Origin of the sequence: Paraburkholderia elongata, from assembly GCF_013177735.1 — a bacterium.
Classification (GTDB): Bacteria; Pseudomonadota; Gammaproteobacteria; order Burkholderiales; family Burkholderiaceae; genus Paraburkholderia; species Paraburkholderia elongata.
Genome location: NZ_WOEZ01000210.1, coordinates 1 through 57,347, shown reverse-complemented (window position 1 = coordinate 57,347; position 57,347 = coordinate 1). Strand labels below are relative to the sequence as shown.

51 protein-coding genes, 1 tRNA gene and 1 pseudogene (1 of these 53 running past the window's edge) are annotated in these 57,347 nt (G+C 61.2%); 25 read left to right on the top strand and 28 right to left on the bottom strand.

The genetic code is table 11. The features are described 5' to 3' along the window. The 4 genes from GNZ13_RS37400 to GNZ13_RS37385 form a co-directional block, all read right to left on the bottom strand. A protein-coding gene (locus GNZ13_RS37400; protein ID WP_172174282.1) for an ATP-binding protein crosses the window boundary here: on the bottom strand, window positions 1-651 show its start. 777 nt of this gene lie to the left of the window's left edge; the window shows 651 of its 1,428 coding nt (coding positions 1-651); the start codon lies at window positions 649-651; its stop codon lies off the left edge, out of view. Window positions 652-782: 131 nt separating this feature from the next. Further along, complete coding sequence (locus GNZ13_RS37395) at window positions 783-1,331, bottom strand: A24 family peptidase (protein WP_172174279.1); 549 nt, start codon at window positions 1,329-1,331, stop codon at window positions 783-785. 77 nt (window positions 1,332-1,408) lie between these two features. Further along, complete coding sequence (locus GNZ13_RS37390) at window positions 1,409-1,600, bottom strand: Flp family type IVb pilin (RefSeq protein ID WP_172174276.1); 192 nt, start codon at window positions 1,598-1,600, stop codon at window positions 1,409-1,411. A 97-nt stretch (window positions 1,601-1,697) separates the two neighbouring features. Then, on the bottom strand, window positions 1,698-1,892 hold the full coding sequence (locus GNZ13_RS37385; RefSeq protein ID WP_172174273.1) for a Flp family type IVb pilin: 195 nt from the start codon (window positions 1,890-1,892) through the stop codon (window positions 1,698-1,700). A 1,480-nt stretch (window positions 1,893-3,372) separates the two neighbouring features. On the opposite strand from GNZ13_RS37385, the pseudogene GNZ13_RS37380 reads away from it, so the two are divergent. Further along, window positions 3,373-3,525, top strand: a pseudogene (locus GNZ13_RS37380) (type II secretion system F family protein); the annotation flags it as partial. A gap of 417 nt (window positions 3,526-3,942) precedes the next feature. Then, window positions 3,943-5,376: a sigma-54 dependent transcriptional regulator gene (locus GNZ13_RS37375; protein ID WP_172174270.1), complete on the top strand. Its 1,434-nt coding sequence runs from the start codon at window positions 3,943-3,945 to the stop codon at window positions 5,374-5,376. Window positions 5,377-5,703: 327 nt separating this feature from the next. Here the strand turns inward: GNZ13_RS37375 and GNZ13_RS37370 are convergent, their stop codons facing one another. From GNZ13_RS37370 to GNZ13_RS37305, 14 genes are all read right to left on the bottom strand, one after another. After that, entirely contained in the window at window positions 5,704-7,950 is a 2,247-nt protein-coding gene (locus tag GNZ13_RS37370; protein ID WP_172174267.1) for an ATP-dependent DNA helicase, read from the bottom strand. Beyond that, a complete protein-coding gene (locus GNZ13_RS37365; RefSeq protein ID WP_172174264.1) occupies window positions 7,947-8,384 on the bottom strand; it encodes a VPA1267 family protein in 438 nt (145 codons plus the stop codon). Before GNZ13_RS37365 ends, GNZ13_RS37370 begins: the two co-directional genes overlap by 4 nt. Beyond that, a complete protein-coding gene (locus tag GNZ13_RS37360; protein ID WP_172174261.1) occupies window positions 8,384-8,818 on the bottom strand; it encodes a hypothetical protein in 435 nt (144 codons plus the stop codon). The genes GNZ13_RS37365 and GNZ13_RS37360 overlap by 1 nt, the downstream gene beginning before the upstream one ends. After that, window positions 8,815-10,821, bottom strand: a complete 2,007-nt coding sequence (locus GNZ13_RS37355; RefSeq protein WP_172174258.1) for an integrase — start codon at window positions 10,819-10,821, stop codon at window positions 8,815-8,817. Before GNZ13_RS37355 ends, GNZ13_RS37360 begins: the two co-directional genes overlap by 4 nt. After that, entirely contained in the window at window positions 10,818-12,362 is a 1,545-nt protein-coding gene (locus tag GNZ13_RS37350) for a site-specific integrase (protein ID WP_172174255.1), read from the bottom strand. Before GNZ13_RS37350 ends, GNZ13_RS37355 begins: the two co-directional genes overlap by 4 nt. Then, a complete protein-coding gene (locus tag GNZ13_RS37345) occupies window positions 12,337-13,410 on the bottom strand; it encodes a tyrosine-type recombinase/integrase (protein ID WP_328807355.1) in 1,074 nt (357 codons plus the stop codon). The genes GNZ13_RS37350 and GNZ13_RS37345 overlap by 26 nt, the downstream gene beginning before the upstream one ends. Before the next feature lie 403 nt (window positions 13,411-13,813). After that, window positions 13,814-16,126: an ATP-dependent DNA helicase gene (locus GNZ13_RS37340; protein ID WP_172174249.1), complete on the bottom strand. Its 2,313-nt coding sequence runs from the start codon at window positions 16,124-16,126 to the stop codon at window positions 13,814-13,816. Then, complete coding sequence (locus GNZ13_RS37335; RefSeq protein WP_172174246.1) at window positions 16,123-16,560, bottom strand: VPA1267 family protein; 438 nt, start codon at window positions 16,558-16,560, stop codon at window positions 16,123-16,125. Before GNZ13_RS37335 ends, GNZ13_RS37340 begins: the two co-directional genes overlap by 4 nt. A gap of 2 nt (window positions 16,561-16,562) precedes the next feature. Next, window positions 16,563-17,030: a hypothetical protein gene (locus GNZ13_RS37330; RefSeq protein WP_172174243.1), complete on the bottom strand. Its 468-nt coding sequence runs from the start codon at window positions 17,028-17,030 to the stop codon at window positions 16,563-16,565. Next, window positions 17,027-19,075 carry an integrase gene (locus tag GNZ13_RS37325; protein ID WP_236002366.1) on the bottom strand — a complete coding sequence of 683 codons (2,049 nt, stop codon included), beginning with the start codon at window positions 19,073-19,075 and terminating at the stop codon, window positions 17,027-17,029. The genes GNZ13_RS37330 and GNZ13_RS37325 overlap by 4 nt, the downstream gene beginning before the upstream one ends. Beyond that, window positions 19,068-20,624, bottom strand: coding sequence for a site-specific integrase (locus tag GNZ13_RS37320; protein WP_236002365.1), 1,557 nt, complete (start codon window positions 20,622-20,624; stop codon window positions 19,068-19,070). Before GNZ13_RS37320 ends, GNZ13_RS37325 begins: the two co-directional genes overlap by 8 nt. Next, window positions 20,611-21,882, bottom strand: coding sequence for a tyrosine-type recombinase/integrase (locus GNZ13_RS37315; RefSeq protein ID WP_172174240.1), 1,272 nt, complete (start codon window positions 21,880-21,882; stop codon window positions 20,611-20,613). The genes GNZ13_RS37320 and GNZ13_RS37315 overlap by 14 nt, the downstream gene beginning before the upstream one ends. 128 nt (window positions 21,883-22,010) lie before the next feature. Beyond that, window positions 22,011-22,553, bottom strand: coding sequence for a single-stranded DNA-binding protein (locus tag GNZ13_RS37310; protein ID WP_172174237.1), 543 nt, complete (start codon window positions 22,551-22,553; stop codon window positions 22,011-22,013). A 123-nt stretch (window positions 22,554-22,676) separates the two neighbouring features. After that, window positions 22,677-23,864, bottom strand: a complete 1,188-nt coding sequence (locus GNZ13_RS37305) for an MFS transporter (RefSeq protein ID WP_172174234.1) — start codon at window positions 23,862-23,864, stop codon at window positions 22,677-22,679. Between the two features lie 370 nt (window positions 23,865-24,234). On the opposite strand from GNZ13_RS37305, the gene uvrA reads away from it, so the two are divergent. From uvrA to GNZ13_RS37290, 3 genes are all read left to right on the top strand, one after another. After that, complete coding sequence (gene uvrA / locus GNZ13_RS37300; RefSeq protein ID WP_172174231.1) at window positions 24,235-27,108, top strand: excinuclease ABC subunit UvrA; 2,874 nt, start codon at window positions 24,235-24,237, stop codon at window positions 27,106-27,108. A gap of 34 nt (window positions 27,109-27,142) precedes the next feature. Beyond that, a complete protein-coding gene (locus GNZ13_RS37295) occupies window positions 27,143-28,228 on the top strand; it encodes an AI-2E family transporter (protein WP_172174228.1) in 1,086 nt (361 codons plus the stop codon). Between the two features lie 229 nt (window positions 28,229-28,457). Beyond that, complete coding sequence (locus tag GNZ13_RS37290) at window positions 28,458-29,729, top strand: PepSY-associated TM helix domain-containing protein (protein ID WP_172174225.1); 1,272 nt, start codon at window positions 28,458-28,460, stop codon at window positions 29,727-29,729. Window positions 29,730-29,825: 96 nt separating this feature from the next. Here the strand turns inward: GNZ13_RS37290 and purU are convergent, their stop codons facing one another. The 5 genes from purU to GNZ13_RS37265 all read right to left on the bottom strand — a co-directional run bounded on the left by purU (window position 29,826) and on the right by GNZ13_RS37265 (window position 35,110). After that, entirely contained in the window at window positions 29,826-30,695 is an 870-nt protein-coding gene (gene purU / locus GNZ13_RS37285; protein ID WP_172174222.1) for a formyltetrahydrofolate deformylase, read from the bottom strand. A 110-nt stretch (window positions 30,696-30,805) separates the two neighbouring features. Then, window positions 30,806-31,663, bottom strand: coding sequence for an NUDIX hydrolase (locus GNZ13_RS37280; protein ID WP_172174220.1), 858 nt, complete (start codon window positions 31,661-31,663; stop codon window positions 30,806-30,808). 87 nt (window positions 31,664-31,750) lie between these two features. Next, complete coding sequence (locus GNZ13_RS37275) at window positions 31,751-32,365, bottom strand: LysE family translocator (RefSeq protein ID WP_172174218.1); 615 nt, start codon at window positions 32,363-32,365, stop codon at window positions 31,751-31,753. A 46-nt stretch (window positions 32,366-32,411) separates the two neighbouring features. Continuing rightward, window positions 32,412-32,978 (bottom strand): adenine phosphoribosyltransferase, encoded by a 567-nt coding sequence (locus tag GNZ13_RS37270; RefSeq protein ID WP_172174216.1) that lies wholly within the window; start codon window positions 32,976-32,978, stop codon window positions 32,412-32,414. Between the two features lie 128 nt (window positions 32,979-33,106). Then, complete coding sequence (locus GNZ13_RS37265) at window positions 33,107-35,110, bottom strand: monovalent cation:proton antiporter family protein (RefSeq protein ID WP_172174659.1); 2,004 nt, start codon at window positions 35,108-35,110, stop codon at window positions 33,107-33,109. A 161-nt stretch (window positions 35,111-35,271) separates the two neighbouring features. On the opposite strand from GNZ13_RS37265, the gene kdsD reads away from it, so the two are divergent. From kdsD to GNZ13_RS37210, 11 genes are all read left to right on the top strand, one after another. After that, window positions 35,272-36,255, top strand: coding sequence for an arabinose 5-phosphate isomerase KdsD (kdsD, locus tag GNZ13_RS37260; protein WP_172174214.1), 984 nt, complete (start codon window positions 35,272-35,274; stop codon window positions 36,253-36,255). Next, complete coding sequence (locus tag GNZ13_RS37255; protein ID WP_172174212.1) at window positions 36,255-36,815, top strand: KdsC family phosphatase; 561 nt, start codon at window positions 36,255-36,257, stop codon at window positions 36,813-36,815. The genes kdsD and GNZ13_RS37255 overlap by 1 nt, the downstream gene beginning before the upstream one ends. Beyond that, complete coding sequence (lptC, locus tag GNZ13_RS37250) at window positions 36,812-37,420, top strand: LPS export ABC transporter periplasmic protein LptC (RefSeq protein ID WP_172174210.1); 609 nt, start codon at window positions 36,812-36,814, stop codon at window positions 37,418-37,420. Before GNZ13_RS37255 ends, lptC begins: the two co-directional genes overlap by 4 nt. Window positions 37,421-37,440: 20 nt before the next feature. Next, complete coding sequence (gene lptA / locus GNZ13_RS37245; RefSeq protein WP_172174208.1) at window positions 37,441-38,112, top strand: lipopolysaccharide transport periplasmic protein LptA; 672 nt, start codon at window positions 37,441-37,443, stop codon at window positions 38,110-38,112. Further along, the gene (lptB, locus tag GNZ13_RS37240) at window positions 38,109-38,894 is read left to right on the top strand and encodes an LPS export ABC transporter ATP-binding protein (protein WP_172174206.1); all 786 of its coding nucleotides are present in this window, start codon (window positions 38,109-38,111) and stop codon (window positions 38,892-38,894) included. Before lptA ends, lptB begins: the two co-directional genes overlap by 4 nt. Window positions 38,895-39,078: 184 nt before the next feature. After that, window positions 39,079-40,596 carry an RNA polymerase factor sigma-54 gene (locus GNZ13_RS37235; protein WP_172174203.1) on the top strand — a complete coding sequence of 506 codons (1,518 nt, stop codon included), beginning with the start codon at window positions 39,079-39,081 and terminating at the stop codon, window positions 40,594-40,596. Window positions 40,597-40,766: 170 nt separating this feature from the next. After that, window positions 40,767-41,123: a ribosome hibernation-promoting factor, HPF/YfiA family gene (gene hpf / locus GNZ13_RS37230; protein ID WP_172174200.1), complete on the top strand. Its 357-nt coding sequence runs from the start codon at window positions 40,767-40,769 to the stop codon at window positions 41,121-41,123. Window positions 41,124-41,418: 295 nt separating this feature from the next. Next, entirely contained in the window at window positions 41,419-41,934 is a 516-nt protein-coding gene (locus GNZ13_RS37225) for a PTS sugar transporter subunit IIA (protein ID WP_074285509.1), read from the top strand. Between the two features lie 139 nt (window positions 41,935-42,073). Then, complete coding sequence (hprK, locus tag GNZ13_RS37220; RefSeq protein WP_012431656.1) at window positions 42,074-43,042, top strand: HPr(Ser) kinase/phosphatase; 969 nt, start codon at window positions 42,074-42,076, stop codon at window positions 43,040-43,042. Window positions 43,043-43,163: 121 nt separating this feature from the next. Further along, on the top strand, window positions 43,164-44,057 hold the full coding sequence (rapZ, locus tag GNZ13_RS37215; RefSeq protein WP_172174198.1) for an RNase adapter RapZ: 894 nt from the start codon (window positions 43,164-43,166) through the stop codon (window positions 44,055-44,057). Window positions 44,058-44,096: 39 nt separating this feature from the next. Beyond that, window positions 44,097-44,729 carry an LON peptidase substrate-binding domain-containing protein gene (locus GNZ13_RS37210; RefSeq protein ID WP_172174196.1) on the top strand — a complete coding sequence of 211 codons (633 nt, stop codon included), beginning with the start codon at window positions 44,097-44,099 and terminating at the stop codon, window positions 44,727-44,729. Window positions 44,730-44,756: 27 nt separating this feature from the next. On the opposite strand, the gene mutY is transcribed toward GNZ13_RS37210, so the two are convergent. Together mutY and mutM are read right to left on the bottom strand one after the other, a co-directional pair. Continuing rightward, window positions 44,757-45,872 (bottom strand): A/G-specific adenine glycosylase, encoded by a 1,116-nt coding sequence (gene mutY, locus GNZ13_RS37205; protein ID WP_172174194.1) that lies wholly within the window; start codon window positions 45,870-45,872, stop codon window positions 44,757-44,759. A 7-nt stretch (window positions 45,873-45,879) separates the two neighbouring features. After that, on the bottom strand, window positions 45,880-46,710 hold the full coding sequence (mutM, locus tag GNZ13_RS37200) for a bifunctional DNA-formamidopyrimidine glycosylase/DNA-(apurinic or apyrimidinic site) lyase (protein ID WP_172174192.1): 831 nt from the start codon (window positions 46,708-46,710) through the stop codon (window positions 45,880-45,882). A gap of 87 nt (window positions 46,711-46,797) precedes the next feature. On the opposite strand from mutM, the gene GNZ13_RS37195 reads away from it, so the two are divergent. The 8 genes from GNZ13_RS37195 (at window position 46,798) to hisC (ending at window position 54,106) form a co-directional block, all read left to right on the top strand. Further along, window positions 46,798-48,639, top strand: coding sequence for a tetratricopeptide repeat protein (locus GNZ13_RS37195; RefSeq protein WP_172174190.1), 1,842 nt, complete (start codon window positions 46,798-46,800; stop codon window positions 48,637-48,639). After that, on the top strand, window positions 48,639-49,271 hold the full coding sequence (lolB, locus tag GNZ13_RS37190) for a lipoprotein insertase outer membrane protein LolB (protein ID WP_172174188.1): 633 nt from the start codon (window positions 48,639-48,641) through the stop codon (window positions 49,269-49,271). The genes GNZ13_RS37195 and lolB overlap by 1 nt, the downstream gene beginning before the upstream one ends. 65 nt (window positions 49,272-49,336) lie before the next feature. Then, window positions 49,337-50,218 carry a 4-(cytidine 5'-diphospho)-2-C-methyl-D-erythritol kinase gene (ispE, locus tag GNZ13_RS37185; protein WP_172174186.1) on the top strand — a complete coding sequence of 294 codons (882 nt, stop codon included), beginning with the start codon at window positions 49,337-49,339 and terminating at the stop codon, window positions 50,216-50,218. Between the two features lie 50 nt (window positions 50,219-50,268). Further along, window positions 50,269-50,345, top strand: a tRNA-Gln gene (locus GNZ13_RS37180). 45 nt (window positions 50,346-50,390) lie between these two features. Then, the gene (locus tag GNZ13_RS37175; RefSeq protein WP_025597839.1) at window positions 50,391-51,347 is read left to right on the top strand and encodes a ribose-phosphate pyrophosphokinase; all 957 of its coding nucleotides are present in this window, start codon (window positions 50,391-50,393) and stop codon (window positions 51,345-51,347) included. Between the two features lie 164 nt (window positions 51,348-51,511). After that, window positions 51,512-52,141 carry a 50S ribosomal protein L25/general stress protein Ctc gene (locus tag GNZ13_RS37170; RefSeq protein ID WP_172174183.1) on the top strand — a complete coding sequence of 210 codons (630 nt, stop codon included), beginning with the start codon at window positions 51,512-51,514 and terminating at the stop codon, window positions 52,139-52,141. Window positions 52,142-52,283: 142 nt separating this feature from the next. Next, window positions 52,284-52,886: an aminoacyl-tRNA hydrolase gene (pth, locus tag GNZ13_RS37165; protein WP_172174180.1), complete on the top strand. Its 603-nt coding sequence runs from the start codon at window positions 52,284-52,286 to the stop codon at window positions 52,884-52,886. A 140-nt stretch (window positions 52,887-53,026) separates the two neighbouring features. Next, on the top strand, window positions 53,027-54,106 hold the full coding sequence (gene hisC / locus GNZ13_RS37160) for a histidinol-phosphate transaminase (protein WP_172174656.1): 1,080 nt from the start codon (window positions 53,027-53,029) through the stop codon (window positions 54,104-54,106). Between the two features lie 89 nt (window positions 54,107-54,195). On the opposite strand, the gene GNZ13_RS37155 is transcribed toward hisC, so the two are convergent. From GNZ13_RS37155 to rsmD, 3 genes are all read right to left on the bottom strand, one after another. Then, the gene (locus GNZ13_RS37155) at window positions 54,196-54,453 is read right to left on the bottom strand and encodes a YfhL family 4Fe-4S dicluster ferredoxin (RefSeq protein WP_054035799.1); all 258 of its coding nucleotides are present in this window, start codon (window positions 54,451-54,453) and stop codon (window positions 54,196-54,198) included. Window positions 54,454-54,516: 63 nt separating this feature from the next. Further along, window positions 54,517-55,032, bottom strand: coding sequence for a pantetheine-phosphate adenylyltransferase (gene coaD, locus GNZ13_RS37150; protein ID WP_172174177.1), 516 nt, complete (start codon window positions 55,030-55,032; stop codon window positions 54,517-54,519). A 111-nt stretch (window positions 55,033-55,143) separates the two neighbouring features. Next, window positions 55,144-55,758 (bottom strand): 16S rRNA (guanine(966)-N(2))-methyltransferase RsmD, encoded by a 615-nt coding sequence (rsmD, locus tag GNZ13_RS37145; RefSeq protein ID WP_172174174.1) that lies wholly within the window; start codon window positions 55,756-55,758, stop codon window positions 55,144-55,146. Window positions 55,759-55,998: 240 nt separating this feature from the next. Between rsmD and ftsY the strand changes: the two genes are divergently transcribed. Then, window positions 55,999-57,165, top strand: coding sequence for a signal recognition particle-docking protein FtsY (gene ftsY, locus GNZ13_RS37140; RefSeq protein ID WP_172174171.1), 1,167 nt, complete (start codon window positions 55,999-56,001; stop codon window positions 57,163-57,165). Window positions 57,166-57,347 lie beyond the last annotated feature (182 nt).

Here is a 57,347-nt window from a genome sequence, read left to right as displayed (position 1 = left end):
GATTGCGTACGGCACGGCCACGTGGCCCGGCAACAGCCGCCCCAATCGTTCGGCCAACGAAGTCTTCCCGCTGCCCGGTGGGCCGAAAAAGATCACCGGCTTGCCGCTGTTGACTGCGCCTCCGATGTCGTCGAGCAGCGTCCCCCTGACAGTCAAGCCAGCAAAGGCAGCCCGCATGCTGGCGCGGGTAGCCTGCATCTGCCGCACCGATTGGCGCTGCAGCATGGCTTCGTATGTGGCGAGCGCCACCGGCGCCGGGCCGACATAGCGGCAACGGGCCATGAACTCGCTTGCGCGCTGACGCCCGCTATCGGTCAACTGCAGGTCGACGTCGATATCGCTTGCGCCGCGCCGTACGATCTCCAGCACTCGTTCGCGCACCGCGAAGGCCACTACGCTGTCGAGCACGCTGGCGCCCAGCTTGAGGCGCTGCATCAGTTGAGACAGCGACACCTTACCCAGGAGGAAGGCAGTCTTGGCTACCAGTTCAAGCAGGAAATTTTGATCCAGACCGGTATCGGCGATCGTGCGTGGCGCACGCGCCAGCAGATGAGTTTCTGCGCCTCCCCCGTTGAGGCGAGCCCGGCTGGCATCCTGCAGGTGACTAATGTCGGCCGGCGCGCCCGGCGCCGTTTTCAACTTGTCGGTCATGTTATTTCCCCGGTTATCCCGTGCCGCGCACGAGCCCTGCTTCTCTTCTTGCTTCTTGCTTCTTGCTTGTCGTTCCTTTCCCCTTCTGCGACGGTGCTTCCGTTACGGGCGAACGCTTGCGTCCTTAGCCATCAGAGCGTGCCGCCTCTAGCCTGGAGAGACATCACACACAGCGTGCCGAGTGCAATCGCGACGCCGTATGGCAGCGATCCTACTGACGCGAACGTAGCGCCTTGGCCTCGCGCCTCCTTGTTGCCTAACCGGGCGGTGCCCGCCAACAGGATCGCCAACATGTTCGCGCCAGTCGCCTTCACTGCACGCTTGAGTACGATCGCCCCGATCGCCCACACGCCGCCCAGAACGCATGTCACCAGCACAATCTCCAGCGCCATGTTCGGTCCGACGAGCGCGCCGACAGCCGCCATCAGCTTCACGTCGCCCGCGCCCATCGCGCGCAGCAGGTACAGCGGCAAGAACAGGGCTCCCCCAGTGAACATTCCGAGCACCCACCGGACGCTACCTTCACCTGCCCCATGCAGATGCCACTGCGTCGCCAGCGCCAACGCGAGCCCTGTCAGCACAAGCCAGTTCGGAATGCGACGGCTGTGTAAATCCCAGCCTGCGGCCACCGCCACCAGTCCCAACAGGCACACACCGACCGGAAATTCGAAGGCGTTCATGGAGTTCCCCGTTTTCGTTTCGCCATGGCAAAACAAGAAGCTGACCCAAAGGAAAGAATGGCCAGCCCTCTCCCCAATTATTGAGGCACTGCGATAGTTCCAAACCAGGTACCAATGTTATTGAAAAACGCATTGAGATTCGTCCCGAGGGCTGTGGCGCCCCCGATAATGGCAACTGCCACCAGCGCGGCGAGCAGGCCATACTCGATCGCCGTCACGCCATCTTCTTCGCGCAAGACGCTGCGAATCAGGTCAAGAGTTTTTTGCATCTGAGCCCCCCGAAAAAAATCTTTCCTCAAGCACACTTCGCCGGTGCGACGCAAGGAGCTGCTCCGAAGGAGACCCGGGCAGCTCCTTTGCCGTCGGTTATGCCGCTGTGCCGGCAGCGGTACCCATTCTGGTGCCGAGATTGTCGAACAGGAGGTTGAGGTTCGTGCCGAGAAGTCCAGCTCCGGTAATAATGGCGACCGCCACCAACGCAGCCAGCAGTCCATATTCAATTGCCGTCACACCATCCTCTTCGCGCGCGAAGTCACGGATCAGGTCGAGAGTCTTTTGCATTTTGAAGCTCCTTGAACAAGAGATTTTTAGTACCCCAAAACATGCCCGCTGCGGGACCGAGCAATCATGAAAGGCTGCTGACCGCGCAGCCAGAATTGGCCTGGCTCACCGGTTCGGTACTGGAGCGCATCGTTTCTGTATCGTGTGCTCCAGCCGTTCCCTCTCCCCAACGCCATCACTGCGGAAACTTCGATAACCGTCGACGCCAGTGATCGCTGTTCCCCGCCGTCGGCACTACCGTCCTTGAAGGTTGGTTATGTGCCGAAGCTTTCCGGCGCCGCGGAATTGATACCCCCGTCAGCAGTTCTACGGCGCCTGAAACCGCGGCGCCCTGTACTGCTCAAGCAGCGCGCCACCGTTGCGAGACAATTAGCGAAAAGAATGCCAGCCCGTCGAAAGGCTTGATGGCATTGGATGTTTCACACAAGCAAAAGACCCGGACGCGCTGCGCCGTCCGGAATGTCTCAGTTTTGGTGAGCCTTTGGCGAAATCGGCCCAAATAGCCGCAAAAGATGCTTCACCGCCACTTACGAAAGATGGCTGGGACCGGGGGTATGTGTTGTAGCGATCAGCGCTAGGTCTGTGCGAATGGACCCTGCCCGCCCTGCCACCCTAACCGCTTGTTTTTCCGAAGAAAAACGGGCTAACTGGCCGCCAGAAAAGGTAAGGAGTCCGGGGTCTGCGATACGGCGACGGCCCGCCGAATAATCGTTTGCTCATCCGCTGAATGTTCGCTCGAACACAGAGCCGAACTATTTTGGTAAGGAGAAACACGGACGACGCGCAGTGCCGGCACTGATCCGGCTACCAAAGGAAACTGACACAACTTGTTACAACGCTGATACGTCAGGTACATCTTTGGTTCTCACGACGCCTGAAATTTTCAGGTGTGGTGAATGGCTCCTCGCGTGTCGTGTTGCCGCTCGCTCAAGTTCGAATGCAACAGCAGCGTCTGAGTGCACAGGGGCCGTAGCTTCGACCGTTTTGGTCGACGGAAACTGCAACCGACGTGGGTTTTTCTGTCTGAGCGCGTACAGCCCTCGATGAATGACTGTTTCTGTTTAAGGTCGATACCCCAAGTCGCCCCTGATCGGGCTGTCGCGTCCCTGCGAAGAATGACAATAAACCGGCTGGGCGCAAAAGACGCGGTGTTTGTTCGTTTCCCGACAAACGGCGTGACGCACTTTCTTTAGACTCCCGGAAAACGCAGTCGCTGGCGCAATCAAATATAGAAACGACCAAATACGGGGAATACTTCCTGGGCGGCAACACGCATTGGCTAAATCGGGAACACCTGACAATTTTTCCCCGAAACGTGCTCGGTCTGTTCGTGGCCGCTGCCATCCCGTCAGGATTGATTGAGGCAATATTCTGGCCGGTCAGCAGCCGATGGCATCGCGGACTCCCTAACAGGTATCTATAGAGATGAAACCAGACCAATGTTTTTACCCCGGCTGTTGCACTTGGTATTTGAAACCGCCAAGATTTTCCCGACGCGCTCGACCTGCTAACAGTCTGTGTCGAAGCGGGTCTCAGCCTCGACGCAGCGTTGATGAAAGTGGCGGGAGAAATCGAACTGCGCAGCCCGGTGGTCGCCAGCGAACTCCAACTGATGCTGCTCGAAATGCGCTCTCTGCATCTTTCCCGCCCTTCTCACCGTCCCGCCGGGGCAAGCGTTTATCTACATCTAAAGGATTCTCCTCCCTGCTATGAGCGGTAGCTAGCAGGTGGTCGAACGGATTGGACTGCCAAGGAAACACGAGACGGCATTGCGTGCGTCGGTCATCGGCCATGCGTTTCGAATCTTATTTACTAGGTATAAACGCGCATTTATCCGCCGGCGAGTCGGGACGTTATCCCTGTATAGAAGCTTTGCGTACCTCGTTGTAGCGGCAGCATCAAGATTCTTTTTTGCTGCGTCCGCAGCGAGTAGCATCGAAGTGCCGGACGTCGTTGCGCAGCCGATTTTCAGGCGGGCAATGAAATAAGCAAGAAGGAACGGGGGAATATCGTGCAAAAATCACCTGACCATGTCCGAACGAGCTCGTGCGTGACGGCCGGCTCAACGCAGTCCACGCCCCAACCCTGGCTCCAGCCGGACACCCAGCGCCGTGTGATCTGCGTTGCTCGCGCACATAACAACGCGCTCCTCGCGGAGATACGCTCGGCCGGCTGGGAAGTCGTCGTGGCGAAAACCGCCGCCGGCGCCGAGGCTGCGACGAAGAAATCAGGCGTCGCCGCAGGTCTCATCGATTTCGACGGTTTCACGCCGCGCGACTTTCCTACCCTCAAGGCATGTCTGAGCCAGACCGCGATCGGCTGGGTGGCAATCGCTGCCGAAAGCCAATCGGCAAGCAAGGCGGTGCGCGAACTGATTCGCAATTATTGTTTCGACTACATCACGCTGCCGCTACCGCCCGGGTGGATTTCGCATACGCTCGGGCACGCGCGAGGCATGGCGGCATTGGATTACGTCGATACGGCCGCCGATATCCCGCTCACGGATGACAGCGCGATGGTGGGCAGCTGCGAAGCCATGCAGCAGCTTTTCAGCACCATCCGCAAGGTCGCCAATACGAACGCGAGCGTGTTCATCTCCGGCCAATCAGGTACGGGCAAAGAGCTCACCGCCCTCGCGATTCACAGGTGCTCGCCGCGCCGCAAAGCGCCTTTCGTTGCGATCAATTGCGGCGCGATTCCGCATCATCTTATGCAGTCTGAACTGTTCGGCTACGAACGTGGCGCGTTCACAGGCGCGGACGCGCGCAGGATTGGCCGCATCGAATCGGCGAACGGGGGCACCCTGTTTCTCGATGAAATTGGCGACATGCCGCCCGAGGCCCAGGCGGGCCTGTTGCGCTTTCTGCAGGAAGGCAAAATTGAACGGCTCGGTGGCAACGAATCGATTCCCGTCGACATACGCATCATTTCAGCGACCCACGTCGACCTCGAAGCCGCGATATGCGCTGGACGCTTTCGCGCCGACCTGTTCCATCGCCTGTGCGTGCTGCGCGTCGACGAACCGCCGCTGAGCGCACGCGGCAAGGACATCGAAGTCCTCGCGCACTACGTCCTGCAGAAATACAAGACCGACAGCACCCACAAGATTCACGGCTTCACGCCATCGGCCATCGACGCCATGCACAACTACCACTGGCCGGGGAATGTGCGCGAGTTGATCAATCGCGTGCGCCATGCGCTAGTCATGGCCGAAGGCAGGCTGCTGACACCCCGTGATCTCGATCTCGAATCGCAGAGGGTAGGAGAAACGGCGACGCTCGACCGTATTCGAGAACAAGCCGAGCGCAGGGCAATCGAAACAGCTTTGCTACGCCACGACTACCGGCTGGGAGAAACGGCGACGGCCCTCGGCATCTCGCGCGTCACGCTGTACCGGATGATGAAGACATATGGAATGCGCGTTGCAACAGGCGCCACGGTAGACGACACGGATACTGAACTGGACGGGGAAACCTCCATCTGACTTGCGACGGCATGGTCGCAAGTTAGGTTTTCTCCGCGCCCGAATCCTGCTGGCGGGGCGCATCCGGCACATGTTGCGGGTCCGGGAAGGCCGTACACCGTAGACATATAAAGAACCCCCCCCCACAAAGGCGGGGCTGATGTTTACATTCTGCGGTTACAAGACCTTAAAACGGTTATCCCGACTAAAAAGTGTTGGTACCACCTACCATGTGAGTGAGTGCAAGGCGTTGAGCGGTGCTGGGATCGACAAGATGTGGGTTACCGACACTAAAGCCGCGCTACCCAGAGCAAACACACACTTGCGACACCGTTCTGTGGGTAGCCATCACAGCGCTTCCAAGGCCTCAGCAGCGGCTAATTTTAAGCAGCGCTTCAGGGCGAAGTCCAGCGCCACCTTTCGAGTCTCCGCCTTTGGAGGTGCAACTACAGCGTGCCGTGCAGCGTCGACATCCCCGACCAAGATAACCTGTACCTGCGCACGTGTGATGGCCGTATACAACAACGTTCGGTCCAGGAGCTTCGAGTCGGTCACCGGGATGATGACGCGGGACCACTGCGAGCCTTGAGCCTTGTGAACGGTCACGGCGTAACCCAATTCAATGTCGTCGAGCATGTCCCGCGTCAGTGCACGACCGACGCCGTCGTCCCACTCAACCCAAGCCAGCACTTGCTCCGGATCGCCGGCCGAGTTCTCAGTTAGCGGCTCGACTTCGACGACTCTACCCAGCGACCCATTTTGCAGTCCCTCGTCCCAGAGGTTCCGCGTGCACAGCACGACATCACCAAGATTGAAGCCACAACGCTCGGGCACCTCAACTTCATCATTCCAGCACATGACCGCCGGTTGGCCGTTGGTGAATCGCTCCTGACACAGTCGATTGAGACTCTTGGTGCCCGCGGGTCCATTGCGCAAGGGGCTCAGCACCTGAGTGGCGTCCGTATCCAAGGCGTACAGATCAACGACCAACTCAGCTATGAGGTGCTGCTCGCACGGAATGAAGGCCACGGGGGCGGTCGCGTTAGCCGCTACGGCGGGCCAGTGGCCGGCACGAACCGCCGACGCCACGGCTGCGATCTCGTCGCCGAAGCGCTTTCCGGTCTTAAGTTCCGCCACAGGAACGCCCTCAACCTGCCTGACGCAGTGCAGAACCAGGCCAGGCCCAACGGGCATCAATTGGTGGTGGTCGCCAACGAGCACGAGACGCACGTGAACCGGCAACGCCTCGCAGAGGCGACTCATGGAGATAATGTCGACCATGCTCGCTTCGTCGATAACGAGCACCGTCGGCCCGTCGAACATCGCGTCGTCTATGGCCTTGAGGAAGCTGGCGATGGTTACGGCGGAACGACCGGTCGCCTCCTTCATCCTCCGGGCTGCCCGCCCAGCGAGGGCAACCTGATAGACCCTCACGCCTGCCTCGTCGAAGAGCCGATAGAGCGCCTTCAGCACCGTGGTCTTCCCAACGCCGGCACCGCCGGTGATGCAGACAAAGGCGTGCGTGGCTGCCAGGCGGATAGAGCTTTGCTGTTCTGGATTCAGCTCGATACCGTCTTGCGCATGGACCCTGGCAATGACGCGGTCGATATCCAGCGGCGTGAGCAATTGCTGGTCTTCGCTCGTCAGGCGCGCTTGAATGGCGATGGCCACCTGACGCTCCATGACCAGGGCACCGAGCGGTTGCAGGCCGTGACCCGTCTGCACAATGCTACCGTTGCTCAACCCTTCGGACACTGCGGCGGCCAGCAGGTCTCGCCAGCGCACGCCTGCGGGCGGCCGCCCGAGGAGAGCGACCACGTGGTCCATAAGGTCCGCCGTGAGCATGACCGTGTGTCCGTTGGCGAACATGCGGTAGCACGCTTCTTCGACTGCGCCGCGCAAACGTCGCTGGTCATCTGCACCAACATCGAATTGCTCTCTAGCTACCCGGTCGACATCCTTCCACCTGCCAGTAAAGGAGAGAAGGCGGTAAGGGTCCTCCTCAAGGCGAGCTTGCGCCTCACCGCCGAAGAACGCCAGCACTTTGCGGCCAATGCCCACGTCGAAGCCCTGCGCTTGCAACCACTGGAGGGTCCGGGACTCGCCGTGCCTAGCCCATGCTTCGATCATGCGCCGTGCCGCATCGTCCGTCAGCACAGCATCGAACGCGGCGGGATCTCCTGCGTCAAGAAGGCAGTATAGTCGCTCCCCGAACCGCTCCCATAGGCGACGAGCCTTGACCGAGCCGAAACCTTCGAACGCGGGGTTATCTGCAATGAAGCTGACGATGTGTTCGCCGGAGGGTCGGGCGAGGTGAGCGACCTCCGCCTCGACCTGCTGTTCGATCAACACGAAGCCATCAACAACCGAGCGTCGCTGGGCCAGTGGCCCCGTCACGCGCCACCACTGACCTCGTTCGACGCAGGTGGCGCCGAGCGCGGCACGAGTGGCTTTCACGACCACGTAGGCGCTCGCGTTCAACACGGCACCCGTCTCGTCGATAGGGGTGCCAGTGAAGATGGCGCCGCCGAATCCTCGGGGGTTCTGGGAGCGCACTCCCGTGACGCGGAGCGTGACGGTTGCTACGTCAGTCACCTGGGCAGCCTCCCGGTCTCGGCCAAGACCTGCTGCAACACGGCGTAGCGCGCAAGCAGGCGCTTGAGCTCGGAGTTCTCGGCACGCAAGCTGGCGTTCTCCCGTTCAAGCCTGGAGATACGTTCGGCGTCCCTGACCTGGCGCTCGGGGTCCGCCTGGCGTACACGGGGGACGGACGGGTCCGTCTCGCTATCGAGGGCGAGCGATGGAAGCACGCCGCGCTGCCGCAACGACGTTTCAAGGGTCTTGAGGGCATCCCGGATGCGAGGGTTTTGTGCGAGAGCCGATTTGGCGAAGCCGCACTCCGCAGCAATCTCTGTTCGTGACAGGACTCCGCGCACCGCCATGTTGCGGAAGTCCTCGTCCGTTTTCGAGGCAACCCAGGCCGCAAACTTGCGGACGTTCTCCTCGGCGATCTGCTGTCCGCTCGCCATCACTTCACCCCTTTGGTTCTGTCGCGCTCGGGCTTGGGCAGCGGGGCATTCAGCATCATCACCGTCACCCCCTTGCGCTCGGCGTTGTGCGCCCAGGTCACGAATTGCTCCAGGAGCAGTTGGTTCTGTTCTTCAAGACGCTCGATTTTGGCCTTGTAGCGTTCGACCTGCTCAAGCGCGGCCCGCACGCGTTCATCCCGAGGCTGACCGCGTTCGCCCTTCCAGGTGCCTCGCAAAGCCTCTTTCCTCAACGAGAACGCGTTGGCTATTTCGGGATATTCCGCGAACGTGAACCGCGAGTATGTGATACCGGTGATCTTCTGGATCGCCTCGATCAAGAGATCCCAGGTCAACTTGCCTTTCCACCCGTCCAGAGTGTCGAGCACAAGCTTGATCCGCTCGTCGGTCAGATCGGGGGCGCGGGTCTTCTTCATGGCAGCAGCTTTTGCCCCTCGGCTTTGAGGAACTTGATGGGTTGCGTGGAGTCGGCGGTAATCAGCGCAGCGTTCTCCAGGTTGAGCCGAATCCGAGATCCTGGTTGTACCGAAGGGTCGTCCACGATGGACAGCAGGGCGTTCACGCGCTCGAGCGTCCTGGATTGATGTTCCACCCACACGTCGGCGCCATACTCCTCGTCGTTCAGCGCTTCCCGTGCCTCCTTCAGAAGGAACTCGGTTTCTTCCCTCAGCAGGCGCAAGTTGGCTTCCTTGTGTGCATCGCCCTTGACGCATTCCTGCTCCTCGCAGTTTATGCAGTCCCGGTACATCTGGCATGGCTCGCTAGCGAAGTTGTGCATGCACCAGCCATATTGCGTTGTGTGGGCGGCGACGATACCAAACCCCTTGAACTCGCTACGCGTTATCAGATCCCGCGTCGCCGCAGGAACGAGGTTGGCGGTAAAGCCAGCCTTCAGGGCCTGGCTGATGGGCGCCTGAACCTCGTCCGAGCTCATGTGGTCATAGGCTCTGTTCTGACGAACGTCCTTACGGCCGGAGAAGATGGCGATCTCTGCGCTGCTAAGACCGCCCAACTGGGCGAGCATGTTCAGGTAATGCCGAAGATTATGGCTCTGGAGCTCGATGGGCGAACCGTTGTCCTCCGTGTAGTTGAAGCGCTCAAAGATCGAAGACCGGCCTTCCCGTGCCCCTAGCTGATTCGTGATGGAGGTGTAGTCGACGCAAGTGAACATGCAAAGGTACGTAGCCCTCTGCGCGTGCATCTCGTTTGTCCGGGTGATGGCCATGGCGTCTTTGCACAGAAGCTCGGGAGCGCCCGGAACGAACGGAAAGGTCTCGGGGAGCATCGCAAGTACCGCGCGCTCAACGTCGTCGAACCGGTAACCGATCTTTCGCCCGGCAAGCTGCACTTTCTCAAGTTTGCTCGTCTCCCTGGCCCACATGGTCGCCGAGCCCGCTGCATTCTCATCGCCCCACAGGATCAGCGCCACTTCTGCAAGCGTAAGCACGTCACGCTCACGCAGGTGTGCTGCGCCCTCGTGAAGGTAAAGCGCGTTCGGATTGTCGGTGTACCAGGCTGCTATCTTTTGGGCGGACGCTGTCACTTTCACTAGGTTGGCGATAGCCTGCCTTGCCACGGGGACCATCTGGGTGGGAAGCCATTTTGTCGTGTCCTCCGCAAGCTTGGACCCCGCCCAGCGGAGGCCAAGCTTTCCGTCGAATCTCCCGTCGCCTTCAACCAGACAGTTGCGCATCAGTCTGAGCACCTCGTTGATTCGCTCCGGCGCGCAGAGCATCACCGCCATGTAGCTCGACACCAGCACGTCCGACGGTTGAACGGCCTCCTGGAAGACGCCGGCGAGCGCGCGGAGCACTGCTGCGGAGGGCAATTTATCCTGGCGCGCGTCGAGAGCCTCTTTGGAGATTCGCGAGCCGAGCTCCCGAGGTTTTTTCATCCCATGGACCCATGCCCGTCGAAGCGAGATGAAGCCTTTCGAATTCATGAATTCCGCAATCAGTTCCAGTTGGCCGGCAATCCGGTAAGCCACCGGGGCTGAAACCTGCTTTCTGGCTAACTCGACCGCAGTGTCTAGCACCTCAACGTTGACCGCCGTCGGCCGCGACGCCTTGTTCCATTCGCGCAGGGCCGCCTCGAGGCAGCGAAACGCGGAAAGTCGCACGGCTTGCGAAACCACGGGGCGCTTGTCGTGCAGATAGACAAGTGCAGCTTTCGCGAAGTCGAGGAACGGCTGAGGCATGCACGGCTCAGAAGCGGCTTCGCTGGCAGCCTCCAGTGAGCTGAAGACCGCTCGGTGGATCTTATTCTGACCCTTCAGGCGCCCGATATCCCAGACGTTCAGATCGAACTGTCCGCGAGCACCCAGCACCTCGGATTGCTTGCAGAGTTCGATGAAGGCTTCCAGGTTCGCCTGCGGCTCCAGCTCTCCGCGGGGGGTGAAGTGAAGGACGGGGGCGTTCATGCAGTCACCCCCGATCTGCGCTGTTCATTGGCCTGGCCGCATTCCGCAATGACCTCTTGCACCGCCCGGATGGCGTCATCGTTGATTGCCGCCAGTCGCTCGTCGCTTTCCCAGCGTTTGCGTTCATCTTGCAGTCGCCGGAGCACCTTTTCATGGGGTGCATCAAGCCAGGGCTCGAACTTGAAACATGTGTAGCAAGCGGTCGGACGGTCGAACCCGCATCCTTGACCCTTGCAGCCGCAACTCCCGACAGGCGTCTTGGAGACCCGGAAGTCAATGATGCGGCTCCCCGGAGCGCCCTTGTGCGTTGAGTGTTCCTCGTCCTCAACCAGGCGCCCCCTGAAGGCTTGTGCCAAGGGTGCCAGTTGAGAGTCCATCGCTTTATGGATGTTTTCAACGATTTTGGGCGAGGCCTCAAAGTAGACATCTACATGCTGAAGATCCACGTGACCCAGGCGGTCGGCGATGACAGCTTTGCTGGCGCCTTCCTCCGCAAGTCGCGTCCCGAACGTGTAACGAAATCGGCTTGGCGTCACCGGAATGGGCTTGAATGCGAGGCGCTCGGTTGGGGGGGCAAGCGAATCCATAAACTCTCTAAAAATCCGGGAGAGGTGATCTCTGATGCAGTGACCAAAGAACAAATCCTCCTCGGATCGCGTCCTCGCCCTTGGACCTTGGCTCATCACCACGGTCTCTGGAAATAGCGGCGCGTCGTCATCATGGCCTTGCGACCTCAATTCCTCAATGTACTCGAGCACAAGCCGGCCGGTCTGGGGACTGAGATCAAACTCTTTGAAAGAAACGCGAGAGTGCACCTCCCGCGTTTTGGCTTGTGGAAGACTGAGCACAAAGGAGCCATCGCGCGCCGTCAGGTCCAACACCTTGAGGGAGGCATATTGGGAAATTCGCCCGCCGCACGCAAACAGCAACCGCGTCAGGACAGCGATCCATCGCGGCACTTCGCCCGCACCGTACGCCGCATCGACTGCCTTGTAGAGCGTCGAGTATTCCGCTTCGCTGAATGGACCCTCCTCAGGGTCGCGGGTGCGTACGGCAGCCCCTTTTTCATTGCCCGGTTTCCGCCGCTCACGCAGGTACTGTGTGCAATCCGGCTCGACGCCGCTGAGACCGAGGGCTTCCCACTTCTGAAGCAGCACATTCAAGGTGCCCACGCGCCATTTTTCATGATCCTTGAGTCGAGCAGCGTAGTTCGAAACTTCTTCAGCCGTAACGGAGACTAGCGGCGTGGATTTCACCCGAAGGGCAAGGAAGTGCACGAACACATTGAACAGGTTGGTGACGTGGGATGCCGAATTGCGCTTCGCGAACACCAACAGCGAATGCTTAAGCGAATCACAAGGAAACACTGCGGACACTGTCAGTTTGCGAAAGTCCAAATGTAAGCGGAACGGTCCATCAGTCCAATGCCAGATGTCTTCGTTCGGTCGAAACGCGATACCGCTTCTCGTGAATGCAGTCTCAGGCAGGCGGAGCACGAGTCCTGGCGACGTGTCCTTACTTGTCGCGATCGAGCTTGTCATCGAGTCGTTCCTGAAGTTTCAAAGAAATCTCACGTCCCTTTTTGGCGGTATGTCTACGTGTGTAGATAGCCGCCATTTTCGAGTTGTCGCTCCAGCCTTGCTGGCTGTTACGGGCCTTCTCTTCGACTGCGTCAGTAAGGCCCATCGTTTCAGCCTGCTCCGAGAAACGCTCGTTCCATGTATGTCGCATCACATGGCTCGTCAGCGTTACCGGCAATCCAGGGCAGGCCTCACGCAATTGCGCGAAGATCTTGTCGATGCTCGCCTGGGATAGCGGCGCCCCTTCGTCAGAAACGATGACCTGCGGAATAGCGCGCGCTGCCTTGATTTTTCGGCGCACCTTGTTGATATAGCTCCACAGCTTCCTCATGATGGCGGGCGTGAGCTCAATCTCCCGGTCATATGTCTTCGTGTTCGGTTGAATACGGCGTGGATCTTCCACCGCATCGGCCCGCCGGATGATGAGCAGCTTCGGTTGGCTCGGATGCAGGTCTCCGATCTGCAAGCCAAGCAGTTCGCCACGTCGCATCCCAGTGGCCAGCAGGAGGACAACAATGAGCCAGTTACGTTGGCGAACGAAGCCTCGGTCCCAAGGGTTGTCTGGCGAATCAGGATGCACCACGCTGACGAGCCGATCTTCTTCCTCTTGGCTCAGACCTACGCGTGAGTTAAGTTTGGCGCGTCTCGACACCGGGGGAACGTGTTCCCGAAACGCGGTCAGCGCCTGCTCACTCTCCGCCTTGAGTTCCCGTTTTGCCTCTTTTGGAAGGGTGGAACCGACGTAGTCAGATATGAAGGCGAGGAAGTCGGCTATGTATCGGAGCCGGGACGCTTGAGTTCCAACATCCACCGGCTGACGTTCGCTGACACCGCTCTTCCGACGCAGGCCCATTCGTGCAATGTGAATGACGTTGGACTTGCTTTCATCCTGCGCATCCGCATCGAGGTCTTGAACTCGATACTGGGCTGCTGACGCCAACCGGTTAAGTTCCGCGACACTGAGAAATCGCCCCTCTGCCAACCGGTCGAGCAGATTGACCTTGGCCACGTCCAGCTCCCGGTAAAGGAGAGCAAGACTGCAACAGACGAAGTGGACCGTGTTTGCGGCTCGGCCCCGCTTGCGGAACTTGTCCAGGTAGACAGTCACCTCATGAACTGGAAGTCCATAAGGAACCTGTAGAACGGAGTAGCGCTCTCCATTCCGAAAGCGGATTCGCTTCGCGACGTATTGCGTCATCAACTCACCATTTTTTCTAAGTAGTGGTTCAGTTATTCATCCAGTAAAACACAAAAAAAATGTGTGGGTAAAGAAAAAAGCCCGCTCTCCATGGGAGGGCGGGCTTCTACCAACAAAAAACTGTTTTAGTCAGAATTAAAAAGGTTATGGGCAGTAAAAAATGTAAATAGCGCTCGATGTGAGTGAGTGAAAGGGCTTCTGCGCACCCACTCTCTCATAACGTCAATACATGTGCCGTCTTCGACCCGTTATTTACATTTTCTCGGCGCGACGAGGGAGCAGCCTGGAGCTGGCTGAGCAACTGGCCCGTGAGGCCGACCTGCCGGAAGTGAACCTTCGGCATTGCTTCAACAGCTGCCCGAGCTGCGTCAACGTCGCCAACCAGGATGACCTGGGTTTGCGCGCGCGTGATGGCGGTATATAGAAGCGTCCGGTCAAGTAACCGGTTGCCAGTGACCGGTACAATCACCTTGGGCCACTGCGACCCCTGCGCCTTATGAACGGTAATCGCGAAGCCAAGCTCGAGGTCATCGAGCATTTCTTCGAAGACCGGTCGCCGCTCACCATCATCCCAAAGAATCCATCCAATGGCGAACCCAACCTCCTTACCGGCCTCGTCGGTCAGCATTCGGGGCGAGTCTTCAATCTGTACAAGTCGGCCGAGCGACCCATTCTGCAAGCCAAGCGACCACATATTCCGGGTGCAAAGCACGAGGTCGTTTTGGTGGAACCCGGTGCGAACGGCGGACTCGTGTTCGTCACTCCAGACGGTCAGCGGTCGCGACCTTGCGGTCAGCGCAGCCTGACACGCCGCATTGAGCCCACGTGTGCCGTCCGGTCCGTTTCTCCGCGCGCAGAGAATCTGTGTGTTATCCGGGTCTGCCTGATAGAGCTTCAGCACCGTCGCAGCGATGCTGCCCGGTCCATCGTGGCTCAGGTTCGTACAGGCCAACATCGATATCGGCGCCGTTGGGTCCGTGGGGAGAGAAGGCCACACGCCGTTTCGAATGGACTGCGCAGCCTGCGCAATTGCATTGCCGTAGCGCTTGACGACCTTCAGTTCCGAGGAGGAGATTTGCGGCAAACCGACAAGCGCGTGCAGAACGAGTCCCGGACCGACAGGCATCAACTGGGCCGGGTCACCGACGAGCAGCAGGCGTGCGTGCGCGGGCAATTCTCTGCACAACCGATGCATCGTCACGATGTCCAGCATGCTTGCTTCGTCGACTACGACAACCAAAGGGCCATCGAGTGCCTCGCGGCCCACATTCCTCAGGAAGCTCGCGATAGTCGAAGCCGGGCGGCCCGTGGCCTCCTGCATCCTCTTCGCTGCACGCCCCGCAAGGGCCATCTGGTATATGCGAATTCCGGCGCGTTCGTAGGCAGCATACACGGCCTTTAGAACCGTCGTCTTACCGACTCCAGCCCCGCCGGTCATGAGTGCGAAGGCGTTGTTCGTGGCAACATGTACCGCTTCGCGTTGCTCTTCGTTGAGCGCCAGACCTTCAGCCATTTCGTAGCGCTGGAGGATGCGCTCGAGTACAACGTCAGTGAGGATGGATTGGCCCGCCGGGTCCAGGAGCCGCTGCGCGATGGCCTGTGCCACGGCAGTTTCCATGACCAGCGGCCCGGTGGGGTGAATCACATCGTCGTGTCCGAGAACGTAGCTGCCGTTCCAGTGGCCCTGGTCGAGCGCAGCGTCAATCAGCGTTCGCCATCGGAACTGTGGAGTCTGCGGGCCGAACACGCCAACCAGCCGGTCGGCAAGCATGGCCCGTGTAGCGCAGGTATGACCCGAGTCGAACAGTCGGTACAGGGCTTCCTCAATGGCACCACGCAATCGCCTGTGGTCATCCACGCGTATCGAGAACTTCGACCGGGCCAACCCGTCGACCGCTTTCCACGTGGCACAGAATGAGATGAGGCGATAGGGGTCTTCTTCGATACGCACGGACGCGTCCGCACCAAAGAACTTAAGGATTTTCCGTCCAATTGTCGTGTGGAAACCATGCCGCTGTAGCCACTGGAGCGTCCGCGTGTTCCCCTGCAATGCCCAGGCCGCAACTGCCTGCTGCGCCGATTCCTCGGTAAGCACCTTCGTCAGGGTGGCGACGTCGCCGTCGTCCAGCAACGCGTACAGTCTGTTGCCAAACGTCTCCCACAGTTTGCGCGCTTTGCCGTATCCGATGCCCCTGAAGTCGTCGCTCTCAGCCATCAGCGTCACGATGTGCTCACCAGACGGGAGCAGGAAATCCAGCTCAGTGGGCTCGATTTGCCGCTCAGCAACTTCGAAGCCGTTTAGCAGGTTCGTGCGCTGCCGGCAGGGTCCCTCAACACGCCACCATTGCCCCACCTGTACCCGGTTTTCACCGAGCAGCGCACCGGGTGCGCGAACCACGTAATATGCGCGGGCTTCCAGCACATTTCCATGTTCGTCAATCGAGCTACCCGCGAAGATGCAACCACCCGTTCCGCGTGGATTCTGGCTGCGGATGGACGTGACGCGCAAGGTCAGCGCTGTATTCACCGGAGAAGCCTCCCAGTCGTGGCAAGGGCTTCATCGAGAAGGGCATACTGTTCGAGCTTGCGCTTGAGCTCCTCATTTTCGGCACGCAAGGCGGCATTATCGAGTTCGAGCCGGTTCAGGCGCTCGGCGTTGACGGACGCACGCTGCCGACCGGTTTCACGCAACGGCAACTCGCCCCCGGATTCGTCAGATTTTGGTGCGAGAGGCGGCAGCACACCGGCATCCCGCAATGCATCCTCCTTCGCCTTCAGGGCGTCCTTGATACGCGGATTCTGGCTCAGGGCAGATTGGGCAAAGCCGCATTCCTTGGCGATTTCTTTGCGGGACAGGACGCCGCGACTGGCCATCGCTCGGAATTCGCTTTCCGTTTTGCTGGCGAGCCAGGCGACGAATGCGCTGAAGTTCTGCTCGGCAATTTGTTGTCCATTGGCCATGGTCAGCTTCTCTGCGGGTCACGAGGTTTCTTCTTCGAGCCCGGCCGGTCGCTCTGTTCACGGTCGACGGAGGGGAGCGGCTGGTTCAGAAATTCCTTGCTCAGGTTGCGGGTCTGGGCGTTATACGCCCAGCGGGCGAACTGCTCGAGCAGGTTGTTGTTCTCGGCCTCGAGCCGCTGGTTCTCGCCTTCCAGACGAGCTATGCGACCCAAAGCCGCCTGCAATTCCGGCGATGCGGCGTCGCCCGGCTGTTCGCCCCTCTGTCCCGAGAGTGCCTGCTTCCGGACTGCAAAGGCCAGCCGGATTCTCTCGTGGCGGTGAAGCGCCTGCCGGGTGTATCTCAGTCCCTCGCGCTTCTCGACGGCGTCGATGAGCCCATCCCAGCTGAGCTTGTCGCTCCAGCCATCAAGCACGCGCACAATGCTGGCAACGACCTCGTCATCAAGGTTCTTCTCTCTCGACCGTGTCATGCCGTAGCCTCTTCGGACATCGGCGGCACCCGCGAGGATTCGACCTTTACCGGGGCGAGCAGCAGCACGCGTGCTTCAGCCGCATGGTCCAGCCGAGACGGAATGTCCGCCGGCATCAACTGGATGATGGCGCCGCGCGGCACCGCCGGGTCATCCAGGATTTCGAGAAGGGCAGTTACCCGGGCCAGTTGGACCCGGTGGTGCTCAACCCATTCGCTCGCCCCGAATTCTCCCTCGGTCTCGGCCCGCTCTGCCATCGCGAGCAGTCGCGTCGCCTCCGCGTGCGCCTGCCGGATGCGTTTCTCCTTTTCCTCCAAGCCCTTCACGCAAACCTGCTCACCACAGTTCAGGCAGTCCCGGTGCATCTGGCAGGGAGACATTACATAGTCATGAATGCAATATCCGAAGTCCGTGGTATGGGCTGTCGGGACCTTCAGCCGGGCAAACTCGTCCCGGGTAATGAGTGCCGCCCTTGGGCCGGCGGCCAACGGGCCGAACATCCGCGTATCGTCGCCAACCGCCGTCCGGATGCGCGCGACGATGGCGTCCGGCGTCTCGTGGTCGTAGAACCTGTTCTGCCTCACATCCTTGCGACCGGACCATTTGGCGATATCAAGCTGACTCATGCCGCCTGCCTGCGCAAGCGTGTTCAGGTAATGACGGAACTGATGCGTATGCACCCGAATCGGACTTCCGTCCGGCTCGTAAAGTCCACATCGGTCGAAGATGGACTGAACGCCTGTCTCCGAACGCGCCCCGAGCCTGTTATGGATGTGCGGGTGGCCGATTGGCTCAATGACGCACCTGATGCGAGGCTTGGATACTGCAAGTGCGTTACGCTGAATCACAAACATGGCATCACTATATTTGAGGCCGGTTGCCCCGTGAACAGTCGGGAAGCCGCGCGGAAGGTCTTTCAATACGGCAGATTCCACGTCTGCGAAACGCACGTATGCCTTGTTCCCACGCTTTTCCTTCGGAACCTTATTGGTCTTGCACCATGCTCCAGCCGCGTTCCGGTCTACCGGGTCTGCAAAGATGACCTCGGTGACTTCGCTCATGCTGAGCCATTCCTGTTTGCGCAAGTGCTCCGTTTCCGTGGTCAGATAGAGCTTCTTGGGGTTCTTTTCGTACCATTTGGCGACTTGGCGTGCTTCGTCGGTGACGGTTCGAATTTTCTTGATTGCCTCCTCAACGACGCTCGTCATCGATGGAATAATCCATTTCACCATAGGCTCGGCGCCCTTGGCTGGCCACCATCTAAGGCCATATGCATCATCGGAGTCGCTTTGCTTTTTCCGGACTTCGCAATCAACTGGCAGCAGGAGAACTTCATTGATACGGTCAGGAGCGGAACAGAGAATCGCGGTTGCCGAAGATACCAGCACGTCGGCCGGCTCGGTCGCGAGCCCGAACACCTTCGGCAGCGCGTCGAGCACAGTGTGACTTGGCATTTTCTCCGCTCGGCGCTCATCGGCCTCCTTTCCAACCCGAACCGAATCACTGGGTCGTTTGAGTGGGTTACGCCAGCGTGTCGGCACAGCCAGTAACCCGTTGTCGCAAAGGAAATCGGCAACCATCTCTAGTTGACCCGCCGTTCGGTATGCGGTGGCACCACCGAGGCGCTCATTGAGCAATTGAGCCGCACGGTTCAGGACATGCGAGTTTGTGTGCACCGGGTCCGAGGCCCCGGCCTCCAACAGCGCGGCTTCCAGCGCGCGCAGAGCCGTCATGCGCCCAGCAACGTTCAGCGTCGGTTTCATGGCGTGCTGGTATCGCATATAGGATTTCGCAAACGACCTGAACGGCTCGCTCATCATGACGCGCGGTCTCTGATTGCTGGTCTCGAGATTACTGAATACGAGCCTCTCCGCGCTATGCTTACCCTTGCGCTGTAATGTGTCAGATACATCCCAACTGTCTTCTTCGAAGACCAATGACTGACCGAACACGCTGAGTTTTGTCCTGCACAGGTCGATGAAGCCAGCCATATTTGCGTCTGCATCAAGCTCGGCCTGGGGAACGAAGGTGACGATATCAGCCATGGGCGGCACTCCTTTCATAACGTGCCGTCTCGCAGAGCTGGATAACCTCGGCGACCGCCAGTATTGCGCGGTCGTTAATGGACGCAATGCGAGCGTCGCCCGTGACCATCAATCGCTCCCTCTCGGCAATCAGATGGTCGAGAACCAGTTCGTGCGGCCCGTCCATCCATGGCTCGAAACTGTTGCAGGTGTAACAGGCAATGGGCTTGAGAAACCCGCAGAAGCCATGCTTACCACAGCTCGATATCGCGGCGAAGTCGCCGGTGATGCCCGGCGCCCGGATTTGGCTTGTCGGGTCGGCTCTTCGCGAAGCCTCTGAAGGACCATCAATGAGTTTGCCTGCAAACGCTTGCGCGAGCGGCGCGAGCTGCATGGCGACTGCCCTGTCGATGCGCTCCACGATGGCCGGCGTCGAGTTGACATAGACACCCACGTTCTGCGTATCGGAATGGTCCAGCAGTTCGGCTATCACCAGCTCGCCATGGCCTTCCTCCGCCGCTCGGGTGCCTACCGTCGAGCGGAACCGCTTTGGCCCAATGTGTATGAAGTCGCCGGTGCGCTCCGAGATGACCTCGAGCCTCCTCATCACCGCATTAATCTTGTTCCCTATTTGCGCAGATGTCTGGTGGAATGCATACCCGGCAATTGCAGCGTCCACCTGTTCGCCAGGGAACAGCGGCGCGTCCAACGGGTCATCAAGCAGTCCGGTGAAACGTTTCTTGACCTCGGCAGCGTATCTGGCGACCAGCGTCCCAATCTCGGGGGTCAGCACGCGGTCCTTGAATTCTCCGCGCGCATCGCTGTCGCGCCCCTTTGCCCTAGGCATCCGTATTGAATATGTTGAGGAGCCGCCCTTTTCATGGACGATGACAACGTCGCGGACCTTCAACGCCGCGTACTGCGTCGGCCGCTGACCGAGCATCATCAGCAGCCAGCACAGCACATAATCCGCGAGGCTCACCTCGTGCTGCGCGTAGCCACTGTTCAACGCCATCTGCAGCGCTTCGAGCTCCAGTGCGGTGAATGGGCCGTCGTAAGGGTCCATCGTGGCGGTAGATACGCCTTTAACATTGCCCTTCAGCCGAAGCTGGTTCAACAGTACGCCGGCATCTTCTGTGATGCCGGCGTAACCCAACCGCCGCCAGCGCTTGAGGAATCCGGACACCGTACCCAGATACCATTCCCTGTCCGGTCCGACGTGCGACTTGTAGTTGAGCAGGTCCACGCTTGTAATTTCGCTGACTTGCGTCTTGCTCCTGTCGGACACAAACTCGAACAGATGGCGAGCCCGATAGAACAAATTCCTCAAATGCGGCAAGGATTCGTTTTGCGCGTACCAAACCAGCGTTGACCGAAACGCCGCCTCGAAGTGATTACCGAGCTCGGGCAACGTTTCAAATTGCAGTTTGGCGCTGAAGGTAGGCTCCCGTATGTCCCACTCATCTTGGTGAGGGTCAAACACTGCGCCGCCGCGAGTGTTGACGATGGCCGGAAGAGTGCCGACATAGGGCGCAACGACCGGCAAATCAACGCTGTTATTGGTTGTCATCGCGTGGTTTCACCATCTTGTTTTGCAGTTGAAGCGAGGCGTCGCGCGCCTTGCGCTCGACTTCCCGCCGGGTGTAGGTCTCCGCTGAACCAGACGTCTCTGACCAGCCCATCAATTGTGACCGGGTCTTCTTTTCGGTTTCCTCGTCCATGCCCGCTTCGTCGGCAACCTTCGAGAAGTTGAAGTTGTACGTGTGCCTGAACAGGTGCGGGAAGACATTGGGCAGGTCGGGGTGCTTTTCACTAAGCACGCTGAATATGTCGTCAAATCCACGAAGGGAGAGCGGCGCTCCGCCGTTGGCTACGAACAGGAACGGATGTTTCCGTGAATTGCGGTGGCGGCGCCGCTCCTCGATGATGTATTGGCGTGTCCGCGTGGCCAAATCGTCGCTGATGGGCAGGATACGGTCTGCAGTCTTCGTGTTGGGTTGGTAAGTTCGCGGGTCAACTGGGTCATCAGCGCGTCTGGCAATGAACACCTCGTTCGCCCTGAAGTTCACATCATCCACCTTCACGCCAAGCAGTTCGCCGCGCCGGACACCGAGTCCCATGAGCCACCGGACGATGAGTTCATTGCGCACGCGGCCGTGCCCACTCTTCCACGGATTCTCAGACGAGTTGACGTCAATGATTTGCCAGAGACGTTCCTGTGCGGCCTCATCGAGCGCCACGCGGCTGCTCGCCTTGTTGCGGCCCTTGCCAGTCGGTATACGGGCCGTCAACCCGGAGACCACAATTTCCTTCACGCCGAGGAGCGCTGCGCGATTCGCATGCTGCGCACTCAGACTCAGGAGACGCCTGTCGGCCAGCCATCCGATGAACTGGCGGATATAGCGGACCCGAACGCCGGCGGAATCGCCGGCGACCTCAGGAGGTGCTTCCTTCGCACGAGCCCGATAGGACTCAAGAGAAACCACCGCTCGCCCGGCGCGGGTCAAGTCCGCATCAACCTGCGACTCGATATCTGCCATCGGAAGGCGGCATAGCTGCACCAACGCGTCGAGCTCACCCAGCTCGAGCAATCGCCCCTCCAACATGCGCTGGGTGAGGTCGATTTTATGCTGCTTGCAAAAGAGCAAGAAGACCTTCAACGCACGCAGCACCTGCTCGATGGTCGCGCTCGCCCGGTTGCGCGCCCGGAACTCGGTCATGGTGAAGACCGTCGTGTCGAACAACGGCACACCCGTGTGGTCCACCAGCAGCGCGAAACGCTCACCTGATTCGAAAACAACGTTTCTGACAGTGTAACGTTCGGTCATTTATTTACATTTTCGAAAGTGCCCGGTTCGCAGGACAATACCAAGGCGTATAAAAAATGTAAATAAGAAAAAAGCCCGTAACCACAAGGGTTACGGGCCTGCTAATTACATTTCTTAAAAAGTGCCCGTCAGAAAGGAATATCGTCGTCCATCTCATCAAACCCACCGCCAGCCGGCGCGCTCGGACGGCTCGAACCACCACCGCCGCCACCGCTGCCGCCACGCGAAGCGCCGCCGCCCGAGACCGCGCGGCCACCACCGCCACCACCGCCGCTACGCTCCGACGGTTCACCGCGGCTGTAACCGCCTTCGTCGCCACCACCGCCCATCGAGCCGCCACGGCCACCCAGCATTTGCATCTGTTCGGCGACGATTTCGGTCGAGTAACGGTCGGTGCCGTCCTGAGCCTGCCACTTGCGGGTACGGATGCGCCCTTCCAGGTACACCGACGAGCCCTTCTTCAGATATTCCGACACGATTTCAGCAAGCCGGCCGAAGAACGACACGCGGTGCCATTCGGTTGCTTCCTTCATTTCGCCGGACGCTTTGTCCTTGTACCGATCCGTCGTCGCAAGGCGGATGTTCGCCACTGCGTCGCCGCTCGGAAGATAACGGACTTCCGGATCGGCTCCGAGATTGCCGACGAGAATAACCTTGTTCACGGATGCCATGAGTTTCTCCTGTTGATTCCGTTGCGAGCGGCGCGGCAACGCACGATTCACGTCTCAGGCCAGCGGGCCGGAGACTGGAACTGCGCCTCAGCCCGCCGCCAGGTGAGTTCTGAGTGAGCCTTTTTACGCCTTGCGCGGCGGCTGTTTCATCTGTGCGGCGATTATAAGCCAGCAAAAGACCAGGGCCGAACAGGTAAAGAATACGGCGCTTTGGCCATCTACTTTCAGCAGCCAGCCGCCGACCACGCCGCCCAGTGCAAGACCGATCGACTGTGTGGTGTTGTACACGCCGGCCGCCGCGCCCTTGCGGGTGCCCGGCGCCAGTTTCGACACCAGCGAAGGCTGCGACGCTTCAAGAATATTGAAGCCGAGAAAGTAGACAAAAAGGATCGCCGCCACACTCAGAATCGTATGCGGTGCGACGCCCAACAACAACTGTCCGATCAGGATAAGACCGATCGCCGACAGCAGCACGATTTTCATTTTTCCGCGTTTTTCCGCGGCGATGATCGCCGGGACCATCATCACGAACGAGAGGCCCATCACCGGCAAATACACCTTCCAGTGCGACGCGACCGGCAGGCCGCCGGCTTCGAGAATGCGCGGCACGACGAGGAACAACGCGGTTTGCGTGGCATGCAGCACGAGCACGCCGAAGTTCAGGCGCAGCAGTTCGACGTTATGCAGCACCTCGGCGAACGGCGCGCGCACGTGCACAGGCTTGGGCGCATCCGGCACGACCCACAGCACCAGGCCGATCGCCAGAATCGAGAAGATGCCGACCAGCGTGAACAGGCCGCTCATGCCGACCCACTGGAACACGATCGGCGCACCGACGATCGCCACCGCGAACGAAACGCCGATACTGGCGCCCACCATCGCCATCGCCTTGGTGCGATGCTCTTCGGAGGTCAGGTCGGCGATAAACGCGATCACCGCGGACGACACCGCGCCCATGCCCTGAATCACCCGGCCGACGATGATCCACGTCATGTCGTGCGCACCCGCCGCGACGAAGCTGCCGAGCGCGAAGATCAGGAGGCCGGTCGCAATGACCGGTTTGCGGCCGATTTTGTCGGAGACCCAGCCGTAGAAGATGTACAGCATGGACTGCGTCACGCCGTACGCACCGAGCGCGATACCCACCAGCAGCACGTTGTCGCCGCCGGGGATGGTTTTCGCGTAGATCGAGAACACCGGCATGATCATGAACAGACCGAGCATGCGCAGCGCGAAGATGGCGGCAAGCGACACGGTCGCGCGCATTTCAGGCGCGCTCATGCGTGAGGATGTAGCAGTCGGATTGGACATCGAGAGCGTTCTTTGAATGAGCGGGGCGGCCTACCGCCGGGCGGCACACCGCGGGCGGGCCCTCCCAGCAGGACGGCCACAACCAGGCGGCTTACCACGGGACGGCCGGACGGCGGCAAGCATGCGGCGCGGCATTCGGGCCGGCGGCCTTGCTACACGCTTGTCTGGAGCCTCGCGGCGCCTTGTACTCGCGGAAAATGGCCCCAGTTAAACCTCTTTCTCGCGGCGCTGGACCGCTGCCTTACAGCTTGCCTTGGTGCCCCTTCGGGCTGTCAGGAAGCCGTAACGGCGGTCTTGAAAAGTCGTTATAGTAGCAGGTTTAGCCTCTTCCTCTTTCCGCCAGGTCACGGGCCAAGTCTTGGAATAACGCGTGGAACAAATCCGTATCCGTGGGGCTCGCACCCACAACCTGAAGAACGTCAATCTCGACCTCCCACGTCACAAGCTCGTCGTGATTACGGGCCTATCCGGCTCGGGTAAATCGTCGCTTGCGTTCGACACGCTCTACGCGGAAGGACAGCGGCGCTACGTCGAAAGTCTCTCCGCTTACGCCCGCCAATTCCTGCAATTGATGGAGAAACCGGACGTCGATCTGATCGAAGGCCTGTCGCCGGCGATCTCGATCGAACAGAAAGCGACTTCGCACAATCCGCGCTCCACGGTCGGCACCGTCACCGAAATTCACGACTATCTGCGGCTGCTGTTCGCACGGGTCGGCACGCCGTACTGTCCGGACCACGAAATTCCGCTGCAAGCGCAAAGCGTCTCGCAGATGGTCGACGCGGCGCTCGCCCTGCCGGAAGAGACCAAACTGATGATCCTCGCGCCGGTGGTGGCGAACCGCAAAGGCGAGCACGTCGAGCTGTTCGAGGAGATGCAGGCGCAGGGCTTCATCCGTTTTCGCGTCCGCTCGGGCGGTGGCACGGCCAACGAAGGCGTCGCGAAGATCTATGAAGTCGACTCGCTGCCGAAGCTCAAGAAAAACGACAAGCATACGATCGACGTCGTCGTCGACCGTCTGAAAGTGCGCGGCGATATGAAGCAGCGCCTCGCTGAATCGTTCGAAACGGCACTGCGTCTCGCCGACGGCCGCGCGATCGCGCTGGAAATGGATACGGACAAAGAGCACCTGTTCAGCTCGAAGTTCGCCTGCCCGATCTGCTCGTATTCGCTGCAGGAACTGGAGCCGCGCCTCTTCTCGTTCAACAACCCGATGGGCGCATGCCCGGAGTGCGACGGACTCGGCCAGATCACTTTCTTCGATCCGAAGCGGGTCGTCGCGCATCCGTCGCTGTCGCTGGCGGCAGGCGCGGTGAAGGGCTGGGACCGGCGTAACCAGTTCTACTTCCAGATGCTGCAAAGTCTCGCGGCGTTCTACGAGTTCGACATCGACACAGCCGTCGAAGACCTGCCGGAGAAAGTCCGCAAGATTCTGCTGTTCGGTTCGGGCAAGCAGGAGATTCCGTTCTCGTACATCAACGAACGCGGCCGCACGTCCGTGCGCGAGCATGTGTTCGAAGGGATCATCCCGAACCTGGAGCGGCGTTACCGCGAGACCGATTCGGTCGCGGTGCGCGAAGAGCTCGCCAAGTATCAGAACAACCAGCCCTGCCCGGCCTGCGCCGGCACGAGGCTGCGTCGGGAAGCCCGTTTCGTGCGGATCGGCTCCAATAGCGACGCGCGCGGCATCTTCGAAATCAGCGGCTGGCCGTTGCGCGACGCGCTCGGCTACTTTCAGACGCTGCGGCTCGAAGGCTCGAAGCGCGAGATCGCCGACAAGGTCGTCAAGGAGATCGTCGCGCGGCTGATGTTCCTGAATAACGTCGGGCTCGACTACCTGTCGCTCGAACGCAGCGCGGAAACGCTGTCGGGCGGTGAAGCGCAGCGGATTCGCCTCGCCTCGCAGATCGGTTCCGGTTTGACCGGCGTGATGTACGTGCTGGACGAGCCGTCGATCGGTCTGCATCAGCGCGACAACGACCGGCTGATCGCCACGCTCAAGCATTTGCGCGACCTGGGCAACTCGGTGATCGTCGTCGAACACGATGAAGACATGATCCGCATGGCCGACTATGTGGTCGACATGGGTCCCGGCGCGGGCGAACACGGCGGCATGGTGATCGCCGAAGGCACGCCCAAGCAGGTGGAGGCGAACGCGGCGTCGATGACCGGGCAGTATATGTCCGGTGCCCGCAACATCGAATTCCCGGACGAGCGCAAGGAACCGGACGAACGCCGTCTGCGCATCGTCGAAGCATACGGCAACAATCTGCAGCACGTCTCGCTCGATCTGCCGGTCGGTCTGCTGACCTGCGTGACCGGCGTGTCCGGTTCGGGCAAGTCCACGCTGATCAACGACACGCTGTATCACGCGGTCGCGCACCACCTGTATGGCTCGTCCACCGAGCCGGCGCCGTACGAATCGATCGAAGGGCTGGAGCATTTCGACAAGGTCATCAACGTCGACCAGTCGCCGATCGGCCGCACGCCGCGCTCGAATCCAGCCACGTACACAGGTCTGTTCACGCCGATCCGCGAACTGTTCGCGGGTGTGCCGGCGGCGAAGGAACGCGGCTACGAAGCGGGCCGCTTCTCGTTCAACGTGAAGGGTGGCCGCTGCGAGTCCTGCCAGGGCGACGGCGTGCTGAAGGTGGAGATGCACTTCTTGCCGGACGTGTACGTTCCCTGCGACGTCTGCCACGGCAAGCGCTACAACCGCGAAACGCTCGACGTGCAGTACAAAGGCAAGAACATCAGCGAAGTGCTCGACATGACGGTGGAGAGCGCCTACGAGTTCTTCAAACCGGTTCCGGTCGTGGCGCGCAAGCTGAAAACCTTGCTGGACGTGGGTCTGGGCTATATCCGCCTGGGCCAGTCGGCCACCACCCTGTCGGGCGGCGAAGCGCAGCGCGTCAAACTATCTTTGGAACTGAGCAAGCGCGACACCGGTCGCACGCTATACATCCTGGACGAGCCGACCACCGGTCTGCACTTTCACGACATCGCATTGCTGCTGGAAGTTATTCATCGTTTGCGGGACCAGGGTAATACCGTCGTGATCATCGAGCATAATCTCGATGTAATAAAGACCGCCGACTGGGTCATCGATCTCGGCCCAGAAGGCGGAGCCGGAGGAGGTCAAATCGTTGCGCAAGGCACGCCGGAGCAGGTCGCCAAGTCGAAGGCAAGTTTTACCGGTAAGTATCTGGCGCCGCTGCTGAACCGCACGGCCAGTAGAACGTAACGCTGCACAACACGGGTTGGAGACGGAATAAGCCATGGCCAAGCGGAATCAGGCGAGCGACGACGGGCAAGTGCAGGACCTACGCCCACGCCCGGTCAGGCTAACTAGCGACATGAGCCTGCCGAAGCTCTCGGCGGTCGAAATCGGCAGTTACGTGCTGATGCTGATCGGAATGTGGGCGGTCATCGGACTGAACCTGCTCGGCGCCTTGCTGGCCGGGCTGCTGGTGTTTCAACTCGTGCACACCATTGCGCCGCGCATCGAACGGCATATGTCGAGTCAGCGCGCGCGCTGGCTCGCGGTGGTGATCCTCTCGGTGGTGATAGTCGGCGCGCTGACGGCGCTGACGCTCGGCATCATCGAACATTTCGAGAACGACGTGCCGAGCGTGCAGAAACTGCTCGACCAGGCGATGCAACTGATCGACCAGGCGCGCGGCCGGATTCCGCAATTCGTCGCCAACTATCTGCCGGTCGATACCGAGCAGATGAAGACCAAGGCGGCCGAACTGATGCAGAAGAACGCGAACATGCTGCAGCAAAGCGGCAAGACCGCGGCGCGCGGCTTTACGCACATCCTGATCGGCATGATCATCGGCGCGATCATCGCGGTCGGGGCGCAGAAGCATATGCAACGGCTACCGCTGTCCACGGCGTTCGTCACGCGCGTGACCCGTTTCGCCGACGCCTTCCGCCGCATCGTATTCGCTCAGGTGAAGATTTCCGCGATCAATGCGGTCTTCACTGGCATCTTCCTGCTGGTGATCCTGCCGATCTTTCACGACACGCTGCCGCTCTCCAAAACACTGGTGCTGGTGACGTTTATCGTCGGCTTGCTGCCGGTGATCGGCAATCTGATCTCGAACACGATCATCGTCGCGGTGGCCCTCTCGGTAAGCTTTCCGGCGGCGGTCATGTCGTTGGTATTCCTGATCCTGATTCACAAGCTGGAATACTTCCTGAACGCGCGCATCGTCGGTAGTCAGATCGAGGCGCGCGCCTGGGAACTGCTGATCGCGATGCTCGTGATGGAAGCCGCGTTCGGTCTCCCCGGCGTGGTCGCGGCGCCGATCTTCTATGCGTACATCAAGCGGGAATTGATTTATCTGCGGCTGGTGTGAGCGTCAACCAGACTGCGATACGGGCTTGGCGAACGCAGGCAAAAAGCGGCACATGGGTGCCGCTTTTTTTCATCAGCCGTCGTCAGGCGGTCAGATCTGCGCCGCGCCCCCCGCTTACTGAACACTTGCAGTGGGCGGCCCGGCTCGCATAAGATGCGAATAATTCCCATTTGCAATACGACACCGTGACTCGCTGTTTCCCCTCGTTTTCCATTTTGCCGGCTCGCTTATGAGGCGGCAGCTCGTCCGCCTGCACCGCTGGTTCGGTGTCGCCATTGCGCTGTTTCTGTTCGTCGCCGGCTTGACCGGCGCGATCATCGCGTGGGATCACGAACTCGATGCGGCGCTGAACCCGTCGTTCTTCAAAGCGCGCAGCGCGGGCCCAGCGCTATCGGGACTCGAGTTGGCACGTCGCGTCGAAGCGGCTGATCCGCGCCTGCAGGTGACGTATCTGCCGCTCGCCGCTGAACCCGGCCGCACGTTGCAGATGATGGTGCTGCCGCGCACCAACCCCGCCACGCAGCAGCCCTACCCGCTCGACTTCAACCAGATCGCCGTCGATCCCGCCACCGGCGACATCCAGGGACGGCGCGAATGGGGCGCCGTTTCGCTTGCGCGGCTCAGTCTGATTCCGTTCATCTACAAGCTGCACTACACGCTGCAATTGCCATTCGCCAGCGGTGTCGATATCGGCACGTGGCTGATGGGCATTGTCGGGATCGTGTGGCTGTTCGATAGCGTGATCGCGCTATGGCTGTCGTTTCCGAGCTTCGAGGCATGGCGCAAGTCGTTCGCGTTTCGCCTCGGGCGCGGCGGCTATGCGCTCACCTTCGATCTGCACCGCTCGGGCGGCGTATGGATCTGGGGCTTGCTGGTGATCGTCGCGGTGACGTCGGTGTCGATGAATCTCTCAGCGCCGGTCGTTCGGCCAATCGTGTCGATGTTCTCGACGCTCACGCCGAATCCGGTCGACAGCCCCGAAATCCTGCGCGCGCCACAGCCCGGCGACCCGGTGCTAAGTCGCGAGCGCGTCGTGCAGCTAGCCGAGCAAGCCGGTAAGGCGCAGAACCTGAAGGTGCCCCCGGGTGGTATCTACTATGCGGAACACCTGCACGCCTACGGCGTCGGCTTCTACGCAACCGGCAACGATCACGGCGATATGGGCCTCGGCAATCCGTGGATGTATTGGGACGCGGCCACCGGCAAGCAGCTCGGCGCGCAGATTCCCGGCAAGGGCACGGCGGGCGACATCTTCATGCAGGTGCAATTCCCGCTGCACTCGGGACGCATCCTCGGTCTCGGCGGGCGGATTCTGATTAGCGCGGTGGGGATTGCGGTCGCCGTGCTGAGCGCAACGGGACTGCTGATCTGGCTGAAGAAACTGAATGCGCGCCGCCGTTCGGCACAAACCGCACGGCTCGCACAGGACGCGCGGGATGCGCGGGATGCGCGGGATGCGCGGGATGCGCGGGATGCGGGCAGGTCCGCGACGCGGCCTTGATCCGGCGAGAGCGCATCGGACTCAGTCGGTGCACGCTTGCAGCAGGGTCATGCGGCCATGGTTTGGCCACCCCCACTGCAAGCGTATCAACTACGTTTAACGAAACACCACAGTCTTGCTGCCGTTCAACACGACGCGATGCTCGACGTGCCACTTCACCGCACGCGCGAGCGTCACGCATTCCACGTCACGGCCGATCGCCGTCAGTTGCTCCGGCGTCATGCTGTGATCGACCCGCTCCACTTCCTGCTCGATGATCGGACCTTCGTCGAGATCCGTCGTCACGTAGTGCGCGGTTGCGCCGATCAGCTTCACGCCGCGGTCGAATGCCTGGTAGTACGGCTTCGCGCCTTTGAAGCTCGGCAGGAACGAATGGTGAATATTGATCGCGCGGCCGGCAAGGGATTCGCACAACTGCGGCGACAGAATCTGCATGTAGCGCGCGAGCACCACCAGATCGGCTTGATGCTCGCCGATCACTTCGAGCACGCGTGCTTCCTGCGCGGCCTTCGCCTCCGGCGTGCCGCCCAGCAGCGGGAAATGATGGAACGGAATGTCGTAGCTGGCCGCGAGCTGATAGAACTCCTTGTGGTTCGAGATGATCGCAGGAATCTCGATGCCCAGTTGACCGGTGCGATAGCGGAACAGCAGGTCGTTCAGGCAATGGCCGATCTTCGACACCATGATGACGACGCGCGGCTTCACCGACGCATCGTGCAATTCCCAGCGCATGCCGAACTGCTCGGCAAGCGTCGCGAATGATGTACGCAACAGGTTCAGGCCCGGATCGCCGCCCACTTGCTGGAAATGCACGCGCATGAAGAACTCGCCGGTGCGGCTGTCGCCGAACTGTGCGGAGTCGAGAATATTGCTGCCACGCTCGAACAGAAAGCCCGAAACCGCGTGGACGATGCCGGGCCGGTCGGCGCACGACAGTTTGAGGATAAAGCTGTGATCGGTCGACATGACCTGGGTGACTCCCTTCTTCAGTGCGTGGTTTGTTCGGTGTGTCCTGCTCGATGCGGCGTGCTACGGCGTGGCTCGGGCTATTCGTCGCGCCGGCGCCCGGCTAGCGCTTATACGAGCGCCGGCGGCGCGAACAATGTCTCGATGCCCGGACACGCGTCTTCGTCGATCCAGCGGCGGCGCAGCAGGCAATCCAGCGTGGCGAGACTCGCATCCACGGTCATCGCGCCTTCTTCGATCCAGCGCGCCACTTCGTCGATGCGCGCGAGCCGGTGTTCGCCCACTTCCCCGTCCTGGTTGCGCGGTGCGAAATCCGCCGGCAGCGCAAGGTCGTAGATAAAAATCTGTTCGGCCTGGGTGCCTTCCGGCAACGATTGCAGCACATGCGCGGTGCGGCCGGCCGTAGCGCGCGCGGCGATCTCCTCGGGAATACCGGCTTCTTCCCAGCACTCCTTGATGATCGTCGCCTCGATGCCGAAGCCCCAACCGACCCCGCCTGCCACGACATTGTCGAGCATGCCCGGGTCGGTCGCCTTGGTGTCGCTGCGGCGCGCGATCCACAACTGCGGGGCGCCATCCGCGTATTCTACGACGCCGTTCAGATGCACCGCGTAGGTCATCGTGCCGAAGAAGCGCGACGCCGCGCGTTCGATGTACGCGAGCGGCGGCGCATCGAACGCATTGCGTATCGCGTAAGTCTCGTTGCGCCAGCCGGGAATACGGCCCTCGGCGGCAAGCGCACCGATCACGGAACCGAGCGCCGCGCTGCGCAGATCGACGGTGTTGAACACAGGCGCGAGCGTCACGCGCATGTGTTCAACACCGTCGATTTCAAACACATCGGGCCAGCGCGCGAGCAAGGGCACATCGGCCGAGCGAATCCAGCCGACCTGCTCGGCGTCGATCCAGAACGGCAGATGCGCGTCACCATCGAAGCGGCGCGCGGCGGTGATGCAAGGCAAAGTCATTCAAAACTCCAAACTGTTCTTCTGGCGCATCCGGTTGTCGGCAGTTGCGCAGTCGCTTAGGCGGTCTCGGTCCCGGTCTCGCTCACGTCAATCACGCAAGGCGACGCGAATCCCGATCGCGATGAAGGTCGCGCCCGCGAGCCGATCGAGCCACACGCCCACGCGCGGCCGGCGCTTCAACCAACCGCCGATCATTCCCGCGCACACGCCGAACAGTGAAAACACCACCACGGTCTGCAACATGAACAACACGCCAAGTTCGAGCATCTGCACCGTGACGCTCTGCGTGCCGTGCGGCTGCACGAACTGCGGCAGGAACACCACGAAGAACAGCGTCACCTTCGGATTCAGCAAATTGCCGAGCACGCTCTGGCGAAAGACCGCCATCAACGGTTGCGGCTCGCGCTCGTGCGCGGTGGCGAGGCCCTGGCTGCGCAGCGCCTTGATGCCGATCCAGACCAGATACGCGGCGCCGGCCAGCTTGATCACTTCAAACGCAACCGGCGACGAACGCAGCAACGCGGCCACGCCAAGCGCGGCCAAAGTGGTGTGAAATGTGATGCCGGCCGCAAAGCCGAGCGCGGCGACGAGGCCCGCCGCACGGCCTTGCGAGATGCCACGCGCGAGTACTTGCAGATTGTCGGGACCGGGCGCCATCGTGATGGCGATCGAGGTTGCGAGGAACAACAGGAAGTTGGGCATCTTTTCTTACCGTCCTTGTGTGCAGGAAGAAATTCGCATCCAGCGATCAATGGCCGCCGAATTCAGTCACCGTATAGAGCGGTAGGCCCGCTTCGCGCAGCAGGGCCGAGCCGCCGAGTTCAGGCAGATCGATAATCGCGGCACCTTCGACCACCACCGCGCCGAGCCGCTCGAGCAGAATCTTGCCGGCCATCATTGTGCCGCCGGTGGCGATCAGATCGTCGATGATCACGACGCGGTCGCCCGGCTTGCAGGCGTCCTCGTGAATCTCGACCGTCGCGGTGCCGTATTCGAGCTCGTACGATTGCGCGACCCGCTTGTACGGAAGCTTGCCCTGCTTGCGGATCGGAATGAAGCCGAGGTTCAGCTCGTAAGCCAGAATCGGCCCGATGATGAAGCCACGCGCATCCAGCCCGGCGACGTAGTCGAGTTTCGCGTCGATATAGCGCTGGACGAACAGGTCGATCAGCACGCGCAGCAACTTCGGCTCCTGCAGCAGCGGCGTGATGTCGCGAAACTGCACGCCCGGCTGCGGCCAGTCGGGCACCGTGCGGATGTGGCTTTTGATGTAATTGGCCGCATCGAGCGGCGCGCTCGCGAGCGCGTTGGACATGACGTCTCCGGATGGACCTCGACAGGTCCGATGAAATGCTAAATCAGGTGCGGCCGGCTAGGTGCGGCCGGCTCAGACGCGGCCGGCAACGCCGACCCGCCGAGATCATGCCACGCCGACCTTACGCGCTAGGCCGCAGCGGCGCCCGCGCGGCGATGCTTAGAGAGCAGCTCTTCGGCTTCGGCCAATTGTTCGGGCAGACCGCGCAACACCACGATGTCGCTCGCGCGCAGCTTGGTGGACGGGTCCGGCTCGACGCCGCGAATGCCGTGCCTTCGAATGGCCGTCACCTCGACGCCCAGCTCGAACAGGCCCAGTTCCGCCAGCGTTCGGCCCACCGCGTCCGAGTTTTCGTCGACCGGCACCGATTGTAGCCGCACCTGTTCGTGGCCGTCGTCGTCTTCAACGTCGTCCGCGCCGTGGAAATAGCCACGCAATAGCGCATAGCGCTCGTCACGCATTTCCTCGACTCGCCGCACCACGCGCCGCATCGGCACGCCCATCAGCACCAGCGTATGCGAAGCCAGCATCAGGCTGCCTTCGACGATTTCAGGAATCACCTCGGTCGCGCCGGCGGCAAGCAGCTTTTCCAGATCGGCGTCGTCGACGGTACGAACGATCACCGGCAGCGTGGGTTCCAGTTCGTGAATATTGTGTAGCACGCGCAATGCCGAGGGCGTGTTCGCGTAGGTAATCGCGATCGCTGCGGCGCGATGGATACCGGCGGCAAGCAGCGATTCGCGCCGCCCCGCATCGCCGAACACCACAGACTCACCCGCCGCAGCCGCGGCCTGCACGCGATCCGGGTCCAGGTCCAAAGCGACGTACGACAAACCCTCGTGCTCCAGCATACGCGCCAGATTCTGCCCGGCCCGGCCGTAACCGCAAATGATGACGTGACCGCTTTGCTTCAGGCTTTGCGTCGCAATGCGCGTCATCTGCAAGGACTGCATCATCCATTCAGTCGACGACAGCCGCAGCACGATACGGTCCGCATTCTGGATCAGGAACGGCGCGGCCAGCATCGAGAGCAGCATCGCCGCGAGAATCGCCTGCAACAGGGTAGCGTCGACGAGATGCTTGTCGAGAATCAGGTTCAGCAGCACGAAGCCGAACTCACCGGCTTGCGCGAGGCCAATACCGGTGCGCATCGCGACACCCGGCGACGCGCCGAACAGGCGCGAGAGCCCGGTCACCATCACCGCCTTCAGCAGGATCGGACCGACCAGAAAGCCGAGCACGATGAACGGATGCTCCCAGATCACGCGCGGATTCAGCAGCATGCCGGTCGTGACGAAGAAGAGGCCCAGCAGCACGTCGCGAAACGGCTTGATGTCCTCTTCCACCTGATGCCGGTAAGGTGTTTCGGCGATCAACATGCCGGCGATGAACGCGCCGAGCGCGAGCGACAGGCCGAACTTGTCCGTGATGAACGCCGCGCCGAGCGTCACCAGCAGCAGATTAAGGATGAACAGTTCCTGCGAGCGGCGCCGCGCCACCACGTTGAACCAGCGCGTCATGAAGCGCTGACCCACTATTAACAATAGGGCCAACGCCACGATAATCTTGATGGCCGCCACCCCGAGCGCGCTGACGATATTTTTCGAATCGCCGCCCAGCGCCGCAATGACGATCAACAGCGGCACCACCGCCAGATCCTGGAACAGCAGCACGCCGAAGATATTGCGGCCATGCTCCGTTTCGATCTCGAGCCGCTCCGCCAGCATCTTGCTGACGATCGCCGTCGACGACATCGCCAGCGCGCCGCCCAGCGCCACGCTCGCCTGCCACGTGATATGCACCCAGCGCTCCAGCACGAAGCCGAGCGTGACCGCGATGGCAATCGTGCCGATCACCTGCAACAGGCCGAGGCCGAATACCAGCGTGCGCATCGAGCGCAGTTTGGACAGCGAAAACTCCAGCCCGATGGAAAACATCAGGAACACAACGCCGAATTCGGCCAGGTTCTGCGCGCCCGCCGAATCGGGAATCAGACCGAACGCGTGCGGCCCGACGACGATGCCGACCGTCAGATAGCCCAGCATCGGTGGAAGATTCAGAAAGCGAAAGATCACCACTCCGGCCACTGATGCCAGCAGCAGGAATAGCGTCATTTCGAGCGGGGAAATCATCGGCAAAAACGCATCGGTAAAGCGTCCTCGTTCGTCAGCGGAACCGCACACGCTAAACACCGTGCGACAAGGTTGTGGGGCCGTTAAAAACAGCAATAGAGGCAGCGGCTTGGCACAGCAGGCCCGGCGCGGCGAACAAGCGCCTTTGCTATACTCCGCGAATGATAGCGAAAATCAATGGCGACCGGGCACTCGCGCTCGCTCGTGACGTGCTCGACATCGAAGCGGACGCCGTGCGCGCGCTTCGCGATCAACTCGACGATGGCTTCGTCGGGGCGGTCGACTTCATCCTGGGTTGCCGCGGACGCGTTGTCGTTTCCGGCATCGGCAAATCCGGCCACGTGGCCCGCAAGCTCGCGGCCACGCTCGCCAGCACCGGCACACCGGCGTTCTTCGTTCACCCGGCGGAAGCCAGCCATGGTGACCTCGGCATGGTGACGGCAGACGACGTGTTCCTCGCGCTGTCCAATTCCGGCGAAACTGAAGAACTCGTGGCGATCCTGCCGCTCATCAAGCGGATCGGCGCGAAGCTGATTGCGATGACGGGCCGCCCGTCGTCGAGTCTCGCACAACTGGCCGACGTGCATCTGAATTCCGGCGTGTCGAAAGAAGCCTGCCCGATGAATCTTGCGCCGACCGCCAGCACCACCGCCGCGCTCGCGCTTGGCGATGCGCTCGCGGTCGCGGTGCTGGACGCGCGCGGCTTCGGCGCGGACGACTTTGCCCGCTCGCATCCGGGCGGCGCGCTCGGCCGGCGCCTGCTCACTTATGTTCGCGACGTGATGCGTACCGGCGACCAGGTGCCGAAGGTGACGCCTGACGCGACCGTGCGCGACGCGCTGTTCCAGTTGACGGCCAAGCGCATGGGCATGACGGCGATCGTCGATCACAACGATCATGTGACCGGCATCTTCACCGACGGCGACTTGCGCCGCGTGCTCGAACGCGACGGCGATTTCCGCAATTTGCCGATCGCCTCAGTCATGACCGCCGGCCCGCGCACCATCGGTCCGGATCAACTTGCCGTCGAAGCCGTGGAACTGATGGAGCGCCACCGCATCAATCAGATGCTGGTCGTCGACGGAGCAGGCAAGCTGATCGGCGCACTCAACATGCACGACCTGTTCTCGAAGAAGGTGATCTGATGCCCGTCGCCCCCCTTACCGCCACTGAGCGCGCAAGCCGCGTCAAGCTGATGATTTTCGACGTCGACGGCGTGCTGACCGACGGTGGCCTGCTGTTTACGGCAGAAGGCGACACGATGAAGGCGTTCCACTCGATGGACGGTCACGGCATGAAGCTGCTGCGCCAGGCCGGCATCGAAACGGCGATCATCACCGGGCGCAAGTCGGGCATCGTCGCGGCACGGGCAAAGGAAATGAATATCACCCACGTCTATCAGGGTGTGCAAGACAAACCCCAGGCGTTTGCCGACCTGCTCGAGCAAACCGGCTTGACGGCGGAAGAATGCGGCTATATGGGCGACGACTGGGTCGACCTCGGCGTGATGCTGAAGGTCGGCTTCGCGGCGGCGCCGGCCAATTCGCATCCTGAAGTGATCGCGCGCGCCCATTGGGTCAGCGAGGCGCGCGGCGGCCACGGTGCGGCGCGTGAAGTCTGCGATACCCTGCTGCGCGCGCAGCACAAGTATGAGGCGCTGCTCGCGGCCGCCTGTAGCGGCGAACAGCGGGGCCTCGTCGGATGAATCAGTTTCGCTGGACTTCGCTGATTCCGCTCGTCGCGATGGCGGCGCTCGCCGGCATTACGTGGTGGCTGCTGCAAGCCACGCTGCCGCGGCAGAACGAAAGCGTGGTGCGCCCCAAGGAGCACACGCCCGACTACTTCGCGGACACCTTCTCGGTTTCCGAACTCGATCAATCGGGCTCGACGCAATACCGGCTGACCGCCCAGTCTCTGATCCATTACGAGGATGACGAGCTGAGCGATCTGGTCAAGCCGGCCATGCGCGCCTTCCAGCCCGGCAAGCCGATCATCACCGCGACCGGCGACACCGGCAAGGTGAACGCCGACGCCTCGATCGTCGATCTGTACGACAATGCGCGCATCCTGCGGGCCGCTGGCAACGGCGATCCGCAGATGCAAGCGGATTCGCAGCATTTTAGGGTGCTGGTCAACGACGATGTGATCGAGACCGAAAAGCCGGTTAAACTTCAGCGCGGCATGTCTGTGATGACTGCCAGCGGCATGAACTACAACAACGTCACCCGGGTGATGCAGCTGTTCGGCAATGTGAAGGGCGCGATTGCCGCGTCCGAAGGCTCCGTCAGTTCGCCCAAGCAACCCGGGTAATCCATTCCAGGCGTGACTGCATGAACGAATCGTTCCCCCGTTTTGATACCGGCCGCTCGCGCACCCTGTCCGCGTGCCGCGCCGGACTCGCTGCGCTGATTGTCGCGTTGCCGCTCGCCGGCTTCGCGCCGCTTGCGCACGCCGACCGCGCCGACAAGGACAAACCGCTGAACGTCGAAGCGGACAATATGACTTACGACGACCTCAAACAGGTCAACATCTTCACCGGCCACGTGGTCGCCACCAAAGGCACGATCGTGATCAGGGCCGATCGGGTCGAAGTGACGCAAGACCCGCAGGGCTATCAGTACGCCACCGGCACGTCGAGCGGCGGCAATCTGTCGTATTTCCGCCAGAAACGCGAAGGCCTCGATGAATACATCGAAGGCACGGCCATTCGTATCGACTACGACGGCAAGCAGGATCTGACCACGCTCACCACCAACGCCACCGTGAAGCGCCTGCAAGGCCTCTCGACAGTCATGGATCAGGTGCACGGCAGCGTCATCACGTATGACGGCCAGAACGATTTCTACACCGCGAAGGCGGGTAAGGACGTCGCCGGCCCGGGCAACCCGACCGGCCGCGTGCGCGCGATGCTGGCTCCGCGCAATGGCGGCACTGCGCCGCTGAACGGCGCGTCGGCCACGCTCGCGCCGTCCACCACGATTCAGGGAGCACCGAACCAGTGAGTTCCTCCGCGTCCCTCCCCAATCGCAAACCAGCCGGCACCAGCAGTTCGCTGGTGGTCCGCAACCTGAAAAAGCGTTACGGCTCGCGCACCGTTGTCAAAGATGTCTCGCTCGACGTAAAAAGCGGCGAAGTGGTCGGCCTGCTCGGCCCCAATGGCGCCGGCAAGACCACCTCATTCTATATGATCGTCGGCCTCGTGCCGCTCGATGCGGGTGAAATCGATCTGGACGGCAAGTCGATCAGCCTGCTGCCGATTCACAAGCGCGCGTCGCTGGGTTTGTCGTATCTGCCGCAGGAAGCGTCGGTGTTCCGCAAGCTCAGCGTCGAGGAAAACATTCGCGCGGTGCTGGAATTGCAGCACGAAGACAACGGCAAGCGGCTTAGCAAGGACACCATCACAAACCGCACCGAGGCGTTGCTCGACGAACTGCAGATTGCTCACCTGCGTGAGAATCCGGCGCTGTCGCTGTCCGGCGGCGAGCGCCGGCGGGTTGAAATTGCACGTGCGCTGGCCACCAATCCGAGCTTCATTCTGCTCGACGAACCGTTCGCGGGCGTCGATCCGATCGCGGTGCTGGAAATCCAGAAGATCGTCAAATTTTTGAAGCAGCGCAACATCGGCGTGCTGATCACCGACCACAACGTGCGCGAAACCCTCGGCATCTGTGACCACGCCTACATCATCAGCGACGGCAGCGTGCTGGCCGCCGGTGCGCCGAGCGACATCATCGAAAACGAAAGCGTGCGGCGCGTCTATCTGGGCGAACACTTCCGCATGTAAGTGCACAAGGGATTGCCGGCGGTGCGAGCGCGCATCCGCCGGATCCTTTGCGGCATCTGCACATCACCATTTTTAACCTGGGCGTCCCGCGCCCAGCGCCGCCGAAAACGGGCGCACGCGTAATTGCGAGTGTCGCAATGTATCGCGGTCGTGGCAAACTCTCTACAATGAATCTCAACTTGCCATGAAAGCCAGCCTCCAACTCCGCCTATCGCAGCATCTTGCGCTGACCCCGCAACTGCAGCAGTCCATCCGGCTGCTTCAGCTGTCCACGCTCGAACTGCAGCAGGAAGTCGCAATGGCGATCTCGCAGAATCCGCTCCTCGAGAACGAGGATGACTGGATCGCGAGCCCCTTGCGCGTGGCGGCCGACGGCTCGCTGATCGCCCAGGCGCCCAATTCCTCCGCACCGCCCGACCAGATGGGCGGCAATACGTCGTCTTCGTCCACCAGCAGCAGTGAGCGCACCGAGAGCGGCGAGCCGCAGGGTGTCGACGAATACAACGGCCTCGCGGGCGACAGCAACGGCGAGGCGTCGCAATGGGATCTCGGCGACTACGGCCGCTCCGGCAATGCCTCGGACGACGACGATCTGCCGCCGCTGCAAATCCACGAATCGAGCACCTCGCTGCGCGATCACCTGATGGCGCAACTGCGCGTCACCCAGGCGAGCCAGCGCGACCGCGCACTGATCACCTTCCTGATCGAATCGCTCGACGACGACGGCTATCTTGCCGCCACGCTCGAGGAAGTGCTGAACGACCTGCCTGAAGAGCTCGAAGTCGATCTCGACGAAATGAACGCCGCGCTGGCGCTGCTGCATAGCTTCGACCCTGCAGGGGTCGGCGCGCGCTCCGCGTCGGAATGTCTCAAGCTGCAATTGCTGCGGCTCGAACAGTCACCTACGCGCACGCTTGCGCTCGACATCGTCGCCCATTATCTGGAACTGCTGGCGGCACGCGACTTCACGCGCCTGCGCAAGCATCTGAAGGCGAACGACGACGATTTGCGGGATGCGCATGTTCTGATTCGCTCGCTCGAGCCGTTTCCCGGCGCCGCTTACGGCAAGGCGGAAGCGGACTATGTCGTGCCGGACATCATGGTGCGCAAAACGGCACAGGGCTGGCAGGCGGAACTCAATCCGGAAGTGGTGCCGAAGCTGCGCATCAACCATCTGTACGCGAATATTCTGCGCAACAACCGGGGCGATCCGGGCAGTGGATCGTTGCGCCAGCAACTGCAGGAAGCACGCTGGCTGATCAAAAATATCCAGCAGCGTTTCGAGACCATCCTCCGGGTCGCGCAAGCCATTGTCGAGCGTCAAAAGAGTTTTTTTGTGCATGGCGAAATTGCCATGCGCCCCTTGGTTTTGCGAGAAATTGCTGATACGCTGGGCCTACACGAGTCAACTGTCTCCCGTGTGACAACCGGTAAATACATGCTGACCCCATTCGGGACGCTTGAATTTAAGTACTTCTTCGGATCACACGTTTCGACTGACACGGGCGGCGCGGCCTCTTCCACGGCCATTCGCGCGCTCATCAAGCAACTGATAGGAGCGGAAAACCCGAAATCTCCTCTTTCAGACAGCCGCATAGCCGAACTGCTGGCGGAACAGGGCTTCGTGGTCGCACGGCGTACCGTTGCGAAGTATCGCGAAGCGCTCAAGATTCCGGCAGTCAACCTGCGCAAGTCTCTGTAGCCCGCCGCCTCCCGCGACGGGCATTTACCGGCCGCTCCGCAGTTGGCGGACAGGCCGGCCGATGCGACCTGCCAGAAGTCAGTCACCGGGGGGCGACTCAGGCAAGCCGACAGATCGACCGGACCTTCGTCATCGTGCGGAACAAGCGGCCTCTAGCTTGGAGAAGCACTATGAATCTGCAGATCAGTGGACACCACCTCGAAGTAACGCCTGCGTTGCGCGAATACGTGATCACCAAACTGGATAGGGTGCTAAGACATTTTGATCAGGTAATTGACGGCAGTGTGGTCCTCTCGGTCGACAACCACAAGGAAAAGGAAAAGCGTCAAAAGGTTGAAATCAACCTGCATCTAAAGGGCAAAGATATCTTTGTCGAGAGCTGTGACAGCGACCTGTACGCTGCGATCGATCTGATGGTCGACAAGCTCGACCGGCAAGTGATACGCCATAAGGATCGCCTGCAAGGTCATGCGCACGAGGCCATCAAGTACCAGCCGGCACCGCTAGTGGACGTGCCGCCGCAATAAGGAAGATTAGAAGGTTTCTTTACTTCCTTCGGCTTTCCTCAATTGCTTTACCCAGCCAAACCGCCCGAGACCGGGCGGTTTTTCGTTTCAGGGCACCTTTCTCGCGCAGCGGCGCAGACCGGATCAATCCTGCGAAGAAACTCATGATGCATGGATGGCGCGCCGCACCATCCATGGCAACCCTGTTCTATAATGTTCCGGTTACCATCGGGGTCAAGTTAGCTCAAACGGAAATCGGTCGGCCGGAGTCCTGCGCTTTCGAACTCCAACGCACGTCGCCGTGAGCATCAAACGAATGGAACACCACTCAAACGCCCCAGCGAGGAGAACCCAGGCCACGTTTTCGCCTGTCAACATGAATCGTTTAGCCAAATTTCTTCCCCTCGAGAACGTCGTCGTCGGACTATCGGTCACCAGCAAGAAGCGCGTGTTCGAGCAAGCGGGCCTGATCTTCGAGAACCAGAACGGCATCGCCCGTAGCACGGTCACTGACAATCTGTTTGCGCGTGAGCGCCTCGGATCGACGGGGCTCGGCGAAGGCGTCGCGATTCCGCATGGCCGGATCAAAGGCTTGAAGCAACCGCTCGCCGCGTTCGTGCGCCTCGCCGAACCCATCCCCTTCGAATCGCCCGACGGCCAGCCGGTCTCGCTGCTGATTTTCCTGCTCGTGCCCGAGCAGGCCACCCAGCAGCACCTCGAAATCCTTTCGGAAATCGCCCAGTTGCTGTCCGATCGCGAGGCCCGCGAGCGCCTGCATACGGAAGAAGACCGCGAATCATTGCATCGCCTGCTCACTCAGTGGCAACCTTGATGCATCGGCGGTTGTCCGCGCGCCGGTTATTCACCCAGTTACCCGCCCGCATGCGGGTACAACCTGGCAAGGCAAACGGTCCGCGTTAGCGCGGCCGCCCCTTTGCCCGGCAAGCGGCCCACACTGGAGTCACTGACTCATGGATACGTCCAGCATCAACGCCCAGAGCATTTTCGACGACAACGCGGCCATGCTGAAACTGAGCTGGCTGACGGGGCATGAAGGCTGGGAGCGCGGCTTTTCTTCGGAATCGGTCGCCAATGCCACGTCGAGCGCCGACCTCGTCGGCCACTTGAACCTGATCCACCCGAACCGGATTCAGGTGCTCGGCGACGCCGAAATTGACTACTACAAGCGCCAAACCGACGAAGACCGCTCGCGCCACATGGCCGAGCTAATCGCGTTGGAACCGCCGTTTCTGGTGGTGGCGGGCGGCGTCGCCGCGCCGCCGGAACTGGTGCTGCGCTGCACGCGCTCGTCCACACCGCTCTTCACCACGCCAATGTCCGCCGCTGCGGTGATCGACAGCCTGCGCCTCTACATGTCGCGCATTCTCGCGCCGCGCGCCACGCTGCACGGCGTGTTTCTCGACATTCTCGGCATGGGCGTGCTGCTCACCGGCGATTCCGGCCTCGGCAAGAGCGAACTCGGGCTGGAACTGATCAGCCGCGGCCACGGCCTCGTCGCCGACGACGCGGTGGATTTCGTGCGCCTCGGCCCGGATTTCGTCGAAGGGCGCTGTCCGCCGCTGCTGCAAAACCTGCTCGAAGTGCGCGGTCTCGGGCTGCTCGACATCAAGACGATCTTCGGTGAAACCGCGGTGCGCCGCAAAATGAAGCTGAAACTGATCGTGCAACTGGTGCGCCGTCCCGACGGCGAATTCCAGCGGCTGCCGCTGGAAAGCCAAACCGTCGACGTGCTCGGCTTGCCGATCAGCAAAGTCACGATTCAGGTGGCGGCCGGCCGCAACCTCGCGGTGCTGGTCGAAGCGGCCGTGCGCAACACGATCCTGCAACTGCGCGGTATCGATACGCTGCGCGACTTCATGGATCGCCAGCGTCTGGCCATGCAGGACCCGGACAGCCAGTTTCCCGGCAAATTGATCTGAATCCGCGACATCCCCGAGGCGCCGTGTCACGCCCGCAGCTAACGGTGGTGGTGGCGGCGGCTGCGGCGGCACGCGCACGGGGACCAGATGCTATGATGAACTGTACGGATTTCACGACTCCATGCGCATAATCCTGATCACCGGTATTTCCGGCTCCGGCAAGTCAGTTGCCCTGAACGCGCTTGAAGACGCAGGCTATTACTGCGTCGACAATCTGCCGCCACGTTTTTTGCCGCAACTGGCCAACTATCTCGCCGACGACGGCCAAGAACGACTCGCGGTCGCCATCGACGCGCGTTCGAGCGCCTCGCTCGACGAAATGCCCGCGATGATCCGCGACCTGTCGCGCGCCCACGACGTGCGCGTGCTCTTCCTGAACGCAAGCACGCAGGCGCTGATTCAACGCTTCTCCGAAACGCGCCGCCGCCATCCGCTGTCCGGTTCCACCGCGCATGATGCGGACGTCGGCTTGTTGACGTCGCTCGCCGAAGCGATTGAACGCGAACGCGAACTCGTGGCGGGCCTCGTCGAGTTCGGCCATCAGATCGACACCAGCAATCTGCGCGCGAACGTGCTGCGTGCATGGGTCAAACGCTTCATCGAGCAGGAAGATGCGGGCCTCGTGCTGATGTTCGAGTCCTTCGGCTTTAAACGCGGCGTGCCGCTCGACGCCGATTTTGTTTTCGACGTACGCACGCTGCCGAACCCGTACTACGATCATGAATTGCGGCCACTCACGGGCCTCGACAAACCGGTGATGGATTTTCTCGACGCGCTGCCGGTCGTGCATGAAATGATCGACGACATCGAAAAGTTTCTCGTCAAATGGCTGCCGCATTTCCGTGACGACAATCGCAGTTATCTGACGGTCGCGATCGGTTGCACGGGCGGCCAACACCGCTCGGTGTTCATTGCGGAGACGCTCGCCGCGCGTCTCGCAACTTCGGCGAATGTCATTGTGCGGCACCGCGATGCGCCGGTCGACATCGGCGAATCATCGAAGTTAGTGGCTTAACCGGCCGCGTCGCGCGGCCTCAACTCGAAGCGTTGCGCCATGTCTTCTACTACTGTGCTTGCCGATGTGCCGCTGTTTCCGCTGCATTCGGTGCTGTTTCCCGATGGACTGCTGCCACTGAAAATCTTCGAAGCGCGCTACCTCGATATGGCGCGCGACTGCCTGCGTGAAAAAACGCCGTTCGGCGTGTGTCTGCTGAAAAGCGGCGCGGAAGTGGCGCGTGAAGAAGAGCCTTCGGTGCCTGAAGCAATTGGCTGTCTTGCCGAAATCGAAGAGTGCGATGTCGAAGCCTTCGGCATGCTGCTGATTCGGGCGCGCGGCACGCGGCGGTTTCGCCTGCTGTCGCATCGCGTGGAGGCGAGCGGCTTGCTGGTCGGCATGGCGGAGCCGCTCGGAGACGACATACCGCTCGAGGGCAATGAGCAACTGGCCAAATTCGGCGCGTGCGCGGAAGTGCTCGAACGGATCATCGCAACGATCCGCGAACGCGATCCGGACAGCTTGCCGTTCGTGGAGCCGTTCAGGCTGGAAGATCCGTCATGGGTGTCGAACCGGCTCGCGGAAGTGTTGCCGATCGCCCTTCGTGCACGACAAAAGCTAATGGAATTGCAGGACGCCGGCGCGCGAATCGACGTGGTTCATCACTATATGCAGCAGCATCAGCTGCTTTGATTCGACGTGCTTTTTGCTCGGGGTTGGCTAGAGCAGTGAGCCGTGCAGACTATCCAGTAGTTTGCGCACTGGCGCGGGCACACCGAACGAGTCGAGATCGCTTAACGCGACCCATGCGGTGTCCGCGTCGTTTAGTGTAGCCAATGCGCCCACGCCGCGATCCAGCTCAGCGAGCCGCGGCTCGATATCCAGCTTGAAATGCGTGAAGACGTGCGTAAGCGGCGCGAGCGGCGAGACCGCTCCATCGCCACCGAAGGCGCGCGCACGCTCGGCGAGTGCGGCTTCGTCAGCGGCTTCGGGCAGGCTCCACAAGCCGCCCCAGATGCCTGACGGCGGACGCTTTTCCAGCATCACGGCGTTACCGTCGCGTAGCACCAGCATCCATGTGCGGCGCGTCGGCACAGCTTTCTTCGGTCGTGCCGTGGGCAGTTCACGCTGACGCCCGGTCACGTTGGCCACGCAGTCGGCGGCGAACGGGCAGCGCAGGCAGTCCGGCTTGCCGCGCACGCACAACGTTGCGCCGAGGTCCATCAGGCCTTGCGTGTACGCACTGACATCGTCGTCCGACGCGTTGGACGGCAGCAGCGATTCCGCCAGCGTCCACATCGCATTCTCGACTTTCTTTTCACCCGGGAAACCTTCGACGCCGAATACGCGTGCCAACACGCGCTTCACGTTGCCGTCGAGAATCGTCGCCCGCGCGCCGAATGCAAAAGAGGCGATCGCCGCTGCCGTCGAGCGGCCGATGCCCGGCAATTCAGCGAGTTCGTCGGCCGACGCGGGAAACGCGCCGCCATGCTGCTCGACGACCACCTGCGCGCAGCGATGCAGGTTGCGTGCGCGTGAGTAATAGCCGAGGCCGGCCCACAACGCCATCACATCGTCTGCCGGCGCGGCGGCGAGCGAGGCGGCATCCGGACAACGCGCAAGAAACTTGGCGTAGTACGGAATCACCGTCGATACCTGAGTCTGCTGCAGCATGATTTCCGACAGCCAGATGCGATACGGATCGCGCGTGTTCTGCCATGGCAGGTCATGACGGCCATGCTGGCGCTGCCACGCAATCAGCCGCGAGGAAAAATCAGACCTAACCGGGAAAGCAGGCGCAGCGGACGGAGCAGACGGGCTTAAACGAGATGGCATTGAAAATTTAGCGCTGGCAGGTGGGACAGAAATACGTAGAACGCTGCCCCTGCACGATCAGTTTGATCGGCGTTCCACACACGCGGCATGGCAGCCCCGCGCGATCATAGACGAAATAGTCGAGCTGGAAGTAACCGCTTTCGCCATCACTGCCGACGAAATCGCGCAACGTGCTGCCGCCCTTCTCGATCGCTGCGGCGAGCGTGACGCGCACCGCGTCCGCCAGCAAATCGTAGCGCGCGAGCGAGACGCGGCCCGCCGCGGTGGTGGGCCGGATACCGGCGCGAAAGAGGCTTTCGGATGCGTAGATATTCCCCACGCCGACCACGATCTCCCCCGCCAGCAACGCCTGCTTCACCGACACCTTGCGCCCGCGCGTGAGCCGGTGCATCAACGCGCCGGAAAACGCCGGCGAAAACGGCTCGACACCGAGGCTCGCGAGCAGCGGATGCTCGAGCACGTCGCCGGCTTCGCGCGGGTGCCACAGCACCGCACCGAAGCGCCGCGGATCGCGATAGCGCAAAATGAATTCGTCGAAAATCCAGTCGATGTGGTCGTGTTTCGCCGCGGCCGGCGGATGCGGCACATGGCGCAGCACACGCAGCGTGCCGGTCATGCCCAGATGCACAATGAACCAGCCGGCGTCGATTTCGAACAGCAGATACTTGCCCCGCCGCTCGACCTTGCGCACCACGCTGCCACGCAAGGTTTTCGCAAGGTCCGCCGGAATCGGCCAACGCAGCGCGGGCGTACGCACATCGACGCGTTCAACCTTGCGCCCGGACACATACGGTTCGATTCCCCTTCGGGTAACCTCAACTTCTGGCAACTCTGGCATGTCTAACTGGTCTGCAACTTGCGTCGTTGGTTGTGCGCGTATTGTAGCGAGCGCGTTACAATCGTCCGAAACATTGAACGGATTTCCATGAACTTGTCCTTCGTGAAGCTGTTTTCGAAGCGCCCGGCTAGCGCATCCCGCGTGCCGAACGCCGTGTCCGCTCGACGTATGCTCGGTGCCGCCGCGCTCGCTGTCTGGGCGCTGGCTGCCGTGCCTGCGCACGCGCAGGATCCATCGCCAGACTCGGATGACACGTCTGTCACCCTGCCGGACCCGCTCGGTCCGGCGACGGCAGAAGACCAGAAGTCTCTGCCGGGCGTACCGCTGTCCAGCCAGATCGTATTCCAGGTGCTCGCCGCTGAAGTCGCCTTGCAACGCGACCAGCCGGCGCCCGCCTACCAGACCTACCTCGCGCTTGCGCGCGACACGCACGATCCGCGCATGGCGCAACGCGCCACGGAAATCGCGCTGGCCGCGCAAAGCCCGTCGGACGCTTTGGCTGCCGCGCAATTGTGGCAGCAGTATGCGCCGAATTCGGAACGCGCCGCGCAACTTGACGCGTCCCTGCTCGTGTTGTCCGGCAAGCCTGATGACGCCGCGCCAATCCTCGCCGGTGAACTCGCGAAGGTCCCCGCCGACAATCGCGGCAGCGCGGTTCTGGCGCTGCAACTGCTGCTCTCGCGCGGTCCGAACCGGATCGGCGGCTTGCATGTGCTGCAAGACATGCTGAAGGACGACCTGAACCGGCCGGAGGCGCAACTGGCCATCGCACGCCAGCAACTCGTTTCCAACGACGCGCCGGGCGCGCGCAAGTCGCTCGAACAGGCGCTCACGCTCAAGCCGGACTATTTGCCGGCCGCGCTGACGCTGTCGCAGATGGGCCCGGAGGAGCGCAAGGAAGGTATCGCGTCGCTCGAAAAGTACGTGCAACAGAATCCGAAATCGCATGACGCGCGTCTCGCGCTCGCGCAGATGTATCTCGCAAGCGACCGCCTGGACGACGCGCAGAAGCAATTCGAGATCATGCACAAGAACAACGCGACCGATCTCACGCCGATGATGGCGCTCGCGTTGATCAAGATCCAGCAGAAGAATTTCAACGACGCGCAGACCTACCTGACCCAGTACGCCAAGCAGGCTGAAAAAACGCCGGGCGCCGATCCGGGCCAGGCGTATATCTATCTTGCGCAGCTGTCGCTCGAACAGAAGAACGAAGCGGCGGCAAGCGACTGGCTGAACAAGGTTTCGCCGTCGAGCCAGCAATTCATGCCAGCGCAGATTACGCGCGCCCAACTGCTCGCCAAGCAGGGCAAGACTGAAGACGCGCGCAAGCTGCTGGCCGGCCTGCAGGCGCCCGATCCGCGCGACCAGGCGCTGATTGCACGCACCGACGCGGCCATTCTGTTCGACGCGAAGCGCTATCCGGAGGCGGAAACAAGCCTGCAACAAGCAACGGCCGCCTTCCCTGACGACCCCGATCTCACCTACGACTACGCCATGGCCGCCGAAAAGACCGGCCACTACGATGTCATGGAAGCGCAACTGCGCAAGCTGATCCAGACGCAGCCGGACAATCCGCAGGCCTACAACGCGCTCGGCTATTCGCTGGCCGATCGCAATCAGCGCCTGTCGGAAGCGGATAAGCTCGTCGAGAAGGCCTCGTCGCTGGCGCCGAACGACGCCTTCATCATGGACAGTGTCGGCTGGGTCAAGTACCGGATGGGCGACACGTCGGATGCAATCAAGCTGCTGCGCAAAGCGTACGACCTCCAGCCGAACGCCGAAATCGGCGCACACCTCGGCGAAGTGTTGTGGAAAACCGGAGCGCAGGATCAGGCTCGCGCAGCTTTCCGCGATGCGCGCAAGCTCGAACCGGACAACGACACACTGGTTAAAACGCTGCAACGTCTTCAGGTAAACGATCTTTGATGCGTCTTTCCCGCTTGATCTCTTATCCCCGGGCGCCGCGTGGCGCGGCGCTCGGATTCGTAGCGGCAGCGGTTGTGGCGTTGGCCGGTTGTGCGTCGGTGAAGCCGCTGGGGCCGTCCATGTCGAATGCGGCGACATCCGTCTCTGCGCAGACCACCCGCGCTTATCAAGGCCGTTTCGCGGTCCAGTACAACGATCAGAACGGCCAGCAACGCAATGCCTATGGCAACTTCACCTGGCAGGAAACGGGTGACACGGTCACCCTGCAATTGCGCAATCCGCTCGGCCAGACACTGGCGATCGTGACCTCGTCGCCGGCTTCGGCTACGCTCGAACTGCCGAACCGCCAACCGCTCACCGCCGACAACGTCTCCACGCTGATGCAGAACGCGCTCGGCTTCGCGCTGCCGGTCGAAGGGCTCCGCTACTGGCTGCAGCCGTCGCCGGCGCCGACTTCGCGCGCCAGGACCGAGAAGGATCCGGAGCAGCCCTCGCGCCTGAAGCAGATCACGCAGGACGGCTGGACGATCGATTACCTGGCCTATGCCGAAGCGCCGGCCACCGGCGTGAAGCGCTTGAACCTGAGCCGCTCGGAACCGCCGCTCGACATCAAGCTCGTACTGGATCAGTAATCGCGCCTGTTCGCGCAACCCTTGCCGCCTCTTCGGCGCCGCTATGGCGAATGTAGCCCTGACTCATGATTGAAACGACCGATTCGCTGCGCGATTGCCTCGCGCCAGCGAAACTCAACCTCTTCCTGCACATCACTGGCCGCCGGCCGGATGGCTATCACACGCTTCAAACCGTTTTCCAGTTGCTCGACTGGGGCGACACCCTGCACTTCAAGCGGCGTGACGACGGCCTCATCACGCGCAGCACCGAAATCGCCGACGTGCCGCCGGAACACGACCTCACTGTCCGTGCAGCAACGCTCCTGAAGACCCATACGGGCTCGCCGGAAGGCGTCGACATCGAGATCGAGAAGCGCCTGCCGATGGGCGCGGGCCTCGGCGGCGGAAGCTCCGATGCGGCCACCACGCTGCTCGCGCTGAACCGTCTCTGGAAACTCGATTTGCCGCGACTGGAGTTGCAGGCGCTGGCGTTGAAACTCGGCGCGGACGTGCCATTTTTTATTTTTGGGAAAAATGCGTTCGCACAGGGTGTCGGAGAAGCTTTGGACGTTGTACAATTGCCGCCGCGTCATTTCCTGGTAGTGACGCCGAGGGTTCATGTTCCGACTGCAGCGATTTTCTCCGAAAAAGCGTTGACAAGAGATTCGAAACCCCTCATAATTACGGACTTTCCTGCAGAACTTAGCTGCAACACTGAATGGCCAGAAAGTTTCGGCCGGAATGACATGCAGCAAGTTGTCGTGGGAAAATACGCGGAAGTAGCGCAAGTGCTGCGATGGTTTGAAAACATCGCACCAGCGCGGATGTCTGGATCAGGTGCAAGTGTATTTGCAGCGTTCCGTAGTAAAGCTGAAGCAGAAGCGGCGCAAGCCAAACTGCCGAGCGAATGGAATAGCGCAGTAACTGCAAGTCTCGATCAGCATCCACTCTTTGCTTTCGCGTCATAAGTTTTGCCTCGTCGAACGTTCCCTCGTTCGGTGAAGCTCAAAGTTAGTGTAGGGGAGTCGCCAAGTTGGTTAAGGCACCGGATTTTGATTCCGGCATTCGAAGGTTCGACTCCTTCCTCCCCTGCCAAAAATTCTCGCATTTCCCTCGCCCCCAGCCTGAAGTAGGTGCACGATGAGCAGCCATGACGGCCTGATGGTTTTTACTGGCAACGCAAATCCCGCGCTTGCACAGGAAGTCGTCAAAATCCTCGGTATTCCCCTCGGCAAAGCAATGGTTAGCCGTTTCTCGGACGGTGAAATCCAGGTCGAGATTCAGGAAAACGTGCGCGGCAAGGATGTCTTCGTCCTGCAATCCACGTGCGCGCCGGCGAATGACAATCTGATGGAACTGATGATCATGGTCGATGCGCTCAAGCGCGCATCCGCCGGTCGGATCACCGCAGCCATCCCCTACTTCGGTTATGCCCGTCAAGATCGACGCCCGCGTTCGGCGCGCGTCGCCATCTCGGCGAAGATCGTGGCGAACATGCTGGAAATCGCCGGTGTCGAGCGGATCATTACGATGGATCTGCACGCCGACCAGATTCAAGGCTTCTTCGACATCCCGGTCGACAACATCTACGCTACGCCCGTGCTGCTCGGCGATCTGCGCAAGCAGAACTACGAGAACCTGCTGGTCGTTTCGCCGGACGTCGGCGGCGTGGTGCGTGCCCGTGCATTGGCCAAGCAACTGAATTGCGATCTCGCGATCATCGACAAACGCCGCCCGAAGGCGAACGTTGCCGAAGTGATGAACATCATCGGTGAAGTCGAAGGCCGCACCTGCGTGATCATGGACGACATGGTCGACACCGCAGGCACGCTTTGCAAGGCAGCTCAGGTTTTGAAGGAACGCGGTGCGAAACAGGTATTCGCTTACGCCACCCACCCGGTTTTGTCGGGCGGTGCAGGCGAGCGAATTGCAGCTTCGGCACTCGACGAACTCGTTGTCACCGATACGATCCCGCTCGGCGACGAAGCCCGCTCGTGCGCCAAGATCCGTTCGCTGACCAGCGCCGGCCTGCTCGCCGAAACGTTCTCGCGGATTCGCCGCGGCGATTCGGTGATGTCGCTGTTCGCTGAAAGTTAAGTATTTGCGAAGGCGCAGCGCGCATTGCAGTACCGCACGCCGCGCTTTTGCACAATTGGCATGAACGAACGAAGGTTCGTGCCATCGCTCTGGGGCCTCAGCCGTAACGGCTTGGAGGCCCCGTTTTTACTGCCTGGTCGCGGGCAGTGCATTGGAGATTCAACATGAAAGTAGTCGCTTTCGAGCGTTCCTTGCAAGGTACGGGTGCGAGCCGCCGCCTGCGTATCTCGGGTAAGACCCCGGGCATCGTATATGGCGCTGGTGCTGACACGCAATTGGTCGAACTGGACCACAACGCACTCTGGCACGCGCTGAAGAAAGAAGTTTTCCACTCGTCGATCCTCGACCTGGAAGTGGCAGGCAAGTCGCAACAGGTTCTGCTGCGCGACGTGCAATACCACCCGTTCCGTCAGCTCGTGCTGCACGTGGACTTCCAACGTGTCGACGCGAAGAAGAAGCTGCACACCAAGGTGCCGCTGCACTTCATGAACCAGGAAACCAACCCGGCAGTGAAGCTGTCGGGCGCGGTGATCTCGCACGTCCTCAACGAAATCGAAATCGAGTGCCTGCCGTCGGCACTGCCGGAATTCCTCGAAGTCGACCTGGTGAAGATCGAAGCGGGCCAGTCGCTGCACGCTAAGGACATCGTCCTGCCGGCAGGCGTGGCACTGGTTGCTCACATTGAAGCAGAAAACCCGGTCATCGCATTGGCAACGATCCCGGCTGGCGCAATCGCTGAAGGCGACGCCGCTGCTGCTGCAGGCGAAGGCGAAGGCGAAAAGCCGGCTGCTTAAGCTGCACTGAGCGAGCAATCCTCTCGATCCGTTTCAATGAAACGGTCGATGTGACCCGCCGAGGTTCGCCCCGGCGGGTTTTTTTTCGGTTTTTTTCGGCTCGGCCGCGTTCGGCGCCCGGGCCAGATGGACCTACGCAATCATGATCAAGCTGATCGTCGGGCTCGGCAATCCGGGCGCTGAATACACCGCGACGCGCCACAATGCCGGCTTCTGGCTGGTCGATCAACTGGCGCGCGAAGCAGGCACGACGCTGCGCGACGAGCGGCGCTTCCACGGTTTCTACGCGAAGGCCCGGCTTCACGGCGAAGAAGTGCATCTGCTGGAACCGCAGACGTATATGAACCGCTCGGGGCAGTCGGTCGTGGCGCTCGCGCAGTTCTTCAAGATTCTTCCGGACGAAATTCTGGTCGCGCACGACGAACTCGATATGCCGCCCGGCAGCGTCAAGCTGAAGCTCGGTGGCGGCAGCGGCGGCCATAATGGGCTGAAGGACATCACCGCGCATCTGTCGTCGCAACAGTATTGGCGGCTGCGGATCGGCATCGGTCATCCGCGCGACCTGATTCCCGAAAGCGCGCGAGCCGGCGCCAAGCCGGACGTCGCCAATTACGTGCTGAAACCGCCGCGGCGGGAAGAACAGGATGTGATCGATGCGTCGATCGAACGTGGGTTGGCCGTGATGCCGCAAATCATCAAAGGCGAGCTCGAGCGGGCGATGATGCAACTGCATCGCAACTCGTGAGCGACGGCTTGCCCGAGCCGTATCGCCGTATCGCCGTATCGCCGTATCGCCGTATCGCCGTATCGCCGTATCGCCGTATCGCCGTATCGCCGTATCGCCGTATCGCCGTATCGCCGTATCGCCATCGACTGGAGAATCGCTTGAGCCGCTACTGGAGTGACATCGTTCACCGTCTGACGCCGTATGTGCCGGGCGAGCAACCCGTGGTTGCGCATCCGGTGAAGCTGAACACCAACGAGAATCCTTATCCGCCGTCGCCGCGCGTGCTTGACGCGATCCGGCAGGAACTGGGCGACGCGAGCGAGTCGCTGCGGCGCTACCCCGACCCGACCGCGCGCAAGTTACGCGAAACGGTAGCCGCGTACCACGGCATCCGCCCGGAACAGGTGTTCGCGGGCAACGGCTCGGACGAAGTACTCGCGCTCACCTTTCAGGCCTTGCTGAAGCACGACAAGCCGTTGCTGTTTCCGGATATCACGTACAGCTTCTACCCGACCTACGCGCGGCTCTTTGAAGTCGACTTTCGGACCATCGCACTCGACGACAGCTTCGCCATCAATGTCGACGACTATCCAGCGCCTAACGGCGGCGTACTCTTCCCGAACCCGAACGCGCCGACTGGACGACCGCTGCCGCTCGCCGATATCGAGCGACTGGTGGCGAGAAACACCGAATCGGTCGTGGTCATCGATGAGGCCTATGTCGATTTCGGCGCCGAATCGGCCATCGCACTGATCGACCGCTATCCCAACCTGCTGGTGGTCCAAACGGTATCGAAGTCGCGTTCGCTGGCCGGCATGCGCGTCGGCTTCGCGTTCGGCAATCCAGAACTGATCGACGCACTGAACCGCGTGAAGGACAGCTTCAACTCGTATCCGCTCGACCGTCTGGCGCAAGTCGCGGCCGTCGCGGCATACGAGGACGATGCGTGGTTCCGCGACAACTGCGCCAAGGTGATTGCCAGCCGTGAGCGGTTGGCAGCAGGCTTGACTGCACTGGGCTTCAAGGTGGTGCCGTCAGCGGCGAATCTGCTGTTCGCGCGTCACGAAGGCTACGACGCGGCCACGCTCGTGGCACGGCTAAGGGAAAAGGAAATCTTCGTACGCCACTTCAAGGCGGCGCGAATCGACCAGCATTTGCGAATCTCGGTCGGCACCGACGCCGAATGCGGCATTCTGCTGGCTGCACTGCGCGACATTTTCAGCGCTTACGTCGGATAGCGATCGGGATAACCTCGCGCGCGACACAAAGCGTTGCTGCAATAAAAACGGCGAGGCAGACGCCTCGCCGTTCAACAATCATTCAGCTCTCACGCGCCCTTCGCAGCCTGCAGCGCGTGGTACTTCGCCATCAAACCTTCCGCCGTTTCCAGATGCTCAGGGTCGCGCGGAATGCACTCGACCGGGCACACCTGAATACACTGAGGCTCGTCGAAATGACCGACACACTCGGTGCATTTCTTCGGGTCGATCACGTAGATTTCCGGGCCCATCGAAATCGCGTCGTTCGGGCACTCAGGCTCGCACACGTCGCAATTGATGCACTCGTCGGTAATCATCAGGGCCATACTTCTCTCACTTCGCGCCGGCCGAAGCCAGCTTTGATCCGTCAAACCGACAGTTTACGCCGGTTACGGTTGCCCCGCCGAAGCGACGTCATCCGGATCCAGTGCTGCAACCTTCTCCTTGAGCCATTTTTCGACCGACGGGAACACGAACTTGCTGACATCGCCACCCAATTGCGCGATTTCACGCACGATGGTGCCGGAGATGAACTGGTATTGATCGGACGGTGTCATGAACATGGTTTCAACGTCCGGCAGCAGATAGCGGTTCATGCCGGCCATCTGGAACTCATATTCGAAATCCGAGACGGCACGCAGGCCACGCACGATCACCCGAGCGTTATTGCTGCGGACAAAGTCCTTCAATAGCCCTTTGAAGCTCATCACCTGAACGTTCGGGTAGTGCCCGAGCACTTCATGAGCGATATCGAGGCGCTCTTTCAGCGTGAAAAACGGCTTCTTGTTGCGGCTGTCGGCAACGCCCACCACCAGCGTGTCGAAAATGCTCGACGCGCGTCGAACGAGGTCTTCGTGACCGCGCGTCAGCGGGTCGAACGTGCCCGGGTACACGGCGACTACCATGAGACTTCTCCTCTCTTCAGACAAATGGGCACGTCAAAGCGTCCACGCGACGCATTTGGCACCGACCGCATGCGTGACGGTACCCGTCCGCTGCTTGTTTTGGAACGCGCATTATTCCTTATTTTCGCGCTGCAGCAAATGAAAGTGGACAGCACCCGCTTTGCCTTGCCGAACGATTTCCCAACCGGCGAGTGTCTCGTTCCCCTCGAGTTCGAGCGCAATGCCCGCCTCCACATACAGAAAACCTTCCGGACTCAGCAGCGGCACGGCTAGCGCGAGCGCCTTGTCGAGCAGATCGTCGCCGAACGGCGGATCGAGGAAAACCACGTCGAACGATCCCGGGGCGAGACTCGCCGCGAGACGCAAGCCGTCTGCTTCCGCGATTTCGATGGTACGTGCCGACAGGCGTACCTGGTTCGCGCGCAGCTGGCTGGCGGCCCGCGCGTTGCGCTCGACCATCAATACCCGCGCCGCGCCGCGCGAGGCGGCCTCGAAGCCGAGCGCGCCGCTGCCGGCGAACAGATCGAGGCAGCGCTGGCCGTCCAGCCGCTGGCCGAGCCAGTTGAACAGCGTTTCGCGCACGCGGTCGGGCGTGGGGCGCAGGCCGTCGAGGTCGAGCACGGGCAGCGGCGTGCGCTTCCAGTCGCCGCCGATGATACGGATGGCGTGCGGCTTGCCGCCTTTGGATGAAGCGCCGTGGGCGCGTGAAGGAGCAGAACGGGGCATGCAGTTTCGAATACGTTATAGGGATGCCCGCGACGCCGATGCGCGTGGGCTGGAGGGCCAACGTTACCACAGGGGCGCACGGCGTCCAGCCTGGCCGTTCGGCCAATACGACGGGTGGCGGCGCGCCTGATAAAATGTGCGGCTTCCAGCGCCTTGCATCCCGCATCGCAACGCTGCCTGCCGCTCCCACGGGCTTGTCCCGGCTGCGCGCATCGGCGCGCGCTCTCACCACGCCAGATCATGTTCAGCTTTTTCAAACGATTCAAGGGTTCGAAAGAGTCCGATAACGCGCCAGAAGAATCGCAGACTGCGCCGGAAGCCCTGGCGCCCGAGCCCGCCGCAAAGGCGCCGGCAGCGCCCGTCGCGCCACCAGCGCCGCGGCCGGTTGCTCCGGTTAGCGTCGATACGCACCCGGCTGCTGCTGTGTCCATCAATGAGCCCGAACCCGGAGCAACCGCGCTCGAAACCGTCGAAATCGTCCCGCCACCTACGCAGGATGAGAACGCCAAGCGCTCGTGGCTCACGCGCCTGAAGACAGGCCTGTCGAAAACGAGTTCGAGCCTGACCGGCATTTTCGTCGGCACGAAGATCGACGAAGATTTGTACGAAGAACTCGAGACCGCGCTGCTGATGTCGGATGCGGGCGTCGAAGCCACCGAGTTCCTGCTCGAATCGCTGCGCGAGAAAGTGCGCACCGAGCGCCTCACCGATCCTCAGCAGGTGAAAGCGGCGCTGCGCAAGCTGCTGATCGACCTGCTCAAACCGCTGGAAAAATCGCTGATGCTCGGCCGCGCGCAACCGCTGGTCATGATGATCGCGGGTGTCAACGGTGCGGGCAAGACCACCAGCATCGGCAAGCTCGCCAAGCATCTGCAGAGCTTCGACCAGTCGGTGCTGCTGGCTGCGGGCGACACCTTCCGCGCGGCCGCGCGCGAGCAACTCGGAATCTGGGGCCAGCGCAACAACGTGACGGTGGTGTCGCAGGAAAGCGGCGACCCGGCAGCGGTGATTTTCGACGCGGTTGGCGCCGCGCGTGCGCGCAAGATCGACGTCATGATGGCGGACACGGCCGGCCGTCTGCCGACCCAGCTGCATCTGATGGAAGAACTGCGCAAGGTGAAGCGCGTGATCGGCAAGGCGCAAGACGGCGCGCCGCATGAGGTGTTGCTGGTGATCGATGCGAACACCGGCCAGAATGCCCTCGCGCAAGTGAAAGCCTTCGACGACGCACTCGGCCTCACCGGCCTGATCGTCACCAAGCTCGACGGCACGGCGAAGGGCGGCATTCTCGCGGCGATCGCGCGTCAGCGTCCGATCCCGGTGTACTTCATCGGCGTCGGCGAAAAGGTGGAAGACTTGCAGCCGTTCAGCGCGGAAGAGTTTTCAGACGCGTTGCTGGGCGGTTAAACGGAAGTTCCGCCCATCTTGTAGTCTCGTTGATGGCGGCAAGTGCCTGTCGGGCCTCATGATTTGATCGGGCGAACGCTATTTTTTTAGTTAAATTTGTAGTCACTAAAATATTTGACTTTAGATGATTTTTAACTATATTTAGCCATATGCCAGCGCGAACCGGAACCGCCCACGTCGTC

What these genes read in the sequence shown, in the direction of transcription:
- GNZ13_RS37395 (WP_172174279.1), bottom strand. Translation starts at nt 1,331, where the DNA reads ATGAACGCCTTCGAATTTCCGGTCGGTGTGTGCCTGTTGGGACTGGTG.
- GNZ13_RS37390 (WP_172174276.1), bottom strand. Translation starts at nt 1,600, where the DNA reads ATGCAAAAAACTCTTGACCTGATTCGCAGCGTCTTGCGCGAAGAAGAT.
- GNZ13_RS37385 (WP_172174273.1), bottom strand. Translation starts at nt 1,892, where the DNA reads ATGCAAAAGACTCTCGACCTGATCCGTGACTTCGCGCGCGAAGAGGAT.
- GNZ13_RS37365 (WP_172174264.1), bottom strand. Translation starts at nt 8,384, where the DNA reads ATGGCGAGCGGACAGCAGATCGCCGAGGAGAACGTCCGCAAGTTTGCG.
- GNZ13_RS37360 (WP_172174261.1), bottom strand. Translation starts at nt 8,818, where the DNA reads ATGAAGAAGACCCGCGCCCCCGATCTGACCGACGAGCGGATCAAGCTT.
- GNZ13_RS37355 (WP_172174258.1), bottom strand. Translation starts at nt 10,821, where the DNA reads ATGAACGCCCCCGTCCTTCACTTCACCCCCCGCGGAGAGCTGGAGCCG.
- GNZ13_RS37350 (WP_172174255.1), bottom strand. Translation starts at nt 12,362, where the DNA reads ATGACAAGCTCGATCGCGACAAGTAAGGACACGTCGCCAGGACTCGTG.
- GNZ13_RS37335 (WP_172174246.1), bottom strand. Translation starts at nt 16,560, where the DNA reads ATGGCCAATGGACAACAAATTGCCGAGCAGAACTTCAGCGCATTCGTC.
- GNZ13_RS37330 (WP_172174243.1), bottom strand. Translation starts at nt 17,030, where the DNA reads ATGACACGGTCGAGAGAGAAGAACCTTGATGACGAGGTCGTTGCCAGC.
- GNZ13_RS37325 (WP_236002366.1), bottom strand. Translation starts at nt 19,075, where the DNA reads ATGGCTGATATCGTCACCTTCGTTCCCCAGGCCGAGCTTGATGCAGAC.
- GNZ13_RS37320 (WP_236002365.1), bottom strand. Translation starts at nt 20,624, where the DNA reads ATGACAACCAATAACAGCGTTGATTTGCCGGTCGTTGCGCCCTATGTC.
- GNZ13_RS37315 (WP_172174240.1), bottom strand. Translation starts at nt 21,882, where the DNA reads ATGACCGAACGTTACACTGTCAGAAACGTTGTTTTCGAATCAGGTGAG.
- GNZ13_RS37310 (WP_172174237.1), bottom strand. Translation starts at nt 22,553, where the DNA reads ATGGCATCCGTGAACAAGGTTATTCTCGTCGGCAATCTCGGAGCCGAT.
- GNZ13_RS37305 (WP_172174234.1), bottom strand. Translation starts at nt 23,864, where the DNA reads ATGTCCAATCCGACTGCTACATCCTCACGCATGAGCGCGCCTGAAATG.
- GNZ13_RS37295 (WP_172174228.1), top strand. Translation starts at nt 27,143, where the DNA reads ATGGCCAAGCGGAATCAGGCGAGCGACGACGGGCAAGTGCAGGACCTA.
- GNZ13_RS37290 (WP_172174225.1), top strand. Translation starts at nt 28,458, where the DNA reads ATGAGGCGGCAGCTCGTCCGCCTGCACCGCTGGTTCGGTGTCGCCATT.
- purU (WP_172174222.1), bottom strand. Translation starts at nt 30,695, where the DNA reads ATGTCGACCGATCACAGCTTTATCCTCAAACTGTCGTGCGCCGACCGG.
- GNZ13_RS37280 (WP_172174220.1), bottom strand. Translation starts at nt 31,663, where the DNA reads ATGACTTTGCCTTGCATCACCGCCGCGCGCCGCTTCGATGGTGACGCG.
- GNZ13_RS37275 (WP_172174218.1), bottom strand. Translation starts at nt 32,365, where the DNA reads ATGCCCAACTTCCTGTTGTTCCTCGCAACCTCGATCGCCATCACGATG.
- GNZ13_RS37270 (WP_172174216.1), bottom strand. Translation starts at nt 32,978, where the DNA reads ATGTCCAACGCGCTCGCGAGCGCGCCGCTCGATGCGGCCAATTACATC.
- GNZ13_RS37265 (WP_172174659.1), bottom strand. Translation starts at nt 35,110, where the DNA reads ATGATTTCCCCGCTCGAAATGACGCTATTCCTGCTGCTGGCATCAGTG.
- kdsD (WP_172174214.1), top strand. Translation starts at nt 35,272, where the DNA reads ATGATAGCGAAAATCAATGGCGACCGGGCACTCGCGCTCGCTCGTGAC.
- GNZ13_RS37255 (WP_172174212.1), top strand. Translation starts at nt 36,255, where the DNA reads ATGCCCGTCGCCCCCCTTACCGCCACTGAGCGCGCAAGCCGCGTCAAG.
- lptC (WP_172174210.1), top strand. Translation starts at nt 36,812, where the DNA reads ATGAATCAGTTTCGCTGGACTTCGCTGATTCCGCTCGTCGCGATGGCG.
- lptA (WP_172174208.1), top strand. Translation starts at nt 37,441, where the DNA reads ATGAACGAATCGTTCCCCCGTTTTGATACCGGCCGCTCGCGCACCCTG.
- GNZ13_RS37235 (WP_172174203.1), top strand. Translation starts at nt 39,079, where the DNA reads ATGAAAGCCAGCCTCCAACTCCGCCTATCGCAGCATCTTGCGCTGACC.
- hpf (WP_172174200.1), top strand. Translation starts at nt 40,767, where the DNA reads ATGAATCTGCAGATCAGTGGACACCACCTCGAAGTAACGCCTGCGTTG.
- GNZ13_RS37225 (WP_074285509.1), top strand. Translation starts at nt 41,419, where the DNA reads ATGGAACACCACTCAAACGCCCCAGCGAGGAGAACCCAGGCCACGTTT.
- hprK (WP_012431656.1), top strand. Translation starts at nt 42,074, where the DNA reads ATGGATACGTCCAGCATCAACGCCCAGAGCATTTTCGACGACAACGCG.
- rapZ (WP_172174198.1), top strand. Translation starts at nt 43,164, where the DNA reads ATGCGCATAATCCTGATCACCGGTATTTCCGGCTCCGGCAAGTCAGTT.
- GNZ13_RS37210 (WP_172174196.1), top strand. Translation starts at nt 44,097, where the DNA reads ATGTCTTCTACTACTGTGCTTGCCGATGTGCCGCTGTTTCCGCTGCAT.
- mutY (WP_172174194.1), bottom strand. Translation starts at nt 45,872, where the DNA reads ATGCCATCTCGTTTAAGCCCGTCTGCTCCGTCCGCTGCGCCTGCTTTC.
- mutM (WP_172174192.1), bottom strand. Translation starts at nt 46,710, where the DNA reads ATGCCAGAGTTGCCAGAAGTTGAGGTTACCCGAAGGGGAATCGAACCG.
- GNZ13_RS37195 (WP_172174190.1), top strand. Translation starts at nt 46,798, where the DNA reads ATGAACTTGTCCTTCGTGAAGCTGTTTTCGAAGCGCCCGGCTAGCGCA.
- lolB (WP_172174188.1), top strand. Translation starts at nt 48,639, where the DNA reads ATGCGTCTTTCCCGCTTGATCTCTTATCCCCGGGCGCCGCGTGGCGCG.
- ispE (WP_172174186.1), top strand. Translation starts at nt 49,337, where the DNA reads ATGATTGAAACGACCGATTCGCTGCGCGATTGCCTCGCGCCAGCGAAA.
- GNZ13_RS37175 (WP_025597839.1), top strand. Translation starts at nt 50,391, where the DNA reads ATGAGCAGCCATGACGGCCTGATGGTTTTTACTGGCAACGCAAATCCC.
- GNZ13_RS37170 (WP_172174183.1), top strand. Translation starts at nt 51,512, where the DNA reads ATGAAAGTAGTCGCTTTCGAGCGTTCCTTGCAAGGTACGGGTGCGAGC.
- pth (WP_172174180.1), top strand. Translation starts at nt 52,284, where the DNA reads ATGATCAAGCTGATCGTCGGGCTCGGCAATCCGGGCGCTGAATACACC.
- GNZ13_RS37155 (WP_054035799.1), bottom strand. Translation starts at nt 54,453, where the DNA reads ATGGCCCTGATGATTACCGACGAGTGCATCAATTGCGACGTGTGCGAG.
- coaD (WP_172174177.1), bottom strand. Translation starts at nt 55,032, where the DNA reads ATGGTAGTCGCCGTGTACCCGGGCACGTTCGACCCGCTGACGCGCGGT.
- rsmD (WP_172174174.1), bottom strand. Translation starts at nt 55,758, where the DNA reads ATGCCCCGTTCTGCTCCTTCACGCGCCCACGGCGCTTCATCCAAAGGC.
- ftsY (WP_172174171.1), top strand. Translation starts at nt 55,999, where the DNA reads ATGTTCAGCTTTTTCAAACGATTCAAGGGTTCGAAAGAGTCCGATAAC.